Source organism: Cupriavidus sp. 05T313 (assembly GCF_056396665.1).
Genome location: NZ_JBFTLX010000002.1, coordinates 1 through 56,139, shown reverse-complemented (window position 1 = coordinate 56,139; position 56,139 = coordinate 1). Strand labels below are relative to the sequence as shown.

At 66.0% G+C, this 56,139-nt stretch carries 57 protein-coding genes (1 of these 57 only partly in view); 36 read left to right on the top strand and 21 right to left on the bottom strand.

Features of this window, described 5'->3' with window-relative positions:
- The 4 genes from lspA to dut form a co-directional block, all read left to right on the top strand.
- Positions 1 to 142, top strand: partial view of a signal peptidase II gene (gene lspA, locus AC1DKD_RS00860; RefSeq protein WP_035867371.1) — the 3' portion only. It extends 389 nt beyond the left edge of the window; the window shows 142 of its 531 coding nt (coding positions 390-531); the start codon falls outside the window, past its left edge; the stop codon is at positions 140 to 142.
- Positions 143 to 383: 241 nt separating this feature from the next.
- Positions 384 to 1,580, top strand: a complete 1,197-nt coding sequence (gene coaBC / locus AC1DKD_RS00855; protein WP_477142829.1) for a bifunctional phosphopantothenoylcysteine decarboxylase/phosphopantothenate--cysteine ligase CoaBC — start codon at positions 384 to 386, stop codon at positions 1,578 to 1,580.
- Positions 1,581 to 1,629: 49 nt separating this feature from the next.
- Positions 1,630 to 2,652 carry an LLM class flavin-dependent oxidoreductase gene (locus tag AC1DKD_RS00850; protein WP_441626353.1) on the top strand — a complete coding sequence of 341 codons (1,023 nt, stop codon included), beginning with the start codon at positions 1,630 to 1,632 and terminating at the stop codon, positions 2,650 to 2,652.
- Positions 2,653 to 2,707: 55 nt separating this feature from the next.
- Entirely contained in the window at positions 2,708 to 3,208 is a 501-nt protein-coding gene (gene dut / locus AC1DKD_RS00845; RefSeq protein WP_035867378.1) for a dUTP diphosphatase, read from the top strand.
- A 19-nt stretch (positions 3,209 to 3,227) separates the two neighbouring features.
- On the opposite strand, the gene AC1DKD_RS00840 is transcribed toward dut, so the two are convergent.
- The 4 genes from AC1DKD_RS00840 to clpS all read right to left on the bottom strand — a co-directional run bounded on the left by AC1DKD_RS00840 (position 3,228) and on the right by clpS (position 7,880).
- A complete protein-coding gene (locus AC1DKD_RS00840; protein ID WP_441626402.1) occupies positions 3,228 to 4,070 on the bottom strand; it encodes a VOC family protein in 843 nt (280 codons plus the stop codon).
- 27 nt (positions 4,071 to 4,097) lie between these two features.
- Positions 4,098 to 5,111: a Bug family tripartite tricarboxylate transporter substrate binding protein gene (locus tag AC1DKD_RS00835; RefSeq protein ID WP_441626351.1), complete on the bottom strand. Its 1,014-nt coding sequence runs from the start codon at positions 5,109 to 5,111 to the stop codon at positions 4,098 to 4,100.
- A gap of 151 nt (positions 5,112 to 5,262) precedes the next feature.
- A complete protein-coding gene (clpA, locus tag AC1DKD_RS00830; protein WP_477142828.1) occupies positions 5,263 to 7,557 on the bottom strand; it encodes an ATP-dependent Clp protease ATP-binding subunit ClpA in 2,295 nt (764 codons plus the stop codon).
- Complete coding sequence (clpS, locus tag AC1DKD_RS00825; RefSeq protein WP_006157525.1) at positions 7,554 to 7,880, bottom strand: ATP-dependent Clp protease adapter ClpS; 327 nt, start codon at positions 7,878 to 7,880, stop codon at positions 7,554 to 7,556. Before clpS ends, clpA begins: the two co-directional genes overlap by 4 nt.
- 503 nt (positions 7,881 to 8,383) lie before the next feature.
- Here clpS and AC1DKD_RS00820 point away from each other — a divergent pair.
- The gene (locus AC1DKD_RS00820; RefSeq protein WP_017229665.1) at positions 8,384 to 8,590 is read left to right on the top strand and encodes a cold-shock protein; all 207 of its coding nucleotides are present in this window, start codon (positions 8,384 to 8,386) and stop codon (positions 8,588 to 8,590) included.
- Between the two features lie 244 nt (positions 8,591 to 8,834).
- On the opposite strand, the gene AC1DKD_RS00815 is transcribed toward AC1DKD_RS00820, so the two are convergent.
- The 3 genes from AC1DKD_RS00815 to icd all read right to left on the bottom strand — a co-directional run bounded on the left by AC1DKD_RS00815 (position 8,835) and on the right by icd (position 11,401).
- Complete coding sequence (locus AC1DKD_RS00815) at positions 8,835 to 9,326, bottom strand: SRPBCC family protein (protein ID WP_441626347.1); 492 nt, start codon at positions 9,324 to 9,326, stop codon at positions 8,835 to 8,837.
- Positions 9,323 to 9,796 (bottom strand): ArsR/SmtB family transcription factor, encoded by a 474-nt coding sequence (locus AC1DKD_RS00810; RefSeq protein ID WP_441626400.1) that lies wholly within the window; start codon positions 9,794 to 9,796, stop codon positions 9,323 to 9,325. The genes AC1DKD_RS00815 and AC1DKD_RS00810 overlap by 4 nt, the downstream gene beginning before the upstream one ends.
- Before the next feature lie 354 nt (positions 9,797 to 10,150).
- Complete coding sequence (gene icd, locus AC1DKD_RS00805; RefSeq protein WP_477102529.1) at positions 10,151 to 11,401, bottom strand: NADP-dependent isocitrate dehydrogenase; 1,251 nt, start codon at positions 11,399 to 11,401, stop codon at positions 10,151 to 10,153.
- Positions 11,402 to 11,738: 337 nt separating this feature from the next.
- On the opposite strand from icd, the gene AC1DKD_RS00800 reads away from it, so the two are divergent.
- From AC1DKD_RS00800 to AC1DKD_RS00790, 3 genes are all read left to right on the top strand, one after another.
- Positions 11,739 to 12,416, top strand: a complete 678-nt coding sequence (locus AC1DKD_RS00800; protein ID WP_441626398.1) for a pseudouridine synthase — start codon at positions 11,739 to 11,741, stop codon at positions 12,414 to 12,416.
- A 105-nt stretch (positions 12,417 to 12,521) separates the two neighbouring features.
- Entirely contained in the window at positions 12,522 to 12,752 is a 231-nt protein-coding gene (locus tag AC1DKD_RS00795; RefSeq protein ID WP_035867390.1) for a hypothetical protein, read from the top strand.
- A 213-nt stretch (positions 12,753 to 12,965) separates the two neighbouring features.
- Positions 12,966 to 13,415, top strand: a complete 450-nt coding sequence (locus tag AC1DKD_RS00790; RefSeq protein WP_276291158.1) for a DUF192 domain-containing protein — start codon at positions 12,966 to 12,968, stop codon at positions 13,413 to 13,415.
- Positions 13,416 to 13,460: 45 nt separating this feature from the next.
- Here the strand turns inward: AC1DKD_RS00790 and AC1DKD_RS00785 are convergent, their stop codons facing one another.
- Entirely contained in the window at positions 13,461 to 13,946 is a 486-nt protein-coding gene (locus AC1DKD_RS00785; RefSeq protein ID WP_035867396.1) for a YajQ family cyclic di-GMP-binding protein, read from the bottom strand.
- Positions 13,947 to 14,115: 169 nt separating this feature from the next.
- Here AC1DKD_RS00785 and murB point away from each other — a divergent pair, with 169 nt between their 5' ends.
- On the top strand, positions 14,116 to 15,132 hold the full coding sequence (gene murB / locus AC1DKD_RS00780; protein WP_441626343.1) for a UDP-N-acetylmuramate dehydrogenase: 1,017 nt from the start codon (positions 14,116 to 14,118) through the stop codon (positions 15,130 to 15,132).
- 19 nt (positions 15,133 to 15,151) lie between these two features.
- On the opposite strand, the gene ppnP is transcribed toward murB, so the two are convergent.
- From ppnP to argF, 3 genes are all read right to left on the bottom strand, one after another.
- The gene (ppnP, locus tag AC1DKD_RS00775) at positions 15,152 to 15,463 is read right to left on the bottom strand and encodes a pyrimidine/purine nucleoside phosphorylase (protein WP_045237620.1); all 312 of its coding nucleotides are present in this window, start codon (positions 15,461 to 15,463) and stop codon (positions 15,152 to 15,154) included.
- A 152-nt stretch (positions 15,464 to 15,615) separates the two neighbouring features.
- Positions 15,616 to 16,845 (bottom strand): argininosuccinate synthase, encoded by a 1,230-nt coding sequence (locus tag AC1DKD_RS00770; RefSeq protein WP_477142827.1) that lies wholly within the window; start codon positions 16,843 to 16,845, stop codon positions 15,616 to 15,618.
- Between the two features lie 196 nt (positions 16,846 to 17,041).
- Entirely contained in the window at positions 17,042 to 17,965 is a 924-nt protein-coding gene (gene argF / locus AC1DKD_RS00765) for an ornithine carbamoyltransferase (protein ID WP_035867400.1), read from the bottom strand.
- A 397-nt stretch (positions 17,966 to 18,362) separates the two neighbouring features.
- On the opposite strand from argF, the gene AC1DKD_RS00760 reads away from it, so the two are divergent.
- Positions 18,363 to 18,662, top strand: a complete 300-nt coding sequence (locus tag AC1DKD_RS00760) for a DUF3579 domain-containing protein (protein WP_035867403.1) — start codon at positions 18,363 to 18,365, stop codon at positions 18,660 to 18,662.
- A 259-nt stretch (positions 18,663 to 18,921) separates the two neighbouring features.
- On the opposite strand, the gene rpsT is transcribed toward AC1DKD_RS00760, so the two are convergent.
- On the bottom strand, positions 18,922 to 19,188 hold the full coding sequence (gene rpsT, locus AC1DKD_RS00755) for a 30S ribosomal protein S20 (RefSeq protein WP_477142826.1): 267 nt from the start codon (positions 19,186 to 19,188) through the stop codon (positions 18,922 to 18,924).
- Positions 19,189 to 19,558: 370 nt separating this feature from the next.
- On the opposite strand from rpsT, the gene murJ reads away from it, so the two are divergent.
- Together murJ and AC1DKD_RS00745 are read left to right on the top strand one after the other, a co-directional pair.
- Complete coding sequence (gene murJ / locus AC1DKD_RS00750; RefSeq protein WP_045237619.1) at positions 19,559 to 21,112, top strand: murein biosynthesis integral membrane protein MurJ; 1,554 nt, start codon at positions 19,559 to 19,561, stop codon at positions 21,110 to 21,112.
- 225 nt (positions 21,113 to 21,337) lie between these two features.
- On the top strand, positions 21,338 to 22,186 hold the full coding sequence (locus AC1DKD_RS00745; RefSeq protein ID WP_035867410.1) for a SirB1 family protein: 849 nt from the start codon (positions 21,338 to 21,340) through the stop codon (positions 22,184 to 22,186).
- Between the two features lie 37 nt (positions 22,187 to 22,223).
- Here the strand turns inward: AC1DKD_RS00745 and AC1DKD_RS00740 are convergent, their stop codons facing one another.
- On the bottom strand, positions 22,224 to 22,865 hold the full coding sequence (locus AC1DKD_RS00740; RefSeq protein ID WP_082094843.1) for a VTT domain-containing protein: 642 nt from the start codon (positions 22,863 to 22,865) through the stop codon (positions 22,224 to 22,226).
- Between the two features lie 140 nt (positions 22,866 to 23,005).
- On the opposite strand from AC1DKD_RS00740, the gene mutL reads away from it, so the two are divergent.
- The 3 genes from mutL to AC1DKD_RS00725 all read left to right on the top strand — a co-directional run bounded on the left by mutL (position 23,006) and on the right by AC1DKD_RS00725 (position 26,618).
- A complete protein-coding gene (mutL, locus tag AC1DKD_RS00735; RefSeq protein ID WP_477142825.1) occupies positions 23,006 to 25,021 on the top strand; it encodes a DNA mismatch repair endonuclease MutL in 2,016 nt (671 codons plus the stop codon).
- Positions 25,022 to 25,072: 51 nt separating this feature from the next.
- Positions 25,073 to 26,053 carry a tRNA (adenosine(37)-N6)-dimethylallyltransferase MiaA gene (miaA, locus tag AC1DKD_RS00730; RefSeq protein ID WP_441626335.1) on the top strand — a complete coding sequence of 327 codons (981 nt, stop codon included), beginning with the start codon at positions 25,073 to 25,075 and terminating at the stop codon, positions 26,051 to 26,053.
- A gap of 61 nt (positions 26,054 to 26,114) precedes the next feature.
- Positions 26,115 to 26,618, top strand: a complete 504-nt coding sequence (locus tag AC1DKD_RS00725) for a GNAT family N-acetyltransferase (RefSeq protein ID WP_441626333.1) — start codon at positions 26,115 to 26,117, stop codon at positions 26,616 to 26,618.
- A 76-nt stretch (positions 26,619 to 26,694) separates the two neighbouring features.
- Here the strand turns inward: AC1DKD_RS00725 and purM are convergent, their stop codons facing one another.
- Entirely contained in the window at positions 26,695 to 27,747 is a 1,053-nt protein-coding gene (gene purM, locus AC1DKD_RS00720) for a phosphoribosylformylglycinamidine cyclo-ligase (RefSeq protein WP_035867420.1), read from the bottom strand.
- 278 nt (positions 27,748 to 28,025) lie between these two features.
- On the opposite strand from purM, the gene hda reads away from it, so the two are divergent.
- The 8 genes from hda (at position 28,026) to AC1DKD_RS00680 (ending at position 34,832) form a co-directional block, all read left to right on the top strand.
- Positions 28,026 to 28,733 (top strand): DnaA regulatory inactivator Hda, encoded by a 708-nt coding sequence (gene hda, locus AC1DKD_RS00715; RefSeq protein WP_035867422.1) that lies wholly within the window; start codon positions 28,026 to 28,028, stop codon positions 28,731 to 28,733.
- 115 nt (positions 28,734 to 28,848) lie between these two features.
- A complete protein-coding gene (locus AC1DKD_RS00710) occupies positions 28,849 to 29,523 on the top strand; it encodes a histidinol-phosphatase (RefSeq protein ID WP_441626329.1) in 675 nt (224 codons plus the stop codon).
- Position 29,524: 1 nt separating this feature from the next.
- Positions 29,525 to 31,120 (top strand): polynucleotide adenylyltransferase PcnB, encoded by a 1,596-nt coding sequence (pcnB, locus tag AC1DKD_RS00705; RefSeq protein WP_441626327.1) that lies wholly within the window; start codon positions 29,525 to 29,527, stop codon positions 31,118 to 31,120.
- On the top strand, positions 31,120 to 31,638 hold the full coding sequence (folK, locus tag AC1DKD_RS00700; RefSeq protein ID WP_035867429.1) for a 2-amino-4-hydroxy-6-hydroxymethyldihydropteridine diphosphokinase: 519 nt from the start codon (positions 31,120 to 31,122) through the stop codon (positions 31,636 to 31,638). Before pcnB ends, folK begins: the two co-directional genes overlap by 1 nt.
- Positions 31,639 to 31,714: 76 nt before the next feature.
- On the top strand, positions 31,715 to 32,356 hold the full coding sequence (locus AC1DKD_RS00695) for a deoxynucleoside kinase (RefSeq protein ID WP_035867433.1): 642 nt from the start codon (positions 31,715 to 31,717) through the stop codon (positions 32,354 to 32,356).
- A 211-nt stretch (positions 32,357 to 32,567) separates the two neighbouring features.
- On the top strand, positions 32,568 to 33,389 hold the full coding sequence (gene panB, locus AC1DKD_RS00690) for a 3-methyl-2-oxobutanoate hydroxymethyltransferase (protein WP_441626325.1): 822 nt from the start codon (positions 32,568 to 32,570) through the stop codon (positions 33,387 to 33,389).
- A 16-nt stretch (positions 33,390 to 33,405) separates the two neighbouring features.
- Positions 33,406 to 34,104 carry an ABC transporter permease gene (locus AC1DKD_RS00685; RefSeq protein ID WP_441626323.1) on the top strand — a complete coding sequence of 233 codons (699 nt, stop codon included), beginning with the start codon at positions 33,406 to 33,408 and terminating at the stop codon, positions 34,102 to 34,104.
- On the top strand, positions 34,101 to 34,832 hold the full coding sequence (locus AC1DKD_RS00680) for an ATP-binding cassette domain-containing protein (RefSeq protein WP_441626321.1): 732 nt from the start codon (positions 34,101 to 34,103) through the stop codon (positions 34,830 to 34,832). The genes AC1DKD_RS00685 and AC1DKD_RS00680 overlap by 4 nt, the downstream gene beginning before the upstream one ends.
- Before the next feature lie 9 nt (positions 34,833 to 34,841).
- On the opposite strand, the gene AC1DKD_RS00675 is transcribed toward AC1DKD_RS00680, so the two are convergent.
- The 4 genes from AC1DKD_RS00675 to AC1DKD_RS00660 all read right to left on the bottom strand — a co-directional run bounded on the left by AC1DKD_RS00675 (position 34,842) and on the right by AC1DKD_RS00660 (position 40,835).
- Positions 34,842 to 36,776 carry a chorismate-binding protein gene (locus AC1DKD_RS00675; RefSeq protein WP_441626319.1) on the bottom strand — a complete coding sequence of 645 codons (1,935 nt, stop codon included), beginning with the start codon at positions 36,774 to 36,776 and terminating at the stop codon, positions 34,842 to 34,844.
- Positions 36,777 to 36,907: 131 nt separating this feature from the next.
- Positions 36,908 to 38,050 (bottom strand): molecular chaperone DnaJ, encoded by a 1,143-nt coding sequence (gene dnaJ / locus AC1DKD_RS00670; protein WP_441626317.1) that lies wholly within the window; start codon positions 38,048 to 38,050, stop codon positions 36,908 to 36,910.
- A gap of 175 nt (positions 38,051 to 38,225) precedes the next feature.
- Positions 38,226 to 40,052 (bottom strand): molecular chaperone DnaK, encoded by a 1,827-nt coding sequence (gene dnaK / locus AC1DKD_RS00665; protein WP_477142824.1) that lies wholly within the window; start codon positions 40,050 to 40,052, stop codon positions 38,226 to 38,228.
- A gap of 237 nt (positions 40,053 to 40,289) precedes the next feature.
- Positions 40,290 to 40,835: a cob(I)yrinic acid a,c-diamide adenosyltransferase gene (locus AC1DKD_RS00660; RefSeq protein WP_477142834.1), complete on the bottom strand. Its 546-nt coding sequence runs from the start codon at positions 40,833 to 40,835 to the stop codon at positions 40,290 to 40,292.
- Positions 40,836 to 41,077: 242 nt separating this feature from the next.
- Between AC1DKD_RS00660 and AC1DKD_RS00655 the strand changes: the two genes are divergently transcribed.
- From AC1DKD_RS00655 to AC1DKD_RS00600, 12 genes are all read left to right on the top strand, one after another.
- The gene (locus AC1DKD_RS00655; RefSeq protein WP_441626312.1) at positions 41,078 to 42,496 is read left to right on the top strand and encodes an FAD-binding oxidoreductase; all 1,419 of its coding nucleotides are present in this window, start codon (positions 41,078 to 41,080) and stop codon (positions 42,494 to 42,496) included.
- Between the two features lie 13 nt (positions 42,497 to 42,509).
- Positions 42,510 to 43,400 (top strand): LysR substrate-binding domain-containing protein, encoded by an 891-nt coding sequence (locus AC1DKD_RS00650; RefSeq protein ID WP_045237607.1) that lies wholly within the window; start codon positions 42,510 to 42,512, stop codon positions 43,398 to 43,400.
- A 61-nt stretch (positions 43,401 to 43,461) separates the two neighbouring features.
- Entirely contained in the window at positions 43,462 to 44,262 is an 801-nt protein-coding gene (locus AC1DKD_RS00645) for a hypothetical protein (RefSeq protein ID WP_441626310.1), read from the top strand.
- Positions 44,259 to 44,789, top strand: coding sequence for a GNAT family N-acetyltransferase (locus tag AC1DKD_RS00640; RefSeq protein ID WP_441626308.1), 531 nt, complete (start codon positions 44,259 to 44,261; stop codon positions 44,787 to 44,789). The genes AC1DKD_RS00645 and AC1DKD_RS00640 overlap by 4 nt, the downstream gene beginning before the upstream one ends.
- Positions 44,790 to 45,049: 260 nt before the next feature.
- Positions 45,050 to 46,543, top strand: coding sequence for an FAD-linked oxidase C-terminal domain-containing protein (locus AC1DKD_RS00635; protein WP_035867456.1), 1,494 nt, complete (start codon positions 45,050 to 45,052; stop codon positions 46,541 to 46,543).
- Between the two features lie 2 nt (positions 46,544 to 46,545).
- Entirely contained in the window at positions 46,546 to 47,493 is a 948-nt protein-coding gene (locus AC1DKD_RS00630) for an ion transporter (protein WP_441626306.1), read from the top strand.
- A 30-nt stretch (positions 47,494 to 47,523) separates the two neighbouring features.
- Complete coding sequence (glcE, locus tag AC1DKD_RS00625; protein ID WP_441626304.1) at positions 47,524 to 48,639, top strand: glycolate oxidase subunit GlcE; 1,116 nt, start codon at positions 47,524 to 47,526, stop codon at positions 48,637 to 48,639.
- Positions 48,640 to 48,694: 55 nt separating this feature from the next.
- On the top strand, positions 48,695 to 49,951 hold the full coding sequence (gene glcF / locus AC1DKD_RS00620) for a glycolate oxidase subunit GlcF (protein WP_477142823.1): 1,257 nt from the start codon (positions 48,695 to 48,697) through the stop codon (positions 49,949 to 49,951).
- 174 nt (positions 49,952 to 50,125) lie between these two features.
- The gene (locus AC1DKD_RS00615; RefSeq protein WP_035867463.1) at positions 50,126 to 50,509 is read left to right on the top strand and encodes a CidA/LrgA family protein; all 384 of its coding nucleotides are present in this window, start codon (positions 50,126 to 50,128) and stop codon (positions 50,507 to 50,509) included.
- Complete coding sequence (locus tag AC1DKD_RS00610; RefSeq protein ID WP_477142822.1) at positions 50,506 to 51,231, top strand: LrgB family protein; 726 nt, start codon at positions 50,506 to 50,508, stop codon at positions 51,229 to 51,231. Before AC1DKD_RS00615 ends, AC1DKD_RS00610 begins: the two co-directional genes overlap by 4 nt.
- Positions 51,232 to 51,305: 74 nt before the next feature.
- A complete protein-coding gene (locus AC1DKD_RS00605) occupies positions 51,306 to 51,671 on the top strand; it encodes a VOC family protein (RefSeq protein WP_441626299.1) in 366 nt (121 codons plus the stop codon).
- Positions 51,672 to 51,725: 54 nt separating this feature from the next.
- A complete protein-coding gene (locus AC1DKD_RS00600; RefSeq protein WP_045237600.1) occupies positions 51,726 to 52,415 on the top strand; it encodes a helix-turn-helix transcriptional regulator in 690 nt (229 codons plus the stop codon).
- A 10-nt stretch (positions 52,416 to 52,425) separates the two neighbouring features.
- Here AC1DKD_RS00600 and AC1DKD_RS00595 read toward each other — a convergent pair whose 3' ends face one another.
- From AC1DKD_RS00595 to AC1DKD_RS00585, 3 genes are all read right to left on the bottom strand, one after another.
- Positions 52,426 to 52,917 carry a glutathione peroxidase gene (locus tag AC1DKD_RS00595; protein ID WP_477102527.1) on the bottom strand — a complete coding sequence of 164 codons (492 nt, stop codon included), beginning with the start codon at positions 52,915 to 52,917 and terminating at the stop codon, positions 52,426 to 52,428.
- An 81-nt stretch (positions 52,918 to 52,998) separates the two neighbouring features.
- A complete protein-coding gene (locus tag AC1DKD_RS00590; RefSeq protein ID WP_441626295.1) occupies positions 52,999 to 54,138 on the bottom strand; it encodes a PilT/PilU family type 4a pilus ATPase in 1,140 nt (379 codons plus the stop codon).
- Between the two features lie 34 nt (positions 54,139 to 54,172).
- Entirely contained in the window at positions 54,173 to 55,216 is a 1,044-nt protein-coding gene (locus tag AC1DKD_RS00585) for a type IV pilus twitching motility protein PilT (protein ID WP_477142821.1), read from the bottom strand.
- A 63-nt stretch (positions 55,217 to 55,279) separates the two neighbouring features.
- Here AC1DKD_RS00585 and AC1DKD_RS00580 point away from each other — a divergent pair, with 63 nt between their 5' ends.
- A complete protein-coding gene (locus AC1DKD_RS00580; protein ID WP_477102526.1) occupies positions 55,280 to 56,047 on the top strand; it encodes a YggS family pyridoxal phosphate-dependent enzyme in 768 nt (255 codons plus the stop codon).
- Positions 56,048 to 56,139: the final 92 nt, after the last annotated feature.

The window sequence follows — 56,139 nt, the reverse complement described above, 5'->3', positions numbered from 1 at the left end:
GGTGTACGGCCATGTCGTCGACTTCCTCGACTTCCACATGCGCAACTACCACTGGCCCGCGTTCAACGTGGCCGACTGCGCCATCACAGTGGGTGCGGTGCTGCTGATCGTGGACGAGTTGCGGCGGGTCCGGAAGCACTGAAGCAGCAGTCACCTGCACCGCGCTCCTGGGTGCAAAACGTTCCAACTGCGCCCGCGTCATGCGGGCGTTTTCCATGGTGCCGCCGAATTCGCATGATGGCGACGCGCGAGGCACGGCGGCAGCGCCGCCAACGCGCGCGCGGGCAAGCCGGTATTATTGACGTTTCTCCGGCGCGGGGGGTAGCAAACGCTGCCAGCTGCCGCGGCACCCGGACCACAACCCTCAAGCGAAGAGCACATCCATGGATCTGCGAGGCAAGCATCTCGTCCTTGGCCTGACCGGCGGCATCGCCTGCTATAAATCGGCCGAACTGGTCCGCCTGCTGACCAAGGCCGGCGCGACCGTGCAAGTGGTCATGACCGAGGGCGCCACCCAGTTCATCACGCCTGTGACCATGCAGGCACTCTCCGGGCGGCCTGTCTTCACCTCCCAATGGGATGCGCGCGTGGGCAACAATATGGCCCACATCGATCTCTCCCGCGAAGCCGATGCCATCGTGGTTGCGCCCACCTCCACCGATTTCCTGGCGAAGCTGGCGCACGGCCTGTGCGATGACCTGCTGACCACCCTGTGCATGGCCCGCGACTGTCCGCTGCTGGTGGCTCCCGCCATGAACCTGCAGATGTGGTCGGCCCCCGCCACCCAGCGCAACGCCGCGCAACTGCGCGCGGATGGCGTAACGGTACTGGGCCCTGGCAGCGGCGACCAGGCTTGCGGCGAAGTCGGCGATGGCCGCATGCTGGAGCCGGCGGAACTGCTCGACGACATCATTGCGTTCTTCCAGCCCAAGCCGCTGGCCGGGCGCCGTGTGGTGATCACGGCAGGCCCCACCTTCGAAGCCATCGACCCGGTGCGTGGCATCACCAACCGTTCCTCGGGCAAGATGGGTTTTGCCATCGCGCGCGCGGCCCGCGAGGCCGGCGCCGACGTGATCCTGGTGGCCGGCCCGACGGCCCAGCCCACGCCGCGCGGGGTTGCCCGCACCAATGTGGAGAGCGCGCAGCAGATGCATGACGCGGTGCTGGCGGCCTTGCCCGGCGCCGACGTGTTTGTTGCGGTCGCCGCGGTAGCGGACTGGCGCCCGGCCGAAGTCGCCGGCCAGAAATTGAAGAAGGCCAACGACAGCGACACACCGACGCTGCGCTTTGTGCAGAACCCCGACATCCTCGCCACCGTGGCGGCGCGGCCCGATGCGCCCTACTGCGTGGGCTTTGCCGCCGAGAGCGAAAAGCTCGAGCAATACGGCGAACAGAAGCGCCAGCGCAAGAACGTGCCCTTGCTGGTGGGCAATATCGGCCATCACACCTTCGGCATGGACGACAACGAGATCGTGCTGTTCGATGCCCAAGGCATGACCCGCCTGCCGCGCRCCGACAAGCTGACGCTGGCGCGCGACCTGGTAGCGGCTATCGCCCGGCGCTTGCCCGCACCCCGTTGAGCCCGCGCTTGCTCCGCCTCCGAACGCCACCCCGCCCGAACCCCTGAACATGTCCGCAAGCAAACCCAAACTGCGCCTCTCCGTGCTCGACCAGAGCCCGGTCATTGCCGGTCATACCGCGCGCGACGCCCTGGCCGCCACCGTGGAGCTGGCTCAGGCCGCCGATGCGCTGGGCTACACCCGCTATTGGTGTGCCGAGCATCACGGCCTGCGCGGTGTGTGCAACCCGGCGCCGGAAGTCATGCTGGCGCGCCTGGGCAGCGTCACGCAGCGTATCCGCCTCGGCTCGGGCGGCGTGATGCTGCCCTATTACAGCCCCTTCAAGGTAGCGGAGCAGTTCCGCATGCTGGAGGGCTTGTTCCCGGGCCGCATCGATCTTGGCGTGGGACGCGCGCCGGGCGGCGACATGCGTACCGCGCAGGCGGTGGCGATGGGCCAGTACAACCGCGGCGACCAGTTCGCCGAGCAGGTACAGGACCTATCCTGGCTCTTCCGTGGCGAGGTGCCGCCGGGCCATATCGCCGAAGGCGTGGTGCTGCAGCCCGAGATCGATACCCGGCCCGAGCTGTGGGTGCTGGGCTCCAGCGACTACGGCGGCGCCCTGGCGGCACGCCTGGGGCTGCGCTTTGCATTTGCCCACTTTATCAATCCGCATGTCGGCCATGCCGTCGCTCAGCAGTACCGCCGCAATTTCGAGGCGGGCTACGACGAGCGGCCCTACAGCGCGGCGGCCATCTTCGTGATCTGCGCGGACAGCGAGGCCGAAGCGGCGGAACTGGAGCGCGCCGTGGACCTGCGCCGGCTGCAGATGGCCTACGGCGTCAACGCCCCGATCCCCTCGCTGGCGCAGGCCGCCCAGCACGAGCCCACCGAACGCGATCGCCTGATCGTGGAACGCGAGCGCCCGCGCACCATTTGCGGCACTCCGGAGCAGGTCGCGCAGCGCATGYTGGACCTGCGCGAGCGCTTCCTCGCCGATGAACTGGTCGTGCTGAGCGTGACCGCCAGCTATGCCGCGCGGCTGCGCACCTACGAGCTGCTGGCACAGGCGTTTGACCTGTCGGGCGGCTGAGCTCGGCTATCATCTCGGGTTGCCAACGTTTTTTGTTTTCCGGGACTGACCAGCCATGACCATCGAAGCCAACCCCACCGTCGAAATCAAGGTGCTCGACGCACGCCTGCACGAATGGGGCCTGCCGGCTTACCAGAGCGATATGGCGGCAGCGATCGACCTGCACGCCTGCCTGGACGCGGCACTCGTCATCGAACCCGGCACGCCGGCCCAACTGGTGCCGGCCGGCATCGCCGTGCACATGGCCAATCCCTATATGGCGGCCACCATCGCCCCGCGCTCGGGTCTCGGCCACAAGAAAGGGCTGGTGCTGGGCAACTCGATCGGTGTGATCGACGCCGACTACCAGGGCCCGATCATGGTGAGCGTGTGGAACCGCAACGCGCCCGGCACCGAGCCGATCGTGATCCAGCCGGGCGAGCGTATCGCGCAGATGATGTTTGTACCGGTGCTGCGGCCCGTATTCAAGACCGTGGAAGACTTTTCGGAAGACACCGTGCGCGGCGCGGGCGGTTTTGGCTCCACCGGCGTCCACCACGCCAAGAACGGCGCCTGAGCCAGGTCAGGGGGCGCGCTCAGCGCGCCTGTTCGAACAGCAGCGCCACGCCGCCGGCAACGGAGGCGGGGATAAGGCTTTCGTCGGGACCAAGATCGAGCGCGCCCACACGCGCGGCGCGCCAGCCCTGACGGGCCGCGGCCAGATCGCTGGTACGCAGCCGGATGGCTGCATAACCAGGCACGGCACGGCGCACGTGTTCGGTGCCGGTGGCGGCGGCCAGCGCCTGTGGCGTGGTCACCACCAGCGTGGCGCCATCCAGCGCCAGGCTGCAGATGTGATCGCTCAACTGCGTCATCTCGCCGCCGGTGAGTTCGGCATAAGCGCGGCCAGCCGCCTCGACCAGGCACGGCGCCACCACCAGGAACATCGCGGCGATGCCGGTCGCGCCGTTGGCATGCGTGGTCCACTCTGGCCGCCACAGCAGCTCCGGCGTACGGTGCTCGCAGATAAAAAAGCGCGCGCCGGGCGCATCGTCGATCGCCGCGACACGGAAGGTGGCGGGCTGCTCGGTGCCATCGTCCAGCCGCACCGGCCGCGAGAACTCGATCGGGTCCGATGTGTGCCAGCCATCGGCGCGCAACTGCGCCGCGGCGGTGAAGGTATCGCTGCTCTTGCAGGACAGCGCGGCGCAGCCGCCTCCGGCTTCCTGCGCATCCCAGTAATACTGCCGCGTCGGGCTGGGTGCGGTGACGTGCAGCAACTCGAGATAGTCGCGCGCCAGCATCACGCAATGGTTCTGCGAGCCGAGCGTGTGATAACCGCGGGGGGTCAGCGTGAAGCCAAACCCGCGCCAGGCTTGCGCCGAAGCGTCAAGGTCGGGACACACCATCACGGCGTGGTCTAGCAGTTCCATCGTCATCGCTACCTCTACCTCTCGCTTCACACTTCAATCGAACTGGATATTGGCCTTGCGCGCCACCGCCTGCCATTTATCGTGCTCGTGCCGTACCAGGCTGGCCAGCTCGGCAGGCGAGCCGCCCACGATCTCGAATCCCTGCATGGCCAGCGCATCGACCACGCGCTGCTGCCGCAAGGATCGGACCAAGGCATCGTGCAAGCGCGCCACGGTCGGCTCCGGCAACCCGGCCGGGCCAAACACCCCGATCCAGGAATAGGCCTCGAAGCCCCGATATCCCTGCTCGGCCACGGTGAGCAACTGCGGGAACTGGCGCAGGCGGGTAGTACCGGTCACGCCAAGCAGCTTGACCGTCTTGGCTGCCACATGCGCCTGTACCGCCGCATAGCTGGAGAAAAATACGTCGACTTCATTCGATAGCACGGCCTGCACCGCCGGGCCGCCACCTTTGTATGGAACATGGAGAAAGCGCACGCCGGCCTCGGTCGCCAGCGCCTCGGCGGCAAGCTGGTTCAGGCTGCCGATGCCGGACGAAGCGTAGTGAATGCTCTCCGGCTTCTGCCGCGCCATGGCGACCAGTTCCTTCACATTGGAAGCTGGCAACGAGGGGTTGGCCGCGATCACCAGCGGAAAGCGGACCAGTTGCGTGATCGGCGTGAAGTCGCGGAAGGTGTCGTACGGCAGGTTTTTGTAGGCAAACGGGTTGATGGCGTGCGTGTCGAACGCCATCAACAAGGTGCTGCCGTCCGGCCGGGCACGCGCCACCGTACTCGACGCGATCAGGCCTCCCGCGCCGGGCTTGTTGTCGATCACCACCGTCTGGCCGAGCCCGCTCTTGAGGCCGGGCTGCAACTGGCGCGCCACGATATCGACGCTGCCCCCTGGCGGGAACGGCAGCACCATGGCAATGGGGCGACTGGAACCGGCGGCAGTGGCATCGCCACCCAGGGCAGCCATGCCGGGCACGGGAATCAGGGGCATCGCGCCAAGCGGCAACGATTTGAGCAGCAGGCGGCGCAGCCGCGAGCATTCGGATCGGGACATCGGGTACTCAGGCGAATGGCGGGAACACAGCTGCGGCGGCAACCGCACCCGGCCAAAACAAAAAGGGCGGCATCGCTGCCGCCCTGTATTTTGCCCGAGGATAGCACGAATTGCAGGCAAGGTCCGCTCTGCCCACCCTCCGCACTTCGTCCTAGACTTCCGCCTTCTCGTTTTCCGGCGATTCCGGCGGTTCCGCGGCAGCCTCGGCAAAGTCCAGCTTGATCTGGTCCTGCTCGTCGAGATCCACTACCACCCTGCCACCGGATACCAGCTTGCCGAACAGCAGTTCGTCGGCCAGCGCCTTGCGGATCAGGTCCTGGATCAGGCGTTGCATCGGCCGCGCGCCCATCAGCGGGTCGAAGCCCTTCTTGGCCAGGAACTTGCGCAGATGCTCGCTGAAGCTGGCTTCCACCTTCTTCTCGTGGAGCTGCTCCTCGAGTTGCATCAGGAACTTGTCGACCACGCGCAGGATGATTTCCTCATCGAGCGAACGGAAGCTGATCATCGCATCGAGCCGGTTACGGAACTCCGGCGTGAACATCCGCTTGATGTCAGCCATCTCGTCGCCCTGCTCGCGCGAGGACGTGAAGCCGATGGTGGCGCGGTTCATGGTTTCCGCTCCCGCATTGGTGGTCATGATGATGATCACGTTGCGGAAGTCAGCGCGGCGGCCGTTGTTATCGGTCAGCGCGCCATGGTCCATCACCTGCAGCAGGATATTGAAGATATCCGGATGCGCTTTCTCGATTTCGTCCAGCAGCAGCACACAGTGCGGCTTCTTGGTAACGGCCTCGGTCAGCAGGCCGCCCTGGTCGAAGCCGACATATCCCGGCGGCGCGCCGATCAGCCGGCTCACCGCATGGCGCTCCATGTATTCGGACATGTCGAAGCGCAGCAATTCGATGCCCATGATGAAGGCAAGCTGCTTGGCGACTTCAGTCTTGCCCACCCCGGTCGGACCGGAGAACAGGAAAGAGCCGATTGGCTTGTCGGTCTTGCCCAGGCCGGCGCGCGACATCTTGATGGCCGAAGCCAGCGCCTCGATGGCCGGGTCCTGGCCGAACACCACGGACTTCAGGTCGCGGTCCAGGGTCTGCAGCTTGCTGCGGTCGTCCTGGTTGACGCTCTGCGGCGGGATGCGTGCGATGCGCGAGACGATATCCTCTATCTCGCCCTTGCCGATGGTCTTCTTCTGCTTGGACTTGGGCAGGATGCGCTGGGCGGCGCCAGCCTCGTCGATGACATCGATGGCCTTGTCCGGCAGGTGGCGGTCGGTGATGAAGCGCGCCGACAGTTCGGCTGCCGCGGTCAGGGCCGCCGCCGCGTACTTGACGCCATGGTGCTCCTCGAAGCGCGACTTCAGGCCGCGCAGAATCTGCACGGTCTGGTCGACCGACGGCTCCACCACGTCGATCTTCTGGAAACGGCGCGACAGGGCCGCGTCTTTTTCGAAGATGCCGCGATATTCGGTGAAGGTGGTGGCGCCGATGCACTTGAGCTGGCCCGACGACAGTGCCGGCTTGAGCAGGTTGCTGGCGTCCAGCGTTCCGCCCGAAGCGGCGCCCGCGCCGATCAGCGTGTGGATCTCGTCGATAAACAGGATCGCGTTCGGATTGTCCTTGAGCGATTTGAGCACGCCCTTCAGGCGTTGCTCGAAATCGCCCCGGTACTTGGTGCCGGCCAGCAGGGCACCCATGTCGAGCGAGTACACGACCGCCTTTTCCAGGATGTCGGGCACTTCGTTCTTGGTGATGCGCCAGGCCAGCCCTTCCGCGATCGCGGTCTTGCCGACTCCAGCCTCGCCCACCAGCAACGGRTTGTTCTTGCGCCGGCGGCACAGCACCTGGACCACSCGCTCSACYTCGSWMTCSCGGCCGATCAGYGGATCGATCTTGCCGGCCTTGGCCAGSGYGTTCAGGTTCTGGGTGWACTGCTCSAGCGGGCTTTCCTTGCCATCGCCGCCTTCACCCTCGGCCGTGCCGTCGCCATGCTTGGCGGGCTCGGCCTGGTCCTTGCGGATGCCGTGGCTGATGAAATTGACCACATCCAGCCGGGTCACGCCCTGCTGCTGGAGGTAGTACACCGCGTGTGAGTCCTTCTCGCCAAAGATCGCCACCAGGACATTCGCCCCGGTCACTTCCTTCTTGCCGTTGGAAGTGGACTGGACATGCATGATGGCGCGCTGGATGACGCGCTGGAAGCCCAGCGTAGGCTGGGTATCCACCTCGTCGGTGCCAGGCACCACGGGCGTGTTGTCCGCGATGAAGTTCTTCAGACTGGTGCGCAAATCCTCAATATTGGCTGCGCAGGCGCGCAAGACTTCCGCTGCCGTGGGGTTGTCAAGCAACGCCAGCAGCAGGTGCTCCACGGTAATGAACTCGTGGCGTGCCTGCCGGGCTTCAACAAACGCCATGTGCAGGCTGACTTCCAATTCTTGCGCAATCATGCTTCCTCCATCACGCATTGCAACGGATGACCCGCCTGCCGTGCGTGGGTTGACACCAGCTCGACCTTCGTCGCCGCGATATCCCTGGTATAGATACCGCAGACTCCCTTACCTTCCCGGTGGACGGTGAGCATGATCTGCGTCGCCGTCTCCCGGTCCCTGCTGAAATACTGCTGCAGGATCATCACGACGAACTCCATCGGGGTGAAGTCGTCATTCAGCAGCAACACCTTGTACATGGCGGGCGGTTTGAGCGCCTGCTCTTTCCGCTCCAGTACGGTGCCTGCTTCGCGTTGTGGGACATTTGCCAGCCGTGTAGCCATGGCTTTATTCTAACCCTTACGCACAACTCTGCAATTTGGGGAAAAGACGCCGGATTCAAGAGGCCGATGCAGCGGCCATCCAAATTCCGGAGATGCCGAAGGCATCCGGGTTCACCTCTTGGGCTGGACGCAGTTGCTGTGCAGCCCTCCCCTCCAAAATACCATCTACAGCCGTTCCTTTCCCGCCACACCCTACCGGGAGTGGGGAATCTGCCAACTTGACAGTGCGCAGGTTTGACAGAAGAATCGTTCGCACATTCACGTCTGGTTACGCGAGCCAAAGCAATAAGCCGGACCTGGGTGATCCGTGAGCAGGGAGGCCCACGAATCCGGCGGCGGCGAGTCAGCACATGAAACTGGCCGCTACGCGGTGTCCGCAAAGTCGTGTCATCGTACCTGGCCCGGTTCCACCGGACTGGGGCGCATGGCCAGGCACGCCGGGCACCCGGCTGGCCGCGGCGCTTTCCCCCGCTCGTATCGTGCTTTTTTTGTTGGGGGAGTTTATGGCAAGCGGTATCGTCAAATGGTTCAATGACGCCAAGGGCTTTGGGTTCATCAAGCCGGACGAYGGCGAAGAAGAGCTGTTTGCGCACTTTTCGGCCATCCAGATGAGTGGCTTCAAGACCCTGAAAGAGGGTCAGCGCGTGTCCTTCGAAATCATCCAGGGTCCCAAGGGCAAACAAGCCACCAATATCCAGGACGGCGCCTGAGGGCAAGGTGCGCGACCGCACCAGCCGACAGAGCTTGAGGCGGTCACGACAGGATGCGGGGGAATCATCCCCGGAACGGGATCGGCCTGCCGCCCCCCGGACATCGCCTGGCCTCCATAGCCGGCGCGCCGTGTCCAGACCAGCAAGCTGAACAGCAGCACGTAGCGCATCCGACAAAAAGCCCGGTCAGGTCAATGCCGGGCTTTTTGTTTGCCAATTGGCTGGCATCGGCTACTGTCCGTCCTCATGGCATGGGCGCAGCATCCGCGCTCGCCGCCTGCCCCCGGTAGGCTGCCAGCAACGCCTGCCACCACTCGCCATTCCGTTGCAGAAATACGCCTTCCGGGAAGCCGTGGCGCGCCACATGCCCTTGCGGCACGCTATCCCAGCCGCGATGTTCGACGGTGACCCTGGTCTGATCGCCCACCGCGGTGAAACTGACCTCGACCTGGGTGGCCTGGTCCGGCCCGAAGTTCGCCTGCCGCCAGCCAAAGGCCAGCCGCACGCCGGGCTCCCAGGCCGTAACGGTGCCAATCGCGAATACCGATCCATCGCGGCATGTCTCGACCAGCCGGCCGCCCTCGCCCGGTTCGAACGACAGCACGCCGGGCCTGCCTGGCCCGACCTGGAACAGCATATTGGGGCGCCACCACAGTGCGATATCACGGGTGAACACCTCGAAAGCGCGCCGCGGCGTAGCCGTCACCCGCAAGGAAACCTGCACGCACGCGCTCATTCTCCGGCCTCCAGATGGGCCTTGAAGGCCGTGAGTTGCTCCGCCCAGAGCTGCTCTGTCTGCTCCAGCCAGGCCTTGAGTTCACTCATCGGCCCTGCCCGCAGGGCATAGATGCGCACACGGGCATCGAAGCCCGATGGCGACTGATGGGATTCTTCGATCAGCGCGCCCCCCTTGAGCACCCGCAGATGCCGGCTCATCGCCTGCGGGCTGAGGCCGGTGGCCCGCGCAATCTCGCCGGCGCGCATTGGCCGCTCGCGCAACAAATCCACTACCTGGCGCCGGCTGGGATCGGCCAGCGCCGCCAGGGTGCGGTCAAGCGAAGCAACGAAACTTCCTGCAGCTGCGAGTCGAACCGGGGATGGCGCGCACGCAGCGTACAGAAGTCGAGGCGAATCGAATGGTGTGCGTGGCAGTGTCCGGTGCGCAGACCTCCGCGACAGCGCCGGGACTATTCTCCCGCGAGACACACGCAACGGCGCGCATTGACTCGGCGGAATACCGGATGAAATTGGTCGACGTGAGCGCGGCAAGTACCGCTTTCATCCGCGCCAGGCCGGATGCCATCGCAAACGCGGGCCGTGCGCTAGGTAGTCCCAAACCAGAGCAGGAACCACCTGATTTGTGCGCAAAACAGCACCAAAATCAATCGGACATTTCTGCACGTGCTGTGAGCATTTTCATTATGTGCCCCATTCGTACTTTTCCCATGTCGATCAGGGTCCGCTTGCCGCGCAGTACGTCCTGATTCGGGATGAAAAAAACCCCGGCGACCTTTGAGTCGCCGGGGTTTTCGGTTCAGGCTGAGACGGCCTGATCTGCGCTTACATATTGTCGATCATCACCTGCCCAAAGCCCGAGCACGACACCTGCGTCGCACCCTCGAGCAGGCGGGCGAAGTCATACGTGACCCTCTTCGACAGGATGGACTTCTCCATCGACGAGATGATCAGGTCGGCGGCTTCGGTCCAGCCCATGTGGCGCAGCATCATTTCGGCGGAGAGGATTTCGGAACCCGGGTTCACGTAGTCCTTGCCGGCGTACTTCGGCGCGGTGCCATGGGTGGCTTCGAACATGGCCACGGAATCGGACAGGTTGGCGCCCGGGGCAATGCCGATGCCGCCAACCTGCGCCGCCAGCGCGTCGGAGATGTAGTCGCCGTTCAGGTTCAGCGTCGCGATGACCGAGTACTCCGCCGGGCGCAGCAGGATCTGCTGCAGGAASGCGTCGGCGATSGCGTCCTTGATCACGATTTCCTTGCCGGTCTTCGGATTCTTGAACTTGCACCACGGGCCACCGTCGATCAGTTCGGCACCGAATTCCTGCTGGGCCAGCTCGTAGGCCCAGTCACGGAAGCCACCTTCGGTGAACTTCATGATGTTGCCCTTGTGCACGATGGTCACCGACGGCTTGTCGTTGTCGATCGCATACTGGATGGCCTTGCGCACCAGGCGCTTCGTGCCTTGCTTGGAAACCGGCTTGACGCCGATGCCCGAGGTGTCCGGGAAACGGATCTTCTTCACGCCCATTTCGTTCTGCAGGAAGGCGATCAGCTTCTTGGCCTGGTCGCTTTCCGCTTCCCACTCGATGCCGGCGTAGATGTCTTCCGAATTCTCGCGGAAGATCACCATGTCGATTTTTTGCGGCTCGCGCACCGGCGAGGGCACGCCCTTGAAGTAAGCCACCGGGCGCAGGCAGACGTACAGGTCGAGTTGCTGGCGCAGTGCGACGTTGAGCGAACGGATGCCGCCACCGACCGGCGTGGTCAGCGGGCCCTTGATCGACACCACGTATTCCTTCAGGACCTCAAGGGTTTCGTCAGGCAGCCACACATCGGGGCCATATACCTTGGTCGACTTCTCGCCAGCATAGATCTCCATCCAGGAGATCTTGCGCTTGCCGGCGTAGGCCTTGGCCACGGCAGCGTCGACCACCTTGATCATCACCGGGGTGATATCCAGTCCCGTACCGTCGCCTTCGATGAAAGGGATGATTGGATTGTCCGGAACATTCAGCGAAAAATCCTGGTTGACCGTGATCTTCTCGCCGGCCGGCACCTTGATGTGTTGATACATGACGTCTCCAGTACGGAACGGGGGTTCGTAACGTRCCGCCCAGGTTCGTGACCGGACGGYGAGATGTGAGTGGCGCGCGGGCATTTTAGCGGGGTTCGATGCGGTTACGATGCCGCACCGCAACACGCGCCGCCTGCCCAGCCAAGCGTCAGAGGCAATTCAGTCTTATATAAGACACAAGACCGTTTTGTATTATGCAGCAAAATTTCATGATCCGCTATCCTGCCGGAACCCGCGCCGCCACGCGGGCTGCGGCATACTGGCGCCCGTGATGCCCTGGGGCCCGGCCATCGGCACGGCCCTGGCGTTGCCTACCCCGACTCGCTTCCCGCCCCTGATGACGCTGATTGCCCTGAACAAACCCTTCGGCACCATGAGCCAGTTCTCCGCGCACCCTACGCGCCCTACGCTCGCCGACTGCGTGCAACGCCCCGGCGTGTATCCGGCGGGACGGCTCGATGCCGACAGCGAAGGCTTGCTGCTGCTGACCGACGACGGCGCCCTGCAGGCGCGCATTGCCGACCCGCACCACAAGCTGCCGAAGACCTATCTGGCGCAGGTGGAAAACAGACCGGACGAAGCCGCGCTCGCGCGCCTGCGCGGCGGAGTCGATCTCGGCGACTTCCGCACGCTGCCGGCGCGAGCACAGTGCATCGATGAACCCGGCTTCCTCTGGCCGCGCAATCCTCCGGTGCGGTTTCGCGCAGCCATTCCAACCCAATGGCTGGAAATCGAAATCCGCGAGGGTAAAAACCGCCAGGTACGGCGCATGACGGCGGCTGTGGGCTTCCCCACCTTGCGCCTGTTGCGCGTACAGATCGGCGCGCTAGATCTGCGCACGCTCGGACTCGCGCCTGGGCAATGGTGCGAGATCGATCCGGCGATGCTCGGCATCGAGGCTGTCACGGCGCCGCGTGCCAACGCACCGGTGCGCCGCGCGCGCGCGGGTGGGGCAGCGAATCCGCAAGGCCCGCAGCGCCATCCACGCCCCCGCTCAAGAAGTTACAAAAATTAACAGTTCGTGAGTCAACGGCTCACCGGTCCGTTTCGTTTTTGACACTGACGCGTCGTATAACGAGTCAACTCTTCCGAATCGATTTCACCTTCCGAGGTAGATAGCATGAACAAACTGATCGCTGCTCTGGTTGCCGGCCTGTTCGCCACCGGCGCTTTCGCCCAAGCCGCCGCTCCGGCACCGGCAGCTCCGGCTGCTGCAGCGCCCGCCGCTGAAGCCCCGGCTGCAAAGCCCGCGACGAAGAGCACCAAGAAGTCCACCAAGAAGCACGCTCACAACAAGACCAAGGCTGCCCCGGCTGCCCCGGCTGCCAAGGCCGACGCTGCAACGAAGTAAAGATTTGCAGGCAGGCCGGGCATTGCGCCCGGCTAGCAAGGCAGGCTGCCCGCAAGGCGCCTGCTTTTTTTTTGCCTGCGATGGCCAGGCGCCAAAAGCGCGCGCCCGTCACCGTAGCCTGCAGCAACAAATGCGAACTATCCGATGGCGCCGCTCGCCCGATAGCTGCGCTATGCTGGCGGGTCCCGAACCGTCCAAATCGCCGTTCCTTCCATGCGCCCTGTCATCAAAAACCTGCTCGCCGGCGGCTGCGCCCTTGCCGCCCTGACGTCCGCCTCTGCCCAGTCGCCGGCTAGTTTGCCGGTCCGGCAACTCAGCGCGGGCATGTACGCCATCAAGGCGGAAATCGCCGCTACGCCGGAAGCCCGGGAACGCGGCCTGATGTATCGCAAAACCATGCCCGCCAACGAGGGCATGCTGTTCGTCTTCGATGAGAAGGCCGGACATTGCTTCTGGATGAAAAATACCGACCTGCCGCTGTCGATCGCCTTCCTGGCCGAYGACGGCTCCATCGTCAATATCGAGGACATGGCGCCCCAGACCGAGGACAACCACTGCCCGCGCGCAGCGGTGCGCTACGCGCTGGAGATGAACAAGGGATGGTTCGCGCAGAAGGGCCTGAAGGCCGGCGCGAAGATCGGCGGCCTGCCGCAGCCCAGATGATGGCCAAGCGCGGCAGCACGGCTGCCGCGCCAATTTGCGACAAGGTCAGTCGCGGAAGTTATTGAAGTCCAGCGGGGCTTCCGGAACATCCTTGCGCAGCAGCGCGATCACGCTCTGCAGATCGTCGCGCTTGGTACCGGTAACGCGCACCGCGTCGCCCTGGATGCTGGCCTGTACCTTGATCTTGCTGTCCTTGATCATCTTGACGATTTTCTTGGACAGGTCACCGGTGACGCCCTTCTTGATGGTGATGACCTGCTTGACCTTGTCGCCACCGATGCGCTCGGTCTTGCCGTAGTCCAGGAAGCGCACGTCGACATTGCGCTTGGCCATCTTGCTGATCAGCACGTCCTTGACCTGGCCGAGCTTGAAATCGTCATCGGCGAAAGCCGTGAGTTCGTTCTCCTTGTGCTCGACCCGCGAATCCGAACCCTTGAAGTCAAAGCGGTTCGTGATTTCCTTGTTGGCCTGCTCGACCGCGTTCTTCACCTCGATCATGTTCGCTTCGCACACTACGTCAAACGACGGCATTGCATTCTCCTTGTCTTGCTGCGTGTTGCTGTGTATTGCCACTTGCCCGCGGCAGTCCCGCAGGCTTTGTCCTGGGCGCGCGCCGGCTGGCGGCGGCGCTTACGTATAATCCAGCCTACCCTGCAGTCCGGTGCCGTCGACCACGGCGGCCGCCTCACCTTTCCCTTGCATGGCTGATTTCCACGAATTTTATCCCCTGCGCCGCCACAATTCATTCGGATTCGACGTACGCGCGCGCTTTGCGGCGCACGTGCGCAGCGAAAGCGACCTGCTGTGCGCGCTGGCCGATCCGCGCGCGCATGGCCTGCCCCTGGTTGTGCTTGGCGGCGGCAGCAATGTGGTCCTGACGCGGGACATCGACGCGCTGGTGCTGTTGATGGAAATCCCCGGCTACGCGGTGGCCGCCGGCGACGATGCCCACCTGGTGACGGCCGGCGCCGGCGAGAACTGGCATGCACTGGTCTGCCGCACCATTGCCGACGGCCTGCCAGGGCTCGAAAACCTGGCCCTGATTCCCGGCACCGCAGGCGCAGCGCCGATCCAGAATATTGGCGCCTACGGCGTTGAACTGCGCGAGCGCTTCGACAGCCTGCGCGCCTTCGACCGGCACAGCGGCGAATTCGTCCGCCTGACGCTGGAGCAATGCGAGTTTGCTTACCGGGACAGCCTGTTCAAGCGCGAGGGGCGTGACCGCTACATCATTACGGCTGTCACCCTGCGCCTGCCGCTGCCCTGGCAGCCGGTGCTGGGCTATGCGGAACTGGCGCGCGAACTGGCACAAGAGTCAGCCGCGGTGCCCACGGCGGATCGCATCCGCGAAGCGGTGATCGCGATCCGCACGCGCAAGCTGCCCGACCCTGCCCAAATCGGCAATGCAGGCAGCTTCTTCAAGAATCCCGTGGTTGCCCCCGGCCAGCGCGACGCGCTGCTGGCGCAGTACCCCAACCTGGTCAGCCATGTCCAACCCGATGGCAGCTACAAGCTGGCGGCCGGCTGGCTGATTGACCAGTGTGGATTCAAGGGGGTGAGCGACGGCCCGGTGGGCGTCTACGGCAAGCAAGCCCTGGTGCTGGTGCACCACGGCGGCGGCACGGGGCAGGACCTGCTGGCGCTGGCGCGTCGCATCGCCGATGCCGTGCAGGCCCGCTTCGGCGTGCGCATTGAGCCCGAGCCGGTGGTGCTTTAAGCCGCCCGGGCCATCGTACTCAGGCGAAGTGGCAGACGTAGTCCAGCGTTTCGGTCACTTCGATATCAAAGCTGCTGTCGCCGGGCACATTGAACTGCTGGCCGGCGCCATAGGTATTCCACTGATCTTCGCCAGCCAGCTTCACGCGGCACACGCCGGCATTGATTTCCATGATTTCCGGAGCGCCGGTGCTGAAGGTCAGCGCGGCGGGGAAGATGACGCCCAGCGTCTTGCGGGTGCCATCCGGGAACAGCACCGTGTGGCTGACGCACTTGCCGTCGAAGTACAGGTTGGCTTTCTTGACGACGGATACGTTGTCGAACTGGCTCACGCTATTTCTCCTTGATGCTTGGTTCTTGATGACTGGAATCTGGAATGTTCAATGGCGAGGCGGCGCAAAAAAGGGGCCATGACGGCCCCTCTTCTGCTGAGTGCTGACTGCCAGGGCCACGGTCCGAATTGGGCCGGGGCCTGAAGCCCGCCTTACTCGCCGCGCTGGCGGCGTGCGTTCTCGGCGATGCGCATGCGCAGCGCGTTCAGCTTGATGAAGCCGCCGGCGTCGGCCTGGTTGTAGGCGCCGCCATCATCGTCGAAGGTCGCGATGGTCTTGTCGAACAGCGTGTCCTTGGAGTCGCGCGCGACCACGATCACGTTGCCCTTGTACAGCTTGACGCGCACCCAACCGTTGACCTTGGCCTGCGTGTGGTCGATCAGCACCTGCAGCGCGCGGCGCTCCGGGCTCCACCAGTAGCCGTTGTAAATCAGGCTGGCGTAGCGCGGCATCAGGTCGTCCTTCAGGTGAGCCACTTCGCGGTCGAGCGTGATCGACTCGATGGCGCGGTGGGCCTTCAGGATGATGGTGCCGCCGGGGGTTTCATAGCAGCCACGGCTCTTCATGCCGACGTAGCGGTTTTCCACCAGGTCCAGGCGGCCGATGCCGTGCTTGCCGCCCAGGCGGTTCAGCTCGGTGAGCACTTCGGCCGGGGTCATGCGCTTGCCATTCAGGCCGACGATGTCGCCGCCCTCGAATTCGACGTCCAGGTACTCGGCCGCGTCCGGTGCGTTCTCGGGCGACACGGTCCAGCGCCACATGTCTTCCTCGGCCTCGGCCTTGGGGTCTTCCAGGTGGCGGCCTTCGAAGGAGATGTGCAGCAGGTTGGCGTCCATCGAGTACGGGGCGCCGCCCTTCTTGTGCTTCATGTCGATTTCGATGCCGGCCTTTTCAGCGTAGGCCAGCAGCTTTTCGCGGGACAGCAGGTMCCACTCGCGCCACGGCGCGATGACCTTCACGCCCGGCTCCAGACCGTAGTAGCCCAGTTCGAAGCGAACCTGGTCATTGCCCTTGCCGGTGGCGCCATGCGACACGGCGTCGGCGCCGGTGCTGCGCAGGATCTCGATCTGGCGCTTGGCGATCAGCGGACGCGCGATCGAGGTGCCCAGCAGGTACTCGCCTTCATAGACGGCGTTGGCGCGGAACATCGGGAAGACGAAATCGCGCACGAATTCTTCGCGCAGGTCGTCGATAAAGATGTTCTCCGGCTTGATGCCGAACTTGAGCGCCTTCTGGCGGGCAGGTTCGAGTTCCTCGCCCTGGCCGATGTCGGCGGTAAAGGTGACCACCTCGCATTGATAGGTGTCTTGCAGCCACTTCAGGATCACCGAAGTGTCCAGCCCGCCGGAGTAGGCGAGCACGACTTTCTTGATATCGCTCATGTTCGACTCGATGCGCAAAGTAAGCGTGGCCGGCGCTGACGCCGGACACGCGAAAAAGAATGCGGAAAAACCGCTATTTTGACACGTCCGCTCCGGCTTGGGCGGCACTTGCCGCCTTCATCCAGCGCTCAGCCAGCCTTCTGGCACCGGGTTGGCGTGCCGCATGTGCGCCAAACTTGGCGCGGTACGCTCAGGATCAGTAGCGCCCGCAGAGCAGGAATTCCATCAGGGCCTTCTGCACGTGCAGGCGGTTCTCGGCCTCTTCCCACACCACGCTCTTCGGGCCGTCGATGACAGCCGCCTCGACTTCCTCGCCGCGATGCGCCGGCAGGCAGTGCATGAAGAGCGCGTCGGGGTTGGCGCGATCCATCATGGCGGTGGTCACCATCCAGTTCTGGAAGGCGCGCTTGCGCGCGTCGTTCTCGGCTTCGTAGCCCATGCTGGTCCACACATCGGTGGTGACCAGGTCCGCGCCCTGGCAGGCGGTCAGCGGATCGTCGAACACCTTGACCAGGTGCGCGGCCGACGCCGGCACCATGGCCGGGTCGAGCTGGTAGCCGGGAGGCGCCGAGAAGTGGAAAGTAAAGCCGAGGCGCTCGGCCGCCTGGATCCAGGTGTAGGCCATATTGTTGGCGTCGCCGATCCAGGCCACCGTCTTGCCGCGGATGCTGCCGCGCTGCTCGATATAGGTGAAGACGTCGGCCAGCACCTGGCAGGGATGGTATTCATTGGTCAGCCCGTTGATCACCGGCACCCGCGAATGCGCGGCGAAACGCTCGATGATGTCCTGGCCGAAGGTGCGGATCATGATGATGTCGACCATGCGCGAGATCACCTGCGCCGCGTCTTCGATCGGCTCGCCGCGCCCGAGTTGCGAGTCGCGGGTATTGAGGAAGACGGCATGGCCACCCAGCTGGTGGATGCCGGCCTCGAACGACAAGCGCGTACGAGTCGAGTTTTTCTCGAAGATCATGGACAGCGTGCGGTCGTGCAGCGGATGCCATGTCTCGTAGTTCTTGAACTTGGTCTTCAGAATCCGTGCGCGGTCCAGCAGGTACTCGTACTCATCGGGAGTCAGGTCGCTGAACTGGAGGTAATGCTTGATCGAAGTTGGGCTCATAAAACAAAGAAGGCGGCTCGGTGGTGGCTTGGCCGCCATGAAGGGTTCATGACCTGACCGTGCCGCGGAGCCGCCTTTCGCGTCGCTTACGCAATTTAACTGTAAGAATCATAAGGGATTATTGTGGCTTTGGCGAGCGTGGGCCGCGTGCCGCACGGCACGGAGGCTTATGCGCGAGTCTTATATAAGATATAATACTGGCTGATTCACGCGGGGCCCGGCATATCCATGCCACCGCCCGCTGCCGGCATCAAAAGTGCCCCCGCCGACACCGACGCCCCGCCGCCATGGCCTGGAATGAAACGAACCAATTGTTTCCTGGCCGCGTCAAACGGGCTCCCGTTTGGTCAGTCTGGCGGGTTTACCGTCGAGTCAACCGTACTATCCCCGCAGTCCAATGAATCCCACAGTTCGCGAATATTTCATCCAAGGCATCACCAAGGAAGGCAAGACCTTCCGTCCAAGCGACTGGGCTGAACGGCTGTGCGGCGTGATGGCGCAATTCCGTCCCGAAGGCGACACCGGCGATCCCCGCATCACCTATTCGCCTTACGTGCGGCCCATGATCGCGGGCGGCGTGAAAAGCGTGGTGGTCGATGCGCGACTGCGTGACATCGAGCCCAAGGCGCTCGACTTCGTCCTCAACTTCGCCCGCGACAACAACCTGCAACTGGTCGAAGCCTGCTCACTGGAGTAAGCCCGCACCGCCGCATGCCGCGGCTGCACCGCGGCCCTCCCGCACCGGCAGCACCGGTAACGCGCGGGCCAAAGCAGAAGACAAAAAAAGCTCGTCAGATGACGAGCTTTTTTTCGGGTAAGTCATCGCTAGACGACGCACCCCACCAACGGACTACCGGGCCAAGCCCCCGACAGCCACCGAAGCGACGCGGTAAGGCAAAATGCCCGGCATGCCGCCGGAAGGCGCCTGGCACTTGGCCCGGCGCCGGCAACTGCTATCAGGCAGCCATCGACTTGATGGCRGMCGACAGGCGCGACTTGTGACGTGCAGCCTTGTTCTTGTGCACGATCTTCTTGTCGGCGATAGCGTCGATGATCGATTGCGAGTTCTTGAAGATCTCGGCAGCAGCAGCCTTGTCGCCGGCTTCGATAGCCTTGCGGACAGCCTTGACAGCGGTACGCAGACGCGAACGCAGGCTGGAGTTGTGGGCGTTCTGGGCGACGGCCTGGCGCGCGCGCTTGCGAGCTTGTGCGGAATTTGCCATTTAAGTAGATTTCCTGAATTCAGATGCGTGCCCAACGGAAGGACGGAGCAAACCGCGGACACAATTAAGTGCACATCAAGCGACCCGGGATGCACTGGCACACGAATCCGGAACGCAACTAGCCTTGTGAATCGGCAATTATACACACAAGAAAAAGCGGCTGGCAAGCCGAGCCACGACCCATGTGAGACGGGGTGACGCAAAGGCCAATATACGGGCACCAGCGAGGCCGAACCGTATAATACGCGCCACACCGGCCCCGCCCTGCGTGGCCTCGATGCAACTTTGGGACGTGCCCGACGTCTGAACCCGGTTCGCACCGGCGGTCCGATCCAAGCTGCCGCCGCCTCCCCTTTGCCGCCGACCGATCTTGAACCTGCTCAAAGCGCTCGCCACCATCAGCAGCCTGACGATGCTGTCGCGCATCACCGGCCTTATCCGCGAGATCCTGATCGCCCGTGCCTTTGGCGCTTCGGACATGACCGACGCCTTCAACGTGGCGTTCCGCATTCCCAACCTGCTGCGCCGCATCTTCGGCGAGGGCGCATTCTCGCAAGCCTTCGTGCCGATCCTGGGTGAATACCATAGCAAGCGCGGCGAGGCCGAGACCCGTGCGCTGATCGATTCGGTTGCCACGGTCATGACCTGGGTCCTGATGGGCGTCTCGCTACTCGGCGTGATCGGCGCCCCGCTCGTGATGATGGTGGTCGCCACGGGCTTCCGCCAGCATGGCGGCGAAACCTACGACGCCGCGGTCTTCATGACCCGCGTGATGTTTCCCTACATCGGCCTGATCTCGCTGGTGGCGCTGGCCTCCGGCATCCTCAATACCTGGCGCCGCTTCGCCATGCCCGCCTTCACGCCGGTGCTGCTCAATCTCTGCCTGATCGTAGCCGCGCTGTTCGTCGGCCCGCATATGGCGCAGCCGATCTACGCGCAGGCCTGGGGGGTGCTGGTGGGCGGCATCCTGCAACTGGCGGTGCAGATTCCGGCGCTCCGGCGGCTGGGCGTGATGCCGCGCCTGCGCTTCAACCTGCGCGCGGCCTGGGCCGAACCAGGCGTGCGCCGCGTCATGCGGCAGATGGCACCGGCGCTTCTGGCGGTCTCGGTGGCTCAGATCAGCCTGATCATCAATACCAACATTGCCTCCCGCCTGGCCGCCGGCAGCGTGTCCTACCTGACCTACGCCGACCGCCTGATGGAATTCCCGACGGCGCTGCTGGGCGTGGCGCTGGGCACCATCCTGCTGCCGAGCCTGTCGAAAGCCAGCGCCGAGGACAACCGGGCCGAATATTCCGGCCTGCTCGACTGGGGCCTGCGCCTGACGTTCCTGCTGGCCGTGCCGTGCGCGGTCGGACTGTTCGTCTTTGGCGCGCCGCTGACCGCGGTGCTGTTCAACTATGGCAAGTTCGACGCCCATGCGGTGGAGATGACCCGGCAGGCGCTGGTTTCCTACGGCACCGGCCTGCTCGGCCTGATCCTGATCAAGATCCTGGCGCCGGGCTTCTATGCCCGCCAGGACATCCGCACCCCGGTCAAGATCGCCTTGCTGGTGCTTGTGATCACGCAGTTGTCCAACTACGTCTTCGTGCCGCGCTTCGGCCACGCCGGCCTGGCGCTATCGATCAGCTTCGGCGCCACTGTCAACGCCCTGCTGCTGTTCCTGGGACTACGCAAGCGCGGCTTCTACAAGCCGGCCAAGGGCTGGTGGCTGTTCCTTGCCCAGTTGCTGACCGCCGTGACGCTGCTGGCCGGCATGCTGCTCTGGTTCGCCCGCAACTTCGACTGGGTCGGCCTGGGCGCCACGCCGTTGCTGCGCATCGCGCTGCTGGCCTCGTGCCTGGTACTTGCGGCGGTCGTCTACTTCGGTACACTGTGGCTCATGGGGCTGAGATACTCCGCTTTCAAGCGGAGAGCCGGCTAAGAGGCCCCCGCCTGCCAATCCAGCCAGTCGCGCCAGCGCGGCGCAAGGGCTGCGGCAGCGCGCGGTGCAGGGTCAAGGCAACTGAGGTTGTGTCAGAATGAGACGAAGCGGTTCTGCCCAGCAGGCAGGCGGACGCGGACGATGCCAATGCACCGTCCGGGAACGCCAGCCATGCCGCCAGTTTCGATCTCGAACAGCCGCCAGGCCGCATTCAGGAAAGCCGCAATGACAACCACGAAAGTCCTGGAATACTTTGCCAGTCTCGTGGCGGACGAGGACGGTATCCCGCTTACCGAGACGGTGCTCTCGATCGCCCAGGACGCCTACCCGGACCTGGACCTGCAAGCCGAACTGGCCATGCTCGACATGCTCGCGGTTCGCCTGAAGCGACGGATCGCCGAAGGCACGCCGGCCATCCAGCGCATGCGCCTGCTCAACCATTTCTTCTACCGCGACCTGGGCTTCGGCGCCAACGCGAACGACTATTACGATCCCGACAACTCCTACCTGAACGTCGTGCTCAAGCAGCGGCGCGGCATCCCGATCTCGCTGGCGGTGCTCTATATGGAGTTGGGCCAGCATATCGGCCTGCCGCTCAAGGGCGTGTCCTTCCCCAACCATTTCCTGGTGCGGATGTCGATTCCCGCCGGCGAGGTGGTGGTGGACCCGCTCACCGGCGAGACGCTGTCGAAGGAGCAGTTGCAGGAGATGCTCGACCCGCACCTGGAGCGCGAGGGCATCGCCGATCCCAACGAGGTGCCGCTGGGCCTGTTCCTGCAGGTGGCGAGCCACCGTGAGATCGTGGCGCGCGTGCTGCGCAATCTCAAGTCGATCTATCTGCAGGAATCGCGCTGGCAGCGCTTGCTGGCGGTACAGAACCGCCTGGTGATCTTGTTGCCAGGCTCGATCGAGGAAGTGCGGGACCGCGGCCTGGCCTATGCCAACCTGGAGTGCTTCCGGCCGGCGCTGGCCGACCTGGAAGCCTACGTGATGGCGCGCCCGGATGCGGCCGATACCACCCAGATCCGCGACCGCATGCCAGCGTTGCGCATGATGAGCCGCAGCGTGAACTGAAGCCCGGGCAGGGGCAGGCCCCGGCCTGCCCCGTCGCTCAGGAAGGACGGCGCTTGCCGCCGCGCACGAGCTTCCACAACCCGCCCAGCACCAGCGGCACGACCGCCGCGCCGATGCCAGCCAGCACAATCAGGTTCAGGTATTGCTTGATGAACGGCAGGTTGCCGAAGAAATAACCGGCAAACACCAGGCCCAGGACCCAGGCCATCGCACCAATCACGTTGAACATCTGGAACTTGGCGAACGTCATCTGCGACACGCCGGCGACGAACGGCGCAAAAGTACGCACGATCGGCAGGAAACGGGCCATGACCAGCGTCTTGCCACCGTGGCGCTCGTAGAAATCGTGGGTTTTGCGCAGTGCCTGCTGGTCCAGGAAGCGCCAATGGCCGTCGAACACCTTCGGGCCGACCCAGCTTCCCACCAGGTAGTTGACCGTATTGCCGCCAATCGCCGCCACCAGCAGCAGGCCGACCAGCACCCACTCATTCATGGCATGCGTGGCGCAAAAGGCGCCGGCGATGAAGAGCAGTGAATCGCCCGGCAGGAAAGGCAACACCACCAGGCCTGTCTCCGCAAAGACAATGGCAAAGAGGATGGCATAGACCCACGCACCGTAGTTCTCGATGACGGTGCCGAGGTATTTGTCGACATGCAGCAACATGTCTAGAAACTGCAATACGATATCCAATTCGATCCCCATTCTGAATTCAGCCGACATCATACAAGACCGGACCGACTCCAAAGTCACCTGATCCGACGCCAATGTGCTTGTCCCGCGCGCGCGGGCCTGCAGCGCGCCCACGTATAATTCCGCCCATGCCTGCCCAAGACCCGCGCCCCGCCCAGCCACCCCGTCCTATCCGCCCCCTGCCCGACCAGTTGATCAGCCAGATCGCGGCCGGCGAGGTGGTGGAACGCCCCGCCTCGGTGGTCAAGGAACTGCTCGAGAACGCGCTGGACGCCGGCGCCACCCAGCTCAATATCCGGCTGGAAGAAGGCGGTGTGCGGCGCATCGTGATCGCGGACAACGGCTGTGGCATCCCTGCCGCCGAACTGCCGGTCGCGCTGATGCGCCACGCCACCAGCAAGATCGCCTCGCTGGACGAACTGGAATCGGTGCTCACGCTGGGCTTTCGCGGCGAGGCGCTGGCCTCGATCGCTTCGGTTTCCGAATTGACCCTGACCAGCCGCACCGCCAGCGATTCGCATGCGACACAGGTGATCGCCGACACCGGCGAAGTGCAGCCCGCGTCCGGCGGCGTGGGCACCACCGTCGACGTGCAGCACCTTTACTTCAACACGCCAGCGCGCCGAAAGTTCCTTAAATCGGAACAAACCGAGTTCGGCCATTGCCTGGAGATGGTGCGGCGCGCGGCGCTGGCACGGCCGGACGTGGCCATCTCGGTCCATCACAATGGCAAGCCGATGGAGCACTGGAATGCCGGCGATGTCGCCACGCGCACGGGCCAGGTGCTCGGCGCCGACTTCGCCAACGCCCGCCTGCCCCTGGATGAGGAAGCCGGCAACCTGCACCTGTACGGATTTGCCGGGCTGCCCACCGCCTCGCGCGGGCGTCCCGACCAGCAGTTCTTCTTCGTCAACGGCCGCTACGTCCGCGACAAGCTGCTCACCCACGCCGTGCGCAGCGCCTACCAGGACGTGCTGCACGGCGATCGCTTCCCGTCCTACGTGCTGTGCATGGACCTGCCGCCCGAGATGGTGGATGTCAACGTGCACCCGTCCAAGATCGAAGTGCGTTTCCGTGAATCGCGCGCGGTGCACCAGTTCGTCTACCACGCCGTGCAGCGCTGCCTGGCGCGCCAGGCGGGCGAACAGGGCGACAGCCTGCATACCGCGTCCGATGTGGACGATACTCCCGCGGGGGAACGCCTTGGCGGCCCCGGCGGTTTCCCGGGCGCACGCGGCATTGGCGGTGGTTCCGGAGCTTCCGGCGGCTTCGGTGGATCAGGCAGGAGCGGCGGCATGGGTGGCGGTGGCGCCAGCCCGCGCCCGTGGGTGGACTACACGGCCACCGCGCGCCAGACCGAACTCGGCGTTGCCCAGCCCCGCCAGGCCTACCTCGGCATGGTCCGCGATGCGATCCAGCCGGGCAACGGATTTTCGCGCGCCTCCGCCGGCCCTRCCAGCACGCCCCCGGCCTGGATGGCCGATGCGCAGGCCGCCCGCGAGAACGACCCRCCTGGCCTGCTCGAGCAGCTTCCACGGCAGGAATTCACCGAGGACGATGCCAGCCCGCTGGGCTATGCCATCGCGCAGCTGCACGGCATTTATGTACTGGCGCAGAACGCGCGCGGCCTGGTGCTGGTGGATATGCACGCCGCCCACGAGCGCATCCTGTACGAGCAGATCAAGACCGCTCTGGAAACGCGTGAGCTGGCGGTGCAGTCGCTGCTGATCCCGGTCACGCTGACGGCCAGCGCGGTGGAGATCGGCACTGCCGAGGAGCACCAGGAAACCCTCACCCTGCTCGGCTTCGACATCGCTCAGGTCTCGCCCACCACGCTGGCGATTCGCGCCATCCCGTCCCTGCTCAAGCAGGCCGACACTGAAGCCCTGGCGCGCGACGTGCTGCGCGACCTGCACGCCTTCGGCGGCTCGCGCGTACTGGTCGAACGCCAGAACGAACTGCTCGCGACCCTGGCCTGCCACAGCGCGGTGCGCGCCAACCGCAAGCTCACGCTGGAAGAGATGAACGCGCTGCTGCGCCAGATGGAACAGACCGAGCGCGCCGACCAGTGCAACCATGGACGGCCCACCTGGGTGCAGTTGTCGGTGGCCGAACTCGACCGCCTGTTCCTGCGCGGCCAATAGACTGCCGTGCCACAGCCCGCCGCCAGTTCCGCCACCCCGGTTCCCTCCGCCTTGAACGCCGCACCAGCTCCCGCAAGCCTCGGCGCAGACCACCCGCCCGTGGTCTGCCTGCTCGGCCCTACCGCCTCCGGCAAGACCGCCGCCGCGCTGGCGCTGGCGGCGCAAGCCCCGATCGAGATCATCAGCCTGGACTCGGCGCTGGTCTACCGCGAGATGGACATCGGCACCGCCAAGCCCTCGCCGGCCGAGCTCGCCGCGGTGCCGCACCACCTGATCGACATCATCGACCCGGCCGACAGCTACTCCGCCGCCCAGTTCGTCACCGATGCCGAGCGGCTGATCGGCGAGATCCGCGCGCGCGGCAGCGAGCCGCTGATTGTCGGGGGGACCATGCTGTACTACAAGGCCCTGACCCAGGGCCTGAACGACCTGCCGCAAGCCGACCCGGCGCTGCGCGCGGAACTCGACGCGCTGGCCGCCGAGCGCGGCTGGCCGCTGCTGCACGCCATGCTGGCCGAAGTCGACCCGGTGACCGCGGCACGGCTGGCGCCCAACGATGCCCAGCGCATCCAGCGCGCGCTGGAGATCCACCGGCTGTCCGGACAACCAATGTCGGCGCTGCTGGCACGGCAAGCCGGCGAACGCACCTTTGCCGGCGCCGCCGACCGCCGCTATCGCGTGATCGCGCTGGAGCCTTCCGACCGCGCGGTACTGCACGCGCGCATCGCCACCCGCTACGATGCCATGCTGGCCGGCGGCTTTATCGACGAAGTGGAACGGCTGCGCGCGCGCGGCGACCTGCAGCCGACGCTGCCATCCATCCGCTGCGTAGGCTACCGCCAGGTGTGGGAGTACCTGGATGGCGAGACCGACTTCGCCACCATGCGCGAACGCGGCCTGGCGGCTACCCGCCAGCTCTGCAAGCGCCAGCTCACCTGGCTGCGCAGCACGCCCGAGCGCGAAGTGGTGGACTGCCTGGCGACGGATTACGTCACGCAAGTGGCACGACTGGCAAGGATTGGGCAGGCATAGGCCAGATGTGACGAATAGGCGATAATCGCGTTTTATTACCTGCCGATGCGTCAAACCCGCCATGCCCACCTCCGATTTCGTACTACGCCCCGCCACGCCTGACGACTGCGAAAGCTTGCTCGCGCTGATCACGGGACTGGCCGAATACGAGAAACTCACCCACCTGATCGAAGCCACGCCGGAAAAACTGCGCGAAGCCCTGTTCGGCGCGCGCCCGCATGCCGAGGCCGTGCTGGTGGAGGTGCCGGGCGCGCAAGGCGCGAAGGCGGTGGGCTTTGCCTTGTTCTTCCACAACTTCTCGACCTTCCTGGCCAAGCCCGGGCTGTATCTGGAAGACCTTTATGTCGACCCGGCCTGGCGTGGCCACGGGCTGGGCAAGATGTTGCTCAAGCATCTTGCGGCGCTGGCGGTGGAACGCGGCTGCGGCCGCTTCGAATGGAGCGTGCTGGACTGGAACACGCCGTCGATCGAGTTTTACCGCGCGATGGGCGCGGACGTGATGCCGGACTGGCGGATTTGCCGGGTTACAGGGGAGGCGCTGACGAAGCTGGGCGCGGCCGGGTAGGGCCGCCACTGCGCCCCGCGCAAACGAAAACGGCACATGCCCAAGCATGTGCCGTTTTGCGTTGGAAGCAGACCGCTCAGACGACGATGGTCTGCGCCTGGCCTTCTTCGCGCTCGCGGATCTCGCCGATCTGCCACACGGTTTCACCAGCCGCCTGCAGATGACGGATGGCGCGGTCGGCGTCTTCCTTGGCAACGATCACCACCATGCCGATGCCGCAATTGAACACGCGGTGCATTTCGTCGTCGGCCACGTTGCCTTGCGCCTGCAGCCACTGGAACAGCGGCGGCAAGGTCCAGGCGTCGCGCTGCAGCACGGCGGTCACGCCCTGCGCCAGCACGCGCGGCACGTTTTCGGTCAGGCCGCCGCCGGTGATGTGAGCCATGCCCTTGACCGGCAGCGTCTCGATCAGCGACAGCAGCGGCTTCACGTAGATGCGGGTGGGGGCCATGATGGCGTCCTGCAGGCGCTGGCCGTGGAAGTCGGCGTTCAGGTCCGGCTTGGCCACTTCGATGATCTTGCGCACCAGCGAGTAGCCGTTGGAGTGCGCGCCCGACGAAGCCAGGCCCAGCACCACGTCGCCCGGCACGATGGTGCTGCCGTCGATGATGCGGCTCTTTTCCACCGCGCCGACTGCAAAGCCGGCCAGGTCGTATTCGCCGTCGGGGTACATGCTCGGCATCTCGGCGGTCTCGCCGCCGATCAACGCGCAGCCGGACAGCTCGCAGCCCTGGGCGATGCCCTGGATCACGGTAGCGGCGGTATCCACGTCCAGCTTGCCGCAGGCGAAGTAGTCGAGGAAGAACAGCGGTTCGGCACCCTGCACCAGGATGTCGTTGACGCTCATGGCCACCAGATCCTGGCCCACGGTGTCGTGGCGGTTAAGCTGGAAGGCCAGCTTGAGCTTGGTGCCGACGCCGTCGGTGCCGGACACCAGCACCGGCTCCTTGTACTTCTTGGACAGTTCGAAGAGCGCGCCGAAGCCCCCGATGCCGGCCATCACGCCCTCGCGCATGGTGCGCTTGGCGAACGGCTTGATGCGGTCGACGAGCGCGTCGCCCGCGTCGATATCGACGCCGGCATCGCGGTAGGAAAGGCCTGCCTGGCCGGAAGTGGGGGATGCGCTCATGGGAACCTGCTTTTCCTGGAGTATGAAGTGAGTAATGCGGCGCTCACGACGGCGATTTGCGGCCGCGAGTCCAGTAGAATCGCAATTTTAACGGATACAGGCTTCCGGCTTCCAGTTTCCGGTGTCCCGCGTCATGAAGTGTTGCCCCCAGCCCTTACCGATGAAGACAATTTTGGCAGCCTCCCGCCGTCCCGCCAGCGCCATCCAGATGGTCAGCGCCGGACTGCCGCGACGCGTTTACCCGATAGCTGACCTTTACCCCAAGTAACCGATAAGCCATGTTTCCCCGCCCCAAGCAGCTTTCGCTTGAACTTGGCAGTCCGCCGCCGTCGACCTTCGAGAATTTTTTCGTGGCCGCCAACCGCGAGCCCGTGCAACGCCTGCACGATCTCGCCGCCGCGGTGGCCCAGGAGCGCGCCGCCGACCGCCTGATCTACCTGTGGGGCGAGGTGGGCTCGGGCCGCACCCATTTGCTGCACGCGGTCTGCGACAGCGGCTACCAGGCCGGCATCAGCTGCCGCTACCTGAGCCCGCATCATGCCTTGTCGGATTTCATCTTCGACCCGAGCTGCCAGCTCTACACCGTGGACGATGTGGAGCTGCTCGACGAAGCGCGCCAGATCGCCGTATTCTCGCTCTACAACGAGGTCCGGGCCCACGTGCGCACCGCCATCGTGGTGGCCGGCAGCCAGGCACCGCTGGCCATGCCGGTGCGCGAGGACCTGCGCACCCGGCTGGGCTGGGGCCTGGTCTACCAGCTCGCGCCGCTGTCGGACGAAGACAAGATGACGGCGCTGGTGCAGGCTGCGCGCGAACGCGGCCTGCAGCTTTCGCCGGAAATCCCGCACTGGCTGGTCACGCGCAAATACCGCGACATGCCCAGCCTGATGGCGCTGCTGGACGCGCTGGACACCTATTCGCTGGAGCGCAAGCGCGCCGTCACCCTGCCCTTGCTGCGGGAAATGTTTGCCGAGTTGCGGGAGTGAGCGCGGGCTGCCGGCACGGCGCGCACGGCACTTGGCATGTCCCGTGCTTGTATTCGTTGCCAGCCGGTCACGTTAAAGAAACGGCCACAGTCACGTTAATGTAAAATCGCCGCCCATGAATCTGGCATTGTTCGACCTCGACCACACCTTGCTCCCGACCGACAGCGACCACGAATGGGGCCGCTTCCTCGTGCGCCTGGGCGCTGTCGACGAGGAATCCTACCGCCGCAGGAACGATGAGTTCTACGGCCACTACAAGGCTGGCACCCTGGATATCCAGGCTTTCCTGCGTTTCGCGCTGGCGCCGCTGGCGGCCAACCCGCGCGACCGGCTCGAAGCGTGGCGGGGTCAGTTCATGCGGGAAGTGATCGATCCGGTGATGACGCCGCAGGCGCGGGCGCTGGTCTACAAGCATCTCGACGCCGGCGACCTGTGCGCGGTAGTCACCGCCACCAACAGCTTCGTCACCGCCCCGATCGCGGCGGCCTTTGGCATCAAGCACCTGGTCGCCACCGAGCCGGCCACCGCCAACGGCAAGCCCGACGGCGCCTTCACCGGCGAAGTCGCAGGCATTCCATGCTTCCGCGAGGGCAAGATCGCCCGCGTCGAAACCTGGCTCAAGAGCATGGGCACCCAATGGGATGCCTTCGAAAACACCACCTTCTACAGCGATTCGGCCAACGACCTGCCGCTACTGGAAAAGGTCAGCGAACCGATCGCCGCCAACCCGGACGATCGCCTGCGTCACCACGCCGCCGCGGCCGGCTGGCGCATCATGGATCTGTTCTGACGTGATCAAGAAGCTAATCAACCGGCTGCTCGGCAAGCCGGGCACCCAGCAGCGCCCCACCAAACGCCGCGGCGGACGCGCCCATACGCCGAATATCGTTGCGCATGCCGAGCACCAGATCGACCAGTCGCTGATCTCGCGCAACGCCATCAAAGTCACCTCCACGCTGCAGCAGGCGGGCTACCAGGCCTTTATCGTCGGCGGCGCGGTGCGCGACCTGTTGCTGGGCATCAAGCCCAAGGACTTCGACGTCGCCACCAACGCCACGCCCGACCAGGTGCAGGCGCTGTTCCGCCGCTCGCGCATCATTGGCCGGCGCTTCCAGATCGTGCACGTGACCTTCTACGGCGGGCGCGATCAGGAGATCATCGAGGTCTCCACCTTCCGCGCGCTGGTCGACGCGGTTGCCAGCGAGACCCTGCCCGAAGGGCGCCGTCTCAAGCGCGCGGAGCTCGACAGCAAGACCCACGCGATCGACGCCTCCGGACGCGTGCTGCGCGACAACGTATGGGGCTCGCAGGCGGAAGACGCGGAACGCCGCGACTTCACCATCAATGCGATGTACTACGATCCGGCCGAGCAGACGGTGTATGACTACCACCACGGCATGGAAGACATCCGCGCGCGCACGCTGCGCATGATCGGCGACCCGGTCACGCGCTACCGCGAAGATCCCATCCGCATGCTGCGCGTAGTGCGTTTCGCCGCCAAGACCGGTTTCACCATCGACGAGGAAACCCGCCAGCCGATCGCCGACCTCGCCTCGCTGATCCATAACGTGCCCAGCGCGCGCCTGTTCGACGAGATGCTCAAGCTGCTGATGTCCGGCCACGCATGGGCCTCGCTGCAGGAGTTGCGCAAGGCCGGCCTGCACCGCGGCCTGCTGCCGCTGCTGGACGTCGCGCTGGAGCAGCCGATGGGCCAGCGCTTCGTGCAGCTGGCGCTGGACAACACCGACCAGCGCGTGCAGGTCGGCAAGCCGGTGTCGCCGGGCTTCCTGTTCGCCGCGCTGCTGTGGCACCACGTGCTGCAGCGCTGGACCACGCTGCGCGAGGAAGGCGAGCACGCCATCGCCGCGCTCAATATCGCGATGGACGATGTGCTGGAGCGCCAGACCGGCCAGCTCGCCATCCAGCGCCGCTTTGTCACCGACATGCGGGACATCTGGGGCATGCAGCCGCGCTTCGAGAAGCGCGTGGGCCGCATGCCGTTCCGCCTGATCGAATCGCCGCGCTTCCGCGCCGGGTTCGACTTCCTCTACCTGCGCTGCCAGTCCGGCGAGCAGCCGGCCGAGCTGGCGCAGTGGTGGCAGGATTTCCAGGACGCCGATAGCCATGGCCGCGAGGACCTGATCGATGCCGTGCGCCCGGTGCGCGGTGGCGGCAGGCAAGGCGGCGGCGGCAGCGGCGGCGCCGAGGGCGGCGAGCCGGCCGACGATGGCGAAGGCGGCGCTCCGGCGCGCAAGAAGCGCCGCAGGCGCAGTCCGCGGAAATCGGATACAGTTTCTTCGCGGAGTGATTTGGACGCGAGCCCGGATTCCGGCTCCACTGCAGACCGGAAAGCCGGCAAGGTACGCGTCCAGCCGGAGGAATCGTAATGACACTTGCCTTTATCGGCATCGGAGCCAACCTGGGCGACGCCCGGCAAGCCCTGAAAGATGCCATCGTATGCCTGGCCCAGCAGGTCGGCATCACGGTGATGGCGAGATCATCGCTCTATCGCACGGCTCCGGTCGATGCGACGGGCGGCGACTATTACAACGCGGTGGTCAAGGTGGAAACCTCGTTCACCGCTGCGCAGCTGCTGCGTATCTGCCACCACATCGAGGACCAGTTCGGGCGCGAACGGCCATTCCGCAACGCGCCGCGCACCCTCGACCTGGACCTGCTGGTGTTCGGCGACGAGATCCACCAGGATGAAAAGCTCGTGGTGCCGCATCCGCGCGTGGCCGAGCGCGCCTTCACGCTGGTGCCCCTGCTCGAACTGGATGCCGGCCTGGTCATCCCGGGACTTGGCCCCGCGGCGGATTACCTGGCTGCGGTCAGCGGGCAGCGTGTCGAGAAAGTCTCGTTCTGCCAATGCACGCGGCAGCGGGATGCGCGCGACGCTTCCTGATGCCATGACCGGCCCAGGCCAGCCGGCCCCGCTTCATCCGCCCTCTTAGCCTGGCATCAGCCGACCGGACCCGCCCATGCTCGAACACCTGCGCCGCATTGTGGTGGAAGGCCCCATCGGGGCCGGCAAGACCGCGCTCGCGCAACGCCTGGCGCAAACCCTGCGTACCGGCGAGCTGCTCGACGCGGCACGCGAAAACCCCTTCCTCGAACGCTATTACCGCGAGCCAGCGCGTTACGCGCTGCCGCTGCAGCTTTCGCTGATGAACCAGCGCGCGCAGCAGCTCCAAACCTGGCAGGCGGCATTGCTGGCGGGACAGCGCATGGTGGCGGATTTCCTGTACACCAGGAGCCGTCTCTACGCCGGGCTGACCTTGCCCGAGGACGAACTGGCGCTGTACGACGCCCTTGCCGCGCGCCTGCCAGCCCAGGGCCAGCGCGTGGACCTGGTCATCGTGCTGCAGGCCTCGCCTGCCCTGCTGCGCGAGCGGATCGCGCGCCGCAACGCGCCCGGCGAGTCCAGCATCGACGAAGCCTATCTGGAGCGCCTGTCCGACGCCTACGGCGAGCTGTTCCATCGCTACGACGAGGCGCCGGTAATGATCGTCGACACGGCCCACTTCAGCCCGGTAGACAACGACGCCGATTTCCGTACACTACTGTCGCGCATCGAAAACATGCGCGGCCGCAAGGCCTTTCTCAATCTCGCTGCGCCCTGACAGGTTCCCGCCTGCCAGCCTTAACCATAACGACAACAGTCGCTGCCGCGAAGCCAGCGCCCGTCCAGATCGGGCCGCGTACCTCGCTGCGAAGCAAACTGAAGGGGGCAAAAGCCTTGCCGCAAGGATGCAGATGCGCTGATGCACTGAGCTTGGATGCACTGCGGCATTGCGGCCGGCCCGACTCCCGTCTCTCTACCGGCCCAACGTCATGAGTTACCTCCTCGACCCCTCCCGCAAGACCGTCACCATCCCCAGGCTGCAGGCCATGCGCGCCGCCGGCGAAAAAATCGCCATGCTGACCGCGTACGACTCCAGCTTCGCCGCGCTGCTCGACTACTGCGGGGTCGAGGTGCTGCTGGTCGGCGACTCCCTCGGCAATGTCATGCAAGGCCAGCAGACCACGCTGCCCGTGACGCTGGAGCACGTGGTCTATCACACCGAATGCGTGGCGCGCGGCAACCAGAGCGCCCTGCTGGTGGCGGACCTGCCGTTCGGCACCTACCCCACCCCGGAAGCCACCTACGCCAGCGCCGTGGCGCTGATGCGGGCCGGCGCGCACATGGTCAAGCTGGAGGGCGGCGACTGGCTCGCGCCCACTGTCAAATTCCTGGTCGAGCGCAGCATCCCGGTGTGCGCCCACATCGGCCTGACGCCACAATCGGTGCACGCGCTGGGCGGCTTCAAGGTACAAGGCAAGACCGACGAGAGCGCCGCGCAACTCAAGCGCGATGCGCTCGCGCTACAGGCAGCGGGCGCCCAGCTGATCGTGATGGAAGCGGTGCCGGCAGCGGTGGCTGGCGTAGTCACCGGCTTGCTGACCATCCCGACCATCGGCATCGGCGCCGGCGCGGATTGCTCGGGCCAGGTGCTGGTACTGCAGGACATGATCAACGTCTACCCAGGCCGCAAAGCCAAGTTCGTACGCAACTTCATGGATGGCGCCAGCTCGATCGAGGCTGCGGTACGCGCCTATGTGGCGGCCGTGAAGGACGGCAGCTTCCCCGCCGTCGAGCACACCTTCTCGGCCTGACCGGCCGGCTCCGGACATGGAGATCGGTGCCGCCACAGCTACGGCCTTCCATCTGCTGGCCAGCGGCGACGGCGCCTTGTGGTTCATCGTCTGGACCTCGCTGGTGGTGGCCGTGCTGGGGCTGGCGCTCGCCACCGTGCCCGCCATCGGCGCGGCCTACCTGATCGCCACCCACGATTTTCCCGGCCGCCGGGTAGTCGTGGTGGTGGCGCAGGCCTTCCTTTCCTTCCCGACCGTGCTGGTCGGGCTGATCCTGTATCTGCTGTTCACCCGCCAGGGACCGCTGGGCGATTTTTCATTGTTGTTCACCCGTAGCGGCATGGTCTTCGGGCAGGCGGTGATCGGCTTCCCGGTGGTCCTGGCCTTTGCCCTGTCCACCCTGCAGGGGGCGGACGTTCGCCTGCGTGAAACGGCGTGGGTGCTGGGCGCTGGCCGCTGGCGGACCTTCTTTACGGTGCTGCGCGAGCTGCGCTTTGGCCTGATGGCAGCGCTGGTGGCCGGATTTGGGCGGGTCATTGCCGAAGTCGGCTCCGCGCTGATGATCGGCGGCAATATCGAAGGCGCTACCCGAACCATCACCACCGCCATCGCGCTGGAAACCAGCAAGGGCGAATTTGCCCAGGGCATCGCGCTGGGCATCGTACTGGTGGCGCTGGCACTGCTGGTGAATGTGATGCTGGCGTGGCTGCAAGGCGCGGGAGGATTTCGCCGATGAGCACACTGCCCGCACGCCAGACTCCCGACGGACACGCGCTGCCGCCTGCGCAATTGCCCCCGCTGCTGACCGTGCGCGGCCTGCGGCGGCAGGTCGGCGCACGGTGTCTGTTCGACATCGGTGAACTGGCCTTTCCCCGCGCCGCCGCCGTGGTGCTGACCGGTGTCAACGGCGCCGGCAAGACCACGCTGCTGCGCATGGTGGCGGGGCTGGAGCGCGCGCCCGGTGCCAGGGTGTCCTGGACCGGTGCGGACGGCCAGCCGCACGAGGCGGCGCTCGATCCGCTGCCGGCGGCGCTGCGGCAGCGCATCGCCTATCTCCACCAGCATCCCTACCTGTTTCGCACCTCGGTACGGGAGAATATTGCCTACGGCCTGAAAACCCGCGGCCTGGCCGCCGACGAGATCCGGCGGCGCGTGGGAGCCGCGCTGGGCTGGGCCGGCATCACGCATGTGCAGAACACCGCGCCCGAACGCCTGTCCGGCGGCGAGATACAGCGCGTGGCGCTGGCACGCGCCAAAGTGCTGGAGCCCGACTTGCTGCTGCTGGATGAACCCACCTCCAGCCTGGACGGCCACGCGCGCGAACAGGTGATCGCACTGGTGCGCGAACTGGCCGCCGAGGGCCGCACCGTGGTGATGATCTGCCACGACCGCGACCTGATCAACCTGCCGGGCGTGGTGCGCTGGAAGCTCACCGACGGACGCCTGGATACGCGCCATCGCTGAGCGGCCGGATCAGTCCTCCGGGCGCAATTCCGCCGGCAATACCGCCGGCAATACCCCGCGCAGCGAGTTGGCCAGCGCCAGCGCTTCGGCGCGGCGCAGCATGGCCCGCGTGATCACCGCCTCGCTCACCGGTCCGCCCAGGTAGCGCGCGCCGTCGGCCAGCACCGCCGCGCGCATCACGCCGGGCAGGATGTCCGCGGTCAACGGCGGCGTCAGCCACGCCCCGTCCACTTTGACGAACACTGAACTGCGGCCACCCTCAAGCAGTTCGTCGCGGGCGTTGAAGAACAGGCTATCGAAGGCGCCTGCGCGCTCTGCGGACTGCCAGCCGCCATCGTAGACGGCGCGCGCGCTGGTCTTGTGGCGGCGCAGCGGATCAGCGCATGCCAACGCCTGCGGCGCCAGCGTGACCAGCACGGGGACGGCGCCCAGCGGCGCCAGCGGGCCGTGGGCGATGGCGAAACCGCCGGCCTTGTCCAGCGCCAGGCGCAAGCGCCAGGTACCGGCGCCGAGATCCGTCACGGCACCCTGCACGGCCGCCAGCGCGCGGTCCCGCTCGAAGCGAAAGCCCAGGTGACCGGCGGAAGCGGCCAGCCGCGCCAGATGATGGGCCAGGCGCTGGCACTTCCCATCCTCCACGCGCATGGTCTCGAACAAGGTGAAGCCCGGATCGTGCGCGGTCAGGAAGCGGGCCTTCCAGCCGCATTCGGCATATTCTCCCGCGGCGTCGCTGTCGTGCACGATGCCGCCGCCGACGCCCATCTCGCCCGCGCGCAGGCCATCCGCGCCCGGCGCGCCCAGCACCAGCGTGCGGATCGCCACGGACAGGGCGAAGGCGCCGGGCCACCCATCGGCCTGTTTGCCGCCGGGCGCATCGATCCAGCCCAGGGAGCCCGTATAGAGGCCGCGCGGCGCCTGCTCCAGTTCACCGATGATCTGCATGGTGCGCCGCTTGGGCGCGCCGGTGATGGAGCCGCAGGGAAACAGCGCGCGCAACAGGTCGGCCAGGCTGGTGCCGGGACGCGCGGCGGCGGTGACGGTGGAGGTCATCTGCAGCACCTGGCCGAACGGCTGCACCGCGAAGCGGTCCGGCACGGCCACCGTGCCGGGCACGGCGACGCGGCCGAGATCGTTGCGCAGCAGGTCGACGATCATCACGTTCTCGGCGCGGTTCTTCGGGTCCGCCGCCAGCGCTGCGGCGGCCTCGGCATCGCGCGCGCTGTCGCCGGTACGCGGGGCGGTGCCTTTCATCGGGCACGCCAGCAACCGGCCTTGCCCGTCATGCCGGACAAACAGCTCGGGCGACAGCGACAACACCCAACCATCGCCCGGCAGCCGCGCCAGCGCGGCGTAGGGCACCGGCTGAGCGGCGCGCAGCGCGGCATACAACGCCAGCGGGTTGCCGAAAGCGGCAAAGCGCAGCCGCTGCGTGAAATTGACCTGGTAGGTATCGCCAGCCTCGATCCACTGGTGGATCCGGGCAATGGCCGCGTGGAAAGCCGCTTCCGGCGTGTCGGCTGTGACGTCCATCACGCCGGCCGGTTCGCCCGAGGACGGCGCCAGCCACTGCGCGACCTCCCGCGTGTCCAGCCGCCGCATCTGCCGGAACCACAGCAGGCGCAGCGCGCCGTCATGGAAAGGCAGCGCGCGGTCGACATGGACCGGCACGCCGACCAGCGGGCCGCCGAATTCGTAGGGGGCGAACAGCGTGGCATGCCAGCCCTGGCGCCAGCCTTCTGCCAGCATGGCGTCGAGCGCGCCGAGCGCGGAGGCATCGGGCAGCGCGTCTTCACGGGCGAAGCCGGTGTACAGGCGCGAAGAGGCCTCGGCGGGGGCGGCGGTGGCGTCGTCGAGCAGGACGAAGGGCTCGGCGGCAATGGCGATCGGATCGTGCGATGACGCGAGGGTGGGGGTTGGCGAAGCCGGAGAAGAAAACGAATGCATCGGGGGCACAAGCACGGAGAAAGCGCGGGCACCGGCGGAACCGGCGCGCGGGGAGGACACCGCATTATCGCCCCCAAAACAAAAAAGCCGGCCACACATCAACGCGTGGCCGGCCGCATGCCGTTGCCGGATCAGCTGAAGAAGCTCTTCACCTTATCCAGCCAGGATTGCTCCTGCGGGCTGTGGCGCGAGCCGCCTTCGTGCACCGAGCGGTCGAACTGGCGCAGGATGTCCTTCTGCGCCTCGGTCAGCTTGACCGGCGTCTCCACGTTCACATGCACGTAGAGGTCGCCCGGATAGCCCGAACGCACGCCCTTGATGCCCTTGCCGCGCAGACGGAACGTCTTGCCGGGCTGGGTGCCTTCGGGCACCGGGAAGCTGGCCTTGCCGCCCAGCGTGGGCACTTCCAGGTCGCCGCCCAGCGCCGCGGTGGCGAAGGAGATCGGCATCTGGCAGTGCAGGTCGTCGCCGTCGCGCTCGAACACCGAGTGTTGCTTGATGTGGACTTCCACATACAAATCGCCCGGGGGCCCACCGTTGATGCCCGGCTCGCCGTTGCCCGTGGAGCGGATGCGCATGCCCTCGTCGATGCCGGCCGGGATCTTCACTTCCAGCGTCTTCTGCGACTTCAGCTTGCCCTGGCCGTGGCACTTGGTGCAAGGCTTGGGAATGTGCTTGCCGGTACCGTGGCACTTGGGGCAAGTCTGCTGCATCGAGAAGAAACCCTGCGACACGCGTACCTGGCCCGCGCCATGGCAGGTCGGGCAGGTTTCGACGTTGGTGCCGGGTTCGGCGCCATTGCCATGGCAATGCTCGCACTCGTCCCAGTGCGGCACGCGGATCTGCGCGTCGTGGCCGTGGGCGGCCTGCTCCAGCGTGATCTCCATGCTGTAGCGCAGGTCGGCGCCGCGGTACACCTGCGGCCCGCCGCCCCGGCGTCCGCCGGCCTGGCCCTGCTGGCCGAAGATATCGCCGAAGATATCGCCGAAAGCTTCGGCGAAACCGCCATAGGCCTGGCCGCCACCACCGAAACCGCCCGCCATGTTGGGGTCGACGCCGGCATGGCCGTACTGGTCGTAGGCTGCCTTTTTCTCGGGATCGGAGAGCATCTCGTAGGCCTCTTTGACCTCCTTGAATTTCTCTTCGGAATCCTTGCTGTCCGGATTGCGGTCCGGGTGGTGCTTCATCGCCAGCTTGCGATACGCCTTCTTGATGTCGTCGTCGCTGGCGTTCTTGCCCACCCCGAGCACTTCGTAAAAGTCACGTTTTGCCATGGTGGCTGCTTACCTGATTGGCCCGGAAGCGCGTGCAAAACCCGCCCGAGCAAAATAGCAAAAAAGCCGAGCGAGGCATTCGACGGCGGTAACCCGCTTGGTCCAATGTCCGTCGCCCGGCGTCGGGATGGGGGCTGGCGCAGCTTGTGTGCCGCGCCCCCGCCCCGCTCTTCCATTACTTCTTGTCGTTGACTTCCTTGAATTCGGCGTCCACGACGTTGTCGTCCTGCGGCTGGGCATGTTGCTGCTGGCCCGCGCCGGCAGCACCGGCACCGGCCGCGCCCGCCGCACCGGCGTCGCCGGCCTTGGCTTGCATGTCGGCGTAGACGCGCTCGCCCAGCTTCTGGCTGGCGTCGGACAGCGCGCTGACCTTGGCATCGATCTCGGCCTTGTCGCCACCGCGTGCGGCGTCTTCCAGTTCCTTGATCGCGGCTTCGATCTTTTCCTTCTCGCCCGCTTCCAGCTTGTCGCCGTATTCGGTGACAGCCTTCTTGGTCGAGTGGATCAGCGCATCGGCCTGGTTGSGGGCGTCAGCCAGCTCGCGGGCCTTCTTGTCTTCCTCGGCGTTGGCCTCGGCGTCCTTCACCATGCGCTGGATCTCGTCTTCCGACAGGCCAGAGTTCGCCTTGATGGTGATGCGGTTTTCCTTGCCGGTCGCCATCTCGCGCTCGCCCTGGAACACCTTGATGGTCACGGCCGGCTGGTTGTCGTCGGCGGTCGAGAACACCTGCGCATGCTTGGTCGGGATGGTGGTGTTCTTGGTGATCATCTTGGTCATCACGCCACCCAGGGTTTCGATACCCAGCGACAGCGGCGTCACGTCCAGCAGCAGCACGTCCTTGCGGTCGCCCGACAGCACCGAACCCTGGATCGCGGCGCCAACGGCCACGGCTTCGTCCGGGTTCACGTCCTTGCGCGCTTCCTTGCCGAAGAACTCCTTGACCTGTTCCTGCACCTTCGGCATGCGGGTCATGCCGCCGACCAGGATCACGTCGTCGATCTCGCTGACCTTGACGCCAGCATCCTTGATGGCGATGCGGCACGGCTCGATGGTGCGGGTGATCAGTTCCTCGACCAGCGATTCCAGCTTGGCGCGGGTCAKCTTSAKGTTCARGTGCTTCGGACCGGAGGCATCCGCCGTGATGTACGGCAGGTTGATTTCGGTCTGCTGCGAGCTCGACAGTTCGATCTTGGCCTTTTCAGCGGCTTCCTTCAGGCGCTGCAGCGCGAGCACGTCCTTGGACAGGTCGACGCCCTGGTCCTTCTTGAACTCACCGATGATGTAGTCGATGATGCGCTGGTCGAAGTCTTCGCCGCCCAGGAAGGTGTCGCCATTGGTCGACAGCACTTCGAACTGCTTCTCGCCGTCAACGTCGGCGATCTCGATGATCGAGATGTCGAACGTGCCGCCACCCAGGTCATACACGGCGATCTTGCGGTCGCCCTTTTCGTTCTTGTCCAGGCCAAAGGCCAGCGCGGCCGCGGTCGGCTCGTTGATGATGCGCTTGACGTCCAGACCGGCGATGCGGCCAGCGTCCTTGGTGGCCTGGCGCTGCGAGTCGTTGAAGTAAGCCGGCACGGTGATCACGGCTTCGGTCACCGGCTCGCCGAGGTAGTCTTCGGCGGTCTTCTTCATCTTGCGCAGCACTTCGGCGGACACCTGCGGCGGCGCCAGCTTCTGGTCGCGCACCGATACCCATGCGTCGCCGTTGTCGGCCTTGACGATGGAGTACGGCATCAGGCCGATGTCCTTCTGCACTTCCTTTTCTTCGAACTTGCGGCCGATCAGGCGCTTCACCGCGTACAGGGTGTTGCGCGGATTGGTGACCGCCTGGCGCTTGGCAGGCGCGCCGACCAGGATCTCGCCGTCTTCCATGTAGGCGATGATCGACGGGGTGGTACGTGTGCCTTCGGCATTTTCGATCACCTTGGGCGTATTGCCTTCCATGATCGCGACGCAGCTATTGGTGGTACCGAGGTCGATACCGATGATCTTACCCATTTATTCTCTCCTCTTGAGCCCCGCTATCCGCGGGGACTGCAATTCGTCCTGAGGGCGAAATGTGGCCGTCCGGGGCCATTTCAAGGGCCGGACGCGCAAATCCGACTAAATTTCTCGACTTCTCCCTCCGGCCAGCGGCGGCTCGGCCGGCCAAGTTGAGGGGCGTTCCGGGACGTTGCGCGACGGCCGGGCTTTTTGTGCTCTTTGGATCACCAAAAATCGAGGCTACCTTGATGGCTAGCGGCCCCGCTGCCACAAGACATCGCTGCCCCCGCCCGCCCGGTTGAGCACGCGCGCCAGCACGAACAACAGGTCGGAGAGCCGGTTCAGGTACTGGCGCGGCGCCTCGTTCAGCGCCTCCTGCGCGCCCAGCGCCACCAGCGCCCGCTCGGCACGCCGGCAAACCGTGCGGCATACGTGCGCCACCGCCGCGGCGCGGCTGCCGCCCGGCAGGATGAACTCGGCCAGGCGCGGCAGGCCGGCGTTGTAGTGGGCCAGCCATTCGTCGAGCTGCAGCACCTGCTCGGGCTTGACCAGCTCATAGCCGGGGATGGACRGCTCGCCGCCGAGATCGAACAGGTCGTGCTGGATATGCAGCAAGGCCGAGCGGACGTCTTCGGGCAGCGCCTCGGTGAGCAGCACGCCGAGATTCGAATTGAGCTCGTCGACATCGCCGATGGCGGCGATGCGCAGGCTGTCCTTGCTGGTACGGCTGCCGTCGCCGAGCCCGGTGGTGCCGGCGTCTCCGGTGCGGGTGGCGATCTTGGTCAGGCGGTTGCCCATGCGGGTCTCCGGCGTTGGCGAATCTTGCATTATGGCGCGCTTCTGGTCGGCGACGGGAGAACCCGCGATACCTCTCAAGTGGCCGTTGCGGCGCCCCGGCAACGACCCAGGCCGGGGGGCGGCGTAGAATAACGGGATTCGCTTGAAACGCTACCGGGTGCAAGCGCAGGCACCGTTGCGCGCGGCTACGAAAAAGCCGCCGCCGCACGGCATCCAGCCACTTCAGCCCCGCCGGAGACGCCATGAACCATCCCCTTTCCCACGCCACGCTGGTGCGCCAACCCCTGCCCGCCGCCGTGCGCGACGCCCTGCAGGCCCGCTTCGGCGAACGCTTCTCCACCTCGCCCGGCGTGTGCGACCACCACGGGCGCGATGAGTCGCCCTTCCCGCCGGCGGCGCCGGACGGCGTGGTGTTCGCCCGTACCACCGAGGAAGTGGCCGAGGTGGCCCACCTGTGCAACGCGCACCGCGTGCCGCTGATCGCCTACGGCGCCGGCTCCTCGCTCGAAGGCCACCTGCTGGCGGTGGCGGGCGGCATCAGCCTGGACCTGTCGCAGATGAACCGGGTGCTGTCGGTACAGGCCGAGGACCTCAACGTGACGGTGCAACCGGGCGTGACCCGCAAGCAGCTCAATCAGGAAATCAAGGACAGCGGCCTGTTCTTCCCGATCGACCCGGGCGCCGATGCCTCGCTGGGCGGCATGTGCGCCACGCGCGCCTCGGGGACCAATGCGGTGCGCTACGGCACCATGCGCGAGAACGTGCTGGCGCTGACCGTGGTGACCGCCGACGGCCGCATCATCAAGACCGGCACCCATGCGCGCAAATCTTCGGCCGGCTACGACCTGACGCGCCTGATGATTGGCAGCGAAGGCACCCTGGGCATCATTACCGAAGTGACGGTGCGGCTGTATCCGCAGCCCGAAGCCATCTCGGCTGCCATCTGCGCCTTTCCCAGCATGGGCAGCGCGGTGCAGGCGACCATCGACACCATCCAATTGGGCGTGCCCGTGGCGCGCGTGGAATTCGTCGACGCGCTGGCCATCCGCGCCATCAACCGGCACGACAACCTGTCCATGCCGGAGATGCCGCACCTGTTCTTCGAATTCCACGGCACCGAGGCCGGCGTCAAGGAACAGGCCGAGACCGTGCAGCAGATTGCCGCCGAGCACGGCGGCCAGGGCTTCGAGTGGGCCACGCGGCCCGAAGACCGCAGCCGGCTGTGGAACGCGCGTCATACCGCCTACTTCGCCATGCTGCAGCTCAAGCCGGGCTGCCGGGCGGTGACCACCGACGTCTGCGTGCCGATCTCCCGGCTGGCCGATTGCGTGACCGAGACCGAGCGCGACCTGAACGCATCCAGCCTGCCCTGCCCCATCGTGGGCCATGTGGGCGACGGCAATTTCCACGTGGCGATCCTGACCGATCCCGAAAAGCCCGAGGAACTGGCCGAAGCCGAGACCATCAACCGGCGCATCGTGGAGCGCGCGCTGGCGATGGGCGGTACCTGCACGGGCGAGCATGGCGTGGGCCTGCACAAGATGGATTTCCTGGTCAGCGAGCACGGCGAGGACGCGCTGGACCTGATGCGCGCCATCAAGAACGCGCTCGATCCCAACCACATCCTCAACCCGGGCAAGATCTTCCGCGCGGTGCGCTGAGGACCGGCGCGGCATGGCTTCCGTGTTCAACCGCGTTCCGCCGCTGCACCTGCTGATCGCGTTCGAGGCCGCCGCCCGGCTGGGCAGCTTCGCGCGCGCGGCCGAGGAGCTGTCGGTCACACCCAGCGCGGTATCGCACCGGATCAAGAACCTCGAGGAATTGTGGGCCGAGGATCTGTTCGTGCGCTCCAATGCCGCGCTGCGGCTGACCGCGTCGGGCACGCGCTACCTGCGCAATGTGCAGGACGCCCTCAAGTCGCTCAACGAACTGGCCCGGCCGGAGTACAACAAGCAGCGCACCCGGCTGCGCGTGGCGATCCCGCCCACCTTCGGCCGCCAGCACCTGGTGCCGCGCCTGCCCGAGTTCACGGCGCTGTATCCGCATATCGACACTGAGTTGCACCTGGCCATTCCGTTCCTCGACGTGAAGGCGGAAGACACCGATGTGGAAATCCGCTATGGCACCGGACGCTATCCCGACCTGAAAACCACCAAGCTGCTGGTCGAGCCTGTGTTCCCGGCGTGCGGGCGCGAGTACTACGAGCGCATCGATGGCCGCGCCATCACCAGGCCCGAGCACCTGCACAACCTGGTGCTGCTGCGCAGCCCGCTGGAGCCGTGGAAGCCCTGGTTCGAAACCGCCGGACTGGACTGGCCCGAGCCGCAGACCGGCCCGCAGTTCAACGATATCGGCCTGATGCTGGAGGCCATCGCTTCCAACCAGGGCGTGGCCCTGGTGCGCCAGCGCATGGCCCGGCACTGGCTTTCGCTGGGCCAGATGGTGCGGCTGCTGGATATCGAGTCGGTGTCGCCGCACGGCTACTACATCGTCGAGCGCGAACAGGCGCCGCTCAAGCCGGAGGCTAGGTACTTCGTCGACTGGCTGCTGGGCCTGGACTGGTAGCGCCCGAACTGCAACAGAAACCAAATAAGACAGAAACCCGGATGAAAGAGGATCCTCGCCCATGCTCGCCCTGAAGTTGCTGCTGGTGCCCGCCTTCATCGCCTGCATCTCCGTGGCGGGCAAGCGCTGGGGACCGGCCGTGGCCGGCTGGCTGGCCGGCCTGCCCGTGGTGGTTGGCCCGATTCTTTTCCTGCTGGCGCTGGAACGCGGTGCGCCTTTCGCCGCTGCGGCGGCCACCAGCGCCCTTTGCGCGGTATTCGCCTCGGTTGCGTTCAGCCTCGCCTATGCCTGGAGTTGCCGCCGGCACGGCTGGCCGCTGGCGCTGGCGGCGGCGCTGGCTGCCTGGCTGGCCGCCGTGGCACTGCTTGGCTGGCGGCCCTTCTCACCGTTCGCTGCGCTGGCGCTGGCGCTGGCGCTGGCCACGCTGTTCATTTGCCCATCCCTCTTCCCGCCGCCGGGTGCCGCCGCCCGCGCTGCGGGCATATCGCGCACAGGTCTGCTGGTCCGCATGCTGGCCGGCGCCGGCCTTACGCTCGCGGTGACGACCTTGTCCGCATCGATCGGATCCACGTGGAGCGGACTGCTGGCGCTCTTTCCAGTCCTTGGCATCGTGCTCTCGGTATTCTCGCACCGGGCGGCCGGCCCGGACTTTGTTGTCGCGTTGCTGACGTCGATGGCCGGCGGATTGTTTTCCCTTGTCGCCTTTTGCTTCACCCTGGCCGTGCTGTTGCCGCGAAGCACCATCGCCATCGCCTTTGCCACAGCCATCCTCGCGACCGCCGCGACCCAATGGGCCGTGAAAGCGGTCGGGGACAGACGTGCCAGGAAACAGCCCGGGATTGCCGAACAGGAGACCGCATGATGCCCACGCAGATCCGCCTGCTTACCCCCGCCGATGCCGGAGCTTTCCAGGCGTTGCGCCTGGAAGGCCTGCTGGAGGCGCCCGCCGCCTTCGGCTCCAGCTTTGAGGATGAGCGCGAATTGCCACTGGCCACCATCGCCGGCCGGCTGGCGGCGACGCCCGGAAAGGCCGTGATCGGCGCCTTCGAGCACGGCGATGGGGCCGCCGCGCTGGCCGGCGTGGTCGGCGTCATGCGCGAGGACAAGGTCAAGCAGCGCCACAAGGCCTTTGTCTGGGGCATGTATGTGGCGCCGGCCTATCGCGGCCGGCGCCTTGGCCGGCAGCTGATGGCGCAGGCACTGGCCGTTGCCGCCGCCATGCCGGACCTGCGCCAGGTCACGCTGAGCGTCACCGCCGCCAACGCGCCCGCGATCGCGCTCTACGAATCGATGGGCTTCCGGCGCTACGGCGTCGAGCCCCAGGCGCTCTATGTGGCACCGGATTATCACGACAATCTGGAAATGGTGCACATGCTGGCGCCGCGCTGATGGCGCGCCGAGAAAAAAGAGCCCCATTACCGCCTTGCATCGCGCCGGTGCTAAGCTGGATTTGAACTGGCCCGGCCGCCGCGCCACGCCCCGCATGGCACGCTCCGGCCCAACGCCGTCATGAGCGATTTTGATCGGCCTGCCATGCGGAATTCACGTCGCCATGAGGTTTCGCAGCCACCAGGCTGCGCTATAGTCCTTGCTCCCCACCCGCTTGCGCCCTGCCATGGCGGACGCCCGCGGCCATTACAGGAGTTGCCATGAACGCCCCGCACGAAGTCTCTCTGGTCGCCGACGACGCGCGCCGCAACGCGCTGCTCGAAGGCCTGGCGAAAATCCTGCCCGATGCGGCCCTGTTGTGGAAGCCCGAAGACACCGTGCCCTACGAGTGCGACGGCCTGGCGGCCTACCGCCAGATCCCGCTGGCCGTGGCACTGCCCGATAACGAGGAACAGGTCTGCGCGATCCTGCGCCTGTGCCACTCGCTGCAGGTGCCGGTGGTGCCGCGCGGCGCCGGCACCAGCCTTTCGGGCGGGGCCATGCCGATCGCCACCGGCCTGGTGCTGTCGCTGGCCAAGTTCAAGCGCATCGTCACCGTGGATGCACGCTCGCGCACGGCGGTGGTCCAGCCCGGCGTGCGCAATCTCGCTATCTCCGAGGCCGCCGCGCAGTACAACCTGTACTACGCGCCCGACCCCTCGTCCCAGATTGCCTGCACCATCGGCGGCAACGTCAGCGAGAACTCGGGCGGCGTGCATTGCCTCAAGTACGGCCTGACGGTACACAACGTGCTGCGCGTGCGCGCCGTGACGATGGAGGGCGAAGTGGTGGAATTCGGCTCCGAAGCGCCCGACGCGCCGGGGCTGGACCTGCTGGCCGCCGTGATCGGCTCCGAAGGCATGCTGGCGGTGGTGACCGAAGTGACCGTCAAGCTGATCCCCAAGCCGCAGCTGGCACAGGTGATCATGGCCAGCTTCGATGACGTGGCCAAGGGCGGCAATGCGGTGGCCGACGTGATCGGCGCCGGCATCATCCCCGCCGGGCTGGAAATGATGGACAAGCCCGCTACCGCCGCGGTCGAGGAATTCGTGCGCGCCGGCTATGACCTCGATGCGGCCGCCATCCTGTTGTGCGAATCCGATGGTACGCCGGAAGAAGTGGCCGAGGAAGTGGAACGCATGAGCGAGGTGCTGCGCGCCTCCGGCGCCAGCCGCATCCAGGTGTCGCAGAGCGAGGCCGAGCGGCTGCGCTTCTGGAGCGGGCGCAAGAACGCCTTCCCCGCGGCCGGGCGCATCTCGCCGGATTACTACTGCATGGACGGCACCATCCCGCGCAAGCATATCGGCACGCTGCTCAAGCGCATCGAGGAGATGGAGCGCAAGTACGGCCTGCGCTGCATGAACGTGTTCCATGCCGGCGACGGCAATATGCATCCGCTGATCCTCTTCGATGGCGCCGACCAGGACGAATGGCACCGCGCCGAGCTGTTCGGCTCCGACATCCTGGAGAGCTGCGTGGAACTGGGCGGCACCGTCACCGGCGAGCATGGCGTGGGCGTGGAGAAACTCAACTCCATGTGCGTGCAGTTCTCGCCGGAAGAGCGCGAGCTGTTCTTCGGCGTCAAGGCCGCCTTCGACCCGGCACGGCTGCTCAATCCCGACAAGGCCATCCCCACGCTGGCGCGCTGCGCCGAGTACGGCCGCATGCATGTGAAACGCGGGCTGCTGCCGCACCCCGAACTGCCACGCTTCTGAACATGCCAGGTCAAAACGCCACGCAGCGCGCCCACAGCAGCGCGCAGACCCGCCAGCGCCTGGGCAAGCCCGAATCGGGCTGGCGCGAGCGCTGGTACACCATCATTTTCGAAGCTGACACGCGCTACGGCCGCCTGTTTGATATCACCCTGCTGGTAGCCATCGTCGCCAGCGTGCTGATCGTCGTGTTCGACAGCCTGCCGGCGATCAGCCTGCGGCTGGGCCGGATATTCACCGTGCTGGAATGGCTGTTCACGCTGCTGTTCACCGCCGAGTATGTGATGCGCATCCTGGTGGTGCGGCGTCCCTTGCGCTATGTGTTCAGCTTCTTCGGCGTGGTCGACTTCCTGTCGATCATCCCGACCTGGCTCGCCTTCTTCGTGCCGGAGCTGGCCTTCCTGATCGACGTGCGCCTGCTGCGGCTGCTGCGCGTGTTCCGGATTCTCAAGCTGACGGTGTACTTCGAAGAAGCGCAGATCCTGTATCGCGCGCTGGCCAACAGCCGGCGCAAGATCTTCGTCTTCCTCGGCACCGTGTTCATCATCACCGTGATCCTTGGTACGGTGATGTACGTGGTGGAAGGCCCGCAGCACGGCTTCACCAGCATCCCAGTGAGCATGTACTGGGCGGTGGTGACGCTGACCACCACGGGTTTCGGCGACATGGTGCCCAAGACCCCGCTGGGCCAGTTCATCACCTCGCTGACCATCCTGCTGGGCTACGGCATCATCGCCTTCCCGACCGGCATCGTCGGCGCGGAGCTGGCCGCGAGCATCATGAAGCGGCCGCTGACAACGCGCACCTGCAACCATTGCCTGACTGAAGGGCACGATCCCGACGCCGTCTACTGCAAGCACTGCGGCAGTGCATTGCCGCATTACCAGAACGAGAGCGAGCACGCGCAGATCGCGCCCGGCGCGCCGCCGGACCGCCCGTCTTCCTCCGCCTGATCTCATTCACGCCAACCTCAGCCAGCCACCATGCCAGCCGACCTGCAAGCCACCCTCACCGCATTTCGCGACGCCATCCGGCACGCCACCGACACGCGCGCGCCGCTGCGCCTGCGGGGCGGCGGCAGCAAGGACTTCTACGGGCAGCAATTGCAGGGGGAAGTGCTCGACACGCGCGCCTATAGCGGCATCGTCGATTACGACCCGCCCGAACTGGTCATCACCGCGCGCTGCGGCACGCCGCTGGCGGAGATCGAGGCGGCGCTGGCGGAGCGGCGCCAGATGCTGGCGTTCGAGCCACCGCATTTCAGCACGGGCGCCAGTGGCGGCGACGTGGCAACCCTGGGCGGCGCGGTGGCCGCGGGCCTGTCCGGCCCGCGCCGGCAGGCGGTCGGCGCGCTGCGCGATTTCGTGCTGGGCACGCAGGTGATGGACGGCCGCGGCGACATCCTGAATTTCGGCGGCCAGGTGATGAAGAACGTGGCCGGCTACGACGTATCGCGCCTGATGTCGGGATCGCTCGGCACGCTGGGGCTGATCCTGGAAGTCTCGCTCAAGGTCCTGCCGATGCCATTCGACGACGCCACGCTGCGCTTTGCGCTGGGCGAGGCCGAGGCGCTGGACCGTCTCAACCAATGGGGCGGCCAGCCGCTGCCGATTGCCGCTTCGGCGTGGCACGACGGCGTGCTGCACCTGCGCCTGTCAGGTGCGGCCGCGGCGCTGCGTGCCGCCCGCGCGCGGCTTGGCGGCGAAGCCGTGGAACCCGGCGAAGCCGATGCGCTGTGGCGCGCGCTGCGCGAGCAAGGCCATCCCTTCTTCGCCCCGGTGCAAGCCGGCCGGGCCCTGTGGCGCATTGCCGTGCCCACCACCGCGGCGCCGTTGGCGCTGCCCGGCGGGCAACTGATCGAATGGGGCGGCGGCCAGCGCTGGTGGCTGGGCGGCGCCGATAGCGCCGCCGACGGCACCATCGTGCGCGCCGCCGCGAAGGCCGCCGGCGGCCACGCCACGCTGTTCCGCAACGGCGACAAGTCGGTGGGCGTGTTCACGCCGCTTTCGGCGCCGCTGGCCGCCATCCACCAGCGCCTCAAGGCCAGCTTCGACCCCGCCCGCATCTTCAACCCGCAGCGCATGTACGCCGGCCTCTGAGCCACGCGTCACGCCCTTCCGATCCCCAGCCAAGGCACCAGAGAGTCCCCGAACCATGCAAACCACCCTGGCCGAATTCCTGCGCGACACGCCCGAWGGCGAAGAAGCCAAGTCCATCGTCGGCAARTGCGTGCAYTGCGGCTTCTGCACCGCSACCTGYCCCACCTACCARTTGCTCGGCGAYGARCTGGACGGSCCGCGCGGCCGYATCTACCTGATGAAGCAGRTGCTCGAGGGCCAGCCCGTSACGGAAAGCACRCGCCTGCACCTGGACCGCTGCCTGACCTGCCGCAACTGCGAATCGACCTGCCCTTCGGGYGTGAAGTACGGCAGGCTGGTCGACATCGGCCGCAAGGTCGTCGATGACCGTCTCGAAGCGCAAGGCATCCAGCGCCCCGCGCGCGAGCGGTTCGCGCGTTGGGCGCTGCGCGAGAGCATGACCCGGCCCGCGCTGTTCGGGCCGGCCATGCGCCTGGGCCAGCGTTTTCGCCCGCTGCTGCCGCAGGCCCTGCGCAACAAGGTGCCGCAGCCGGTGGATGCCGGCACCTGGCCGCGCAACACGCATGCGCGCAAGATGCTGTTGCTCGACGGTTGCGTGCAGCCATCGATGTCGCCCAACATCAATGCCGCCACGGCCCGCGTGTTCGACCGCCTCGGCGTGCAGCTTGTCGTGGCGCGCGAGGCCGGCTGTTGCGGCGCGGTGCGCTATCACACCGGCGACCACGACGGCGGCCTCGACAATATGCGGCGCAATATCGACGCCTGGTGGCCGGCGGTGCAAGCGGGCGCCGAGGCCATCGTGATGACGGCGTCGGGCTGCGGCGTGATGGTCAAGGAGTACGGGCACCTGCTGCGCAACGATGCGCGCTATGCGGAGCGCGCGCGCCAGATCTCGGCGCTGACCAAGGATCTGTCGGAGTTGCTGCCGGATTTCTCCGACACACTGCAAGCCCTCGCCACCGAGGCACGGGAGGGCAAGAGCGGCAACGGCCAGCGGGTCGCCTACCACCCGCCCTGCACGCTACAGCACGGCCAGCAGATCCGCGGCAAGGTGGAGACGTTGCTGACCGGCCTGGGCGTGGATGTCAAGCTCTGCGCCGACAGCCACTTGTGCTGCGGCTCTGCGGGCACGTATTCGGTGCTGCAGCCGGAGTTGTCGTACCGCTTGCGGGATGAAAAACTCGCCAACCTGCAGGCTTCGGGGCCGCAGGCCATTGTCTCGGCGAATATCGGCTGCATCACGCATCTGCAAAGCGGCACCGGAACGCCGGTGATGCACTGGATCGAACTGGTGGACCGGATGTTGGGGTAAGTGGCCGGAAGCCTGGGACGAAGCTGACCGGCTGCGCCCACGGCGTCTGGCACAGCGCTGGCCGTCGCGCCTTCCCGCGCAAGCGGGAGAGGGGCGCAAACCCGCTGCCAGAAGAGGCCACTACGAGTTACCATGCGAGGGCTCCAATCCCGGCTGTCCGCGCCCCGCTCTCACATGCTTCAAACCTTTGCCATCCTCCTGGTTTTCCAATCCGTCGGGGAGGCGCTCAGCTACGCCCTGAGCCTGCCCGTGCCAGGCCCGGTGATCGGCATGATCCTGCTGTTCGGCTGGCTCACCTTCGACGACCGGCTGCTGCCGGTGATCCAGGGCACCACGTCCGAACTGCTCAAGCACCTGTCGCTGCTGTTCGTGCCGGCCGGCGTGGGCATCATGGTGCATGCGCATCGCATCGGCGGGGAATGGATGCCGATCGTGGTGGCGCTGGTGCTCTCCACGTGGCTTGCGATCGCTACCACGGCGCTGGTGGCGCGTGCCCTGATGGGCAAGGCGAGGCCGCCCGAGGCCGCCGCACCCGCGGCGCCGGGAGAACAGGCATGATGACGCCGCGCCTCAACGAGATCTGGGTCTACCTGGCCGCCAGCCCGCTACTGGGGCTGACCGCCACGCTGCTGGCCTATGTATTCGCCTTCCGCGTCTACGAACGCGCGCGTTTTTCGCCGCTGGCCAATCCCGTGATGATCGCGGTAGCCATCCTGGTCACGCTGCTGACGGTGACCGGCACGCCTTACAAGACGTATTTCGACGGCGCGCAGTTCRTCCACTTCCTGCTCGGGCCGGCCACCGTCGCGCTGGCGGTGCCGCTCTACATGCAACTGCCCAAGCTGCGCCGGCACGTGCTGYCGCTGCTGGGCGGACTGCTGGCCGGCTCGCTGGTGGCGGTGGTATCCGCCGTGGGCATCGCCTGGCTGCTGGGCGCGTCGCCCGAGACGATGCGCTCGCTCGCGCCCAAGTCGGTCACGATCCCCATCGCCATGGGCGTGGCCGAGAAGATCGGCGGCCTGCCCTCGCTCACCGCCGTGCTGGTGATGGGTACGGGCATCATCGGCGCGGTCAGCGCCACCAAGCTGCTCAACCTGTTGCGCATTTCCGACTACACCGTGCGCGGCTTCGCCACCGGCGTGGCGGCGCACGGCATCGGCACCGCGCGCGCCTTCCAGGTCAACCAGGAGGCCGGCGCGTTCGCCGCGCTCGGCATGGGCCTGAACGGCGTGCTGACCGCCGTGATGGTGCCGATGCTGGCGGCGTGGATGCCGCGCTGATCCCTGCTGACAGGACGTTGTCAGTAGCCCCCGCGCATGATCCATCCCTCCAACACCTCCCGAGAGAGACCATCATGAGCGGACTGATCAACTGGCTTGAAATCCCCGTCACCGATATGCAGCGCGCGATCCGGTTCTACGAACAGGTCTTCGAAACCACCCTCAAGCGCGAGACCATGGCGCAAATCGACATGGCTGTCTTTGCCAGCCATGAGCCTGGCGGCGCACTGGTGGCCGGCGAAGGCTTCCGGCCATCGGCCGATGGCTGTCTGCCCTACCTGCACGCGGCGCAACTCACGGCACTGCTGGCGCGCGTGCAGGCCGCCGGCGGCAAGACGGTATTCGGCCCGCTGCAACTGCCCGGCGATATCGGCCATATTGCGCATATCATCGACAGCGAAGGCAACCGCGTGGGCCTGCACCAGCCCCTGGCCGGCTAGGCGATGGCCGCGACCGTTTTGCCGATATCCGCTTAGAACCAAGATGAAACCTCGATGAGCCGCCGTGCCGACCGCCTTTTCCAGATTGTCCAGGTACTACGCGGGCGCCGCCTGACCACGGCGGCGCTGCTGGCGCAGCGGCTCGGGGTGTCCGAGCGCACGGTGTACCGGGATATCCAGGCACTGTCGCTGTCGGGCGTGCCGGTCGAGGGCGAAGCGGGCATTGGCTACCGGTTGCGGGCCGACTATGACGTCCCTCCGCTGATGTTCACCGCGATTGAAGTCGAAGCGCTGGTGGCCGGGCTGCGGCTGCTCAAGGCCTGGGGCGGCGGCGCGCTGGCCGCCGCGGCCGATCCCGCGCTGGAGAAACTGGTGGCGGCGCTGCCGCCGGCGCGGCGTCATGCGGCGCAGCAAAGCCGCGTGTTCGCCCCGGAATTCGTCAATCATCCGCAGGTGCGCGACGCCTTTGACGTGGTGCACGGCGCCATGAACGCGCAGCGCCTGCTGCGCCTGGACTACACCGACGCGCAACAGCGCGCTACCGACCGCATCGTGCAGCCGCTGGGCCTGTTCTTCTGGGGCAATAGCTGGCTGCTGGCCGCGTGGTGCACCACGCGCACCGACTACCGCAGCTTCCGGCTGGACCGCTGCCGCGGCATCGTCATGCTGGACGAACGCTTCCACGAAACGCCGGACCGCTCGCTCAACGGCTTCCTGCGCGCAGTGCAGCAGACCAGCGGCTAGCCGCCGCGGACTAGGCCGGCTCGGCCAGCAGCTTCTCGATGTCGCCCTTGATGTCCTCGGGCTTGGTGGTCGGCGCGTAGCGCTTGAACACCGTGCCATCGCGGCGCAGCAGGAACTTGGTGAAATTCCACTTGATTGCTTCCAGGCCGAGCACGCCCGGCTTCTCGGAAGTCAGCCAGCGATACAGCGGATGCGCGTTGGCGCCATTGACGTCGATCTTGCCGAACATCGGGAAGGTGACGTGAAAGCGCGACTCGCAGAACTGGCCGATCTGCGCGGCGTCGCCCGGCTCCTGCTTGCCGAACTGGTTGCAGGGAAAACCCAGCACTTCCAGGCCGCTTTGCGCGAACTGCTCCTGCAGTGCCTGCAGGCCGGCGTATTGGGGCGTGAAGCCGCACTCGCTGGCGGTATTCACGATCAGCAGCACCTTGCCGCTGAATTGCGACAGCGGTACCGGCTGGCCGGCAAGGGAACTGGCTTCGAACTGGTAGACGTTGCTCATGGCGGGCTCCTCTCATGGCGCGGCGGGGTGCCGGCGGCGCGGACAGTGTACTAGAGCCGCAAGCGCCGCGCTGGCGGCAGATCAGATCACATTCAGATGTTCGGTGCCGGCGCCGAGGTCGGTCTCGCGGTCCATGGTGCCGTGCAGCTTGATCATCAGCCGCAGGTCGTTGAGCGAGTCGGCGTTGCGCAGCGCGTCTTCGTAGCTGATCTTGCCGGCCTCGTACAGGTCGAACAACGCCTGGTCGAACGAGACCATCCCCTGCTCGCGCGATTTCTTGATGACTTCCTTCAACGCGTGGATCTCGCCCTTAAAGATCAGGTCGGCCACCAGCGGCGTGCCGATCATGATTTCCACCGCTGGCACGCGGCCCTTCTGCCCCTTGCGCGGCAACAGCCGCTGCGACACCATCGCCTTCAGGTTGAGCGACAGGTCGATCAGCAACTGCTGGCGCTTTTCCTCGGGGAAGAAATTGACCACACGGTCGATGGCCTGGTTGGCGTTGTTGGCGTGCAGCGTGGCCAGGCACAGGTGGCCCGTTTCCGCATACTGCATCGCGTATTCCATGGTTTCGCGATCGCGGATTTCGCCGATCAGGATCACGTCGGGTGCCTGGCGCAGGGTGTTCTTCAGGGCCACGTGCCAGGACTCGGTATCGATGCCGACCTCGCGCTGCGTGACGATGCAGTTCTGGTGCGCGTGCACGTATTCGATCGGGTCCTCGATGGTGATGATGTGGCCGTAGGAATGCGCGTTGCGATGGTCGAGCATGGCCGCCAACGAAGTCGACTTGCCCGAGCCGGTGGCACCGGTAACGATCACCAGGCCGCGCTTGGACATCACGATGTCATGCAGCGCCTGCGGCAGGTCAAGATCTTCCACCGAGGGAATGCGCGTATTGATGGTACGCACCACCATGCCCGCCTTGCCCTGCTGGATAAAGGCCGAGACCCGGAAGCGCCCGGCATTGGACGCGGAGATGGCAAAGTTGCACTCGCGGCTGCCCTCGAACTCGCCCGCCTGGCGCTCATTCATGATCGAGCGCACCAGCCCGAGCGCCTGGGTGGGATTGAGCGGCTGCTGCGACACCGGCGTGATCTTGCCGTCGACCTTGATCGCGGGCGGAAAATCCGCGGTGATGAACAGGTCCGAGCCGCGGTTGCCGACCATCAGCACAAGCAGGTCGTTGATGTACTTGGCGGCGGATTCTCGATCGAGCATGGCGTTGTCCTGGTTTGGATGCGGCGGACTCGCCTCAGCCCGTGAAGGAATCGGGGTTCTTGGCGGTGGCGCGTGCGTCGTTGTAGCTGATCAGCCCGCGCTTGATCAGGTCCGACAGGCACTGGTCCAGCGTCTGCATGCCAAGCCCACTGCTGGTCTGCATCATCGAGTACATCTGCGCGATCTTGTTCTCGCGAATCAGATGGCGGATCGCCGGCGTGGCGATCATGATCTCGTGCGYCGCGGTACGGCCATTGCCGTCACGCGTCTTGAGCAGCGTTTGCGAGATCACCGCTTCGAGCGACTCCGACAGCATGGTGCGCACCATGTCTTTCTCTTCGGGCGGGAACACGTCGACGATCCGGTCGATGGTCTTGGCTGCCGAACTGGTATGCAGCGTGGCAAATACCAGGTGGCCGGTTTCCGCGGCGGTCAGCGCCAGCCGGATGGTTTCCAGGTCGCGCAGTTCGCCCACCAGCACCACGTCGGGATCCTCGCGCAAGGCGGAGCGCAGCGCGTTGGCGAAGGAGTGCGTGTGCGGCCCCAGCTCGCGCTGGTTGATCAGGCTCTTCTTGGACGTGTGCACGAACTCGATCGGGTCTTCCACGGTGAGGATGTGGCCCATGTCGTGATCGTTGCGGTGGTCCACCATCGCCGCCAGCGTGGTGGACTTGCCTGAACCGGTCGGGCCGGTCACCAGCACCAGGCCGCGCGGCTTCATGCAGAGGTCGGCGAATACCGCCGGCGCGCGCAGGTCTTCCAGCGTCAGAACCTTGGAGGGAATGGTCCGGAACACCGCGGCCGCCCCGCGCTGCGTATTGTATGCATTGACCCGGAAGCGCGAGAGGCCGGAGATCTCGAAGGAGAAATCGATTTCCAGCCGCTCTTCATACTGCTTGCGCTGGGTGTCGCTCATGATGTCGTACACGAGGGCGTGGACATCCTTGTGGCCCATCGCCGCTACGTTGATGCGGCGCATGTCGCCGTGGATACGCACCATCGGCGGCATGTCTGCCGAGAGATGGAGATCGGACGCCTTGTTCTTGACGGCGAAAGCTAATAGCTGCGCGATGTCCATCTATAATGACCCCACCCTATTATTGTCGTACTTTGTTGTACTTCTTGATATGTTCGCCGGATTATGTCTGTAATCGCCGCCAACTTGCAAGCCGTCAACCGGCGCATCGCGGCAGCCGCACAACAGGCCGGGCGACCGGCCGGTGAAGTCGCGCTTCTGGCGGTTTCCAAGACCTTCCCCGCCGCCGACGTACGGGCTGCCTTCGATGCGGGCCAGCGCGCCTTTGGCGAGAACTACGTACAGGAAGGCCTGGACAAGATCGCCCGGCTTGCCGACCTGCGCGGCGAGTTGTGCTGGCATTTCATCGGCCCCCTGCAAAGCAACAAGACACGTGCCGTGGCCGAGCATTTCGACTGGGTCCACGCCATCGACCGCCTGCGCATCGCCGAGCGCCTGTCGGCGCAGCGGCCCGCCGGCATGGCGCCGCTGCAAGTTTGCCTGCAGGTCAATATCAGCGGAGAAGCCAGCAAGAGCGGCGTGACGCCCGACGAAGTGCCGGTGCTGGCGCGCGCCGTGGCGGCACTGCCCGGCCTGCGGCTGCGCGGCCTGATGGCGATTCCCGAAGCCGTTGCCGAGGTAGCGGCCCAGCGCCGGCCCTTCGCCGCGCTGCGCGCGCTGCTCGATGCCCTGCGCGCGGACGGGCTGGACGTGGACACGTTGTCGATGGGCATGTCTGCCGACATGGAAGCCGCCATTGCCGAGGGCGCCACCCTGGTGCGCATCGGCACCGCCATTTTCGGCGCGCGCGACTATGCCGCAGCGCCTGCATCCGGGGCCGCCGAGACAGCCTCTGCTGCGACAACGCCCGCAGCGCCCATTACGCACGGCTAGAACGCCGGCATCACTTCTTCCCAGAACACTCCCTGCAAGAGACACCCATGCTCAACACCCTCACCTTTGGCTTCCTTGGCGGCGGCAATATG

Excerpts from the sequence above, each read along its gene's own strand:
- dut (WP_035867378.1), top strand. The coding sequence starts at position 2,708 with ATGACCATCGAAGCCAACCCCACCGTCGAAATCAAGGTGCTCGACGCA.
- AC1DKD_RS00795 (WP_035867390.1), top strand. The coding sequence starts at position 12,522 with ATGAACAAACTGATCGCTGCTCTGGTTGCCGGCCTGTTCGCCACCGGC.
- AC1DKD_RS00645 (WP_441626310.1), top strand. The coding sequence starts at position 43,462 with ATGCTCGCCCTGAAGTTGCTGCTGGTGCCCGCCTTCATCGCCTGCATC.
- glcE (WP_441626304.1), top strand. The coding sequence starts at position 47,524 with ATGCCAGCCGACCTGCAAGCCACCCTCACCGCATTTCGCGACGCCATC.
- AC1DKD_RS00760 (WP_035867403.1), top strand. The coding sequence starts at position 18,363 with ATGAATCCCACAGTTCGCGAATATTTCATCCAAGGCATCACCAAGGAA.
- hda (WP_035867422.1), top strand. The coding sequence starts at position 28,026 with ATGTTTCCCCGCCCCAAGCAGCTTTCGCTTGAACTTGGCAGTCCGCCG.
- folK (WP_035867429.1), top strand. The coding sequence starts at position 31,120 with ATGACACTTGCCTTTATCGGCATCGGAGCCAACCTGGGCGACGCCCGG.
- AC1DKD_RS00835 (WP_441626351.1), bottom strand. The coding sequence starts at position 5,111 with ATGTCCCGATCCGAATGCTCGCGGCTGCGCCGCCTGCTGCTCAAATCG.
- clpS (WP_006157525.1), bottom strand. The coding sequence starts at position 7,880 with ATGGCTACACGGCTGGCAAATGTCCCACAACGCGAAGCAGGCACCGTA.
- AC1DKD_RS00605 (WP_441626299.1), top strand. The coding sequence starts at position 51,306 with ATGAGCGGACTGATCAACTGGCTTGAAATCCCCGTCACCGATATGCAG.
- AC1DKD_RS00595 (WP_477102527.1), bottom strand. The coding sequence starts at position 52,917 with ATGAGCAACGTCTACCAGTTCGAAGCCAGTTCCCTTGCCGGCCAGCCG.
- AC1DKD_RS00655 (WP_441626312.1), top strand. The coding sequence starts at position 41,078 with ATGAACCATCCCCTTTCCCACGCCACGCTGGTGCGCCAACCCCTGCCC.
- argF (WP_035867400.1), bottom strand. The coding sequence starts at position 17,965 with ATGAGCCCAACTTCGATCAAGCATTACCTCCAGTTCAGCGACCTGACT.
- AC1DKD_RS00745 (WP_035867410.1), top strand. The coding sequence starts at position 21,338 with ATGACAACCACGAAAGTCCTGGAATACTTTGCCAGTCTCGTGGCGGAC.
- AC1DKD_RS00815 (WP_441626347.1), bottom strand. The coding sequence starts at position 9,326 with ATGAGCGCGTGCGTGCAGGTTTCCTTGCGGGTGACGGCTACGCCGCGG.
- AC1DKD_RS00675 (WP_441626319.1), bottom strand. The coding sequence starts at position 36,776 with ATGCATTCGTTTTCTTCTCCGGCTTCGCCAACCCCCACCCTCGCGTCA.
- AC1DKD_RS00590 (WP_441626295.1), bottom strand. The coding sequence starts at position 54,138 with ATGCTCGATCGAGAATCCGCCGCCAAGTACATCAACGACCTGCTTGTG.
- AC1DKD_RS00615 (WP_035867463.1), top strand. The coding sequence starts at position 50,126 with ATGCTTCAAACCTTTGCCATCCTCCTGGTTTTCCAATCCGTCGGGGAG.
- panB (WP_441626325.1), top strand. The coding sequence starts at position 32,568 with ATGAGTTACCTCCTCGACCCCTCCCGCAAGACCGTCACCATCCCCAGG.
- AC1DKD_RS00685 (WP_441626323.1), top strand. The coding sequence starts at position 33,406 with ATGGAGATCGGTGCCGCCACAGCTACGGCCTTCCATCTGCTGGCCAGC.
- AC1DKD_RS00580 (WP_477102526.1), top strand. The coding sequence starts at position 55,280 with ATGTCTGTAATCGCCGCCAACTTGCAAGCCGTCAACCGGCGCATCGCG.
- AC1DKD_RS00710 (WP_441626329.1), top strand. The coding sequence starts at position 28,849 with ATGAATCTGGCATTGTTCGACCTCGACCACACCTTGCTCCCGACCGAC.
- dnaJ (WP_441626317.1), bottom strand. The coding sequence starts at position 38,050 with ATGGCAAAACGTGACTTTTACGAAGTGCTCGGGGTGGGCAAGAACGCC.
- AC1DKD_RS00640 (WP_441626308.1), top strand. The coding sequence starts at position 44,259 with ATGATGCCCACGCAGATCCGCCTGCTTACCCCCGCCGATGCCGGAGCT.
- AC1DKD_RS00725 (WP_441626333.1), top strand. The coding sequence starts at position 26,115 with ATGCCCACCTCCGATTTCGTACTACGCCCCGCCACGCCTGACGACTGC.
- AC1DKD_RS00785 (WP_035867396.1), bottom strand. The coding sequence starts at position 13,946 with ATGCCGTCGTTTGACGTAGTGTGCGAAGCGAACATGATCGAGGTGAAG.
- AC1DKD_RS00695 (WP_035867433.1), top strand. The coding sequence starts at position 31,715 with ATGCTCGAACACCTGCGCCGCATTGTGGTGGAAGGCCCCATCGGGGCC.
- AC1DKD_RS00630 (WP_441626306.1), top strand. The coding sequence starts at position 46,546 with ATGCCAGGTCAAAACGCCACGCAGCGCGCCCACAGCAGCGCGCAGACC.
- AC1DKD_RS00635 (WP_035867456.1), top strand. The coding sequence starts at position 45,050 with ATGAACGCCCCGCACGAAGTCTCTCTGGTCGCCGACGACGCGCGCCGC.
- AC1DKD_RS00840 (WP_441626402.1), bottom strand. The coding sequence starts at position 4,070 with ATGACGATGGAACTGCTAGACCACGCCGTGATGGTGTGTCCCGACCTT.
- AC1DKD_RS00680 (WP_441626321.1), top strand. The coding sequence starts at position 34,101 with ATGAGCACACTGCCCGCACGCCAGACTCCCGACGGACACGCGCTGCCG.
- purM (WP_035867420.1), bottom strand. The coding sequence starts at position 27,747 with ATGAGCGCATCCCCCACTTCCGGCCAGGCAGGCCTTTCCTACCGCGAT.
- AC1DKD_RS00650 (WP_045237607.1), top strand. The coding sequence starts at position 42,510 with ATGGCTTCCGTGTTCAACCGCGTTCCGCCGCTGCACCTGCTGATCGCG.
- AC1DKD_RS00800 (WP_441626398.1), top strand. The coding sequence starts at position 11,739 with ATGACGCTGATTGCCCTGAACAAACCCTTCGGCACCATGAGCCAGTTC.
- AC1DKD_RS00600 (WP_045237600.1), top strand. The coding sequence starts at position 51,726 with ATGAGCCGCCGTGCCGACCGCCTTTTCCAGATTGTCCAGGTACTACGC.
- murB (WP_441626343.1), top strand. The coding sequence starts at position 14,116 with ATGGCTGATTTCCACGAATTTTATCCCCTGCGCCGCCACAATTCATTC.